This window comes from Tepidiforma sp. (assembly GCF_026419595.1).
GTDB lineage: Bacteria > Chloroflexota > Dehalococcoidia > Tepidiformales > Tepidiformaceae > Tepidiforma.
Genome location: NZ_JANZZD010000004.1, coordinates 53,584 through 108,357 on the forward strand (window position 1 = coordinate 53,584; position 54,774 = coordinate 108,357).

Sequence of the window (54,774 nt, forward strand, 5' to 3'; positions counted from 1 at the left end):
CGACAGCCCCGCCTCCTCGTCCCGCTCGTAGCGGCTCCCCGCCCCCACGTAGATGCTCACCGTCGCCGAGCGCGTGTGCGGCAGCTCCGCCGTCACCACCCGCAGCCCGTTCTCGAGAACCGTGCGCTGATACATCGATACTCCCCTGCCCGCCCGGGCACCACGCCGGATCCTACGCGCGCGCCCGCCTTGCCGCGAATCGCGCCGCGAAACCTGTTCGTAACACCGGTGCAATTCCCCCGAAACTCCCTCCCCCTACCCTGACGGCAGCACGCAGGACTTCCCGGCTGCGCCCCGCGAAACACGAACTTCATCGTTTCGGCCTGCCCCGGCCCGTGGCCGTAGCTGCCCGCCGGGCGACAATCGGGAGACCCGCCCACTACACCGCCAGAGGAGTTCGATGACCCCAGAGGAAATCAAGGCCTACTGCGAGCAGAACGGCGTCCGCTTCGTCGACGTCAAGTTCGTCGACCTGTTCGGCCAGTGGCAGCACATCACCCGCCCCATCCGCGAACTGAACGACTGGACCGACTACGACCGCTCCCCCTGGCGGAACGGCTACGGCTTCGACGGCTCCTCCGTCCGCGGCTTCCAGAAGATCGAGGAGTCCGACATGCTCCTCATCCCCGACCCGGAAACCGCCTTCATCGACCCCTTCATCCAGGTCCCGACCCTCTCCGTCATCGCCAACGTCGAAGACCCCGTCTCCCGCCAGCCCTACTCCCGCGATGCCCGCTACATCGCGAAGAAGGCCGAGCAGTACCTCCGCGAGACCGGCGTCGGCGATACCGTCTACATCGGCCCCGAGCTCGAGTTCTTCATCTTCGATGAAGTCCGCTTCGACAACCGGATGCACACCGCCTCCTACATCGTCGACTCCGACGAAGGCATCTGGAACAGCAGCGCCGAGGCCACCCTCCGCGGCGACCTCAACCAGGGCTACCGCCCCCGCGTGAAGGGCGGCTACTTCCCCGTCGCCCCCCACGACTCCCAGACCGACATCCGCAACGAGATGGTCGAAGTCATGGAGGAGTGCGGCATCCAGGTCGAACTCCACCACCACGAAGTCGCCACCGCCGGCCAGGCCGAAATCGACATGCGGTTCGATACCCTCACCCGCATGGGCGACAAGGCCCTCCTCTACAAGTACATCGTGAAGAACGTCGCCAAGCGGAACGGCAAGGTCGCCACCTTCATGCCCAAGCCGCTCTACGGCGATAACGGCTCCGGTATGCACACCCACCTCTCCATCTGGAAGAACGGGGTGAACCTCTTCGCGGGCGAGGAGTACGCCGGCATCTCCAAGATGTGCAAGCACTACATCGCCGGCCTCATCCGCCACGGCCGCGCCCTCATGGCCATCGCGGCGCCCACCACCAACAGCTACAAGCGCCTCGTCCCCGGCTACGAAGCGCCCGTCAACCTCGTCTACTCCGCCCGCAACCGCTCGGCGGCCTGCCGCATCCCGCTCGTCAGCCCCGACCCGCGCCAGAAGCGCGTCGAGTTCCGCCCGCCGGACCCCGCCGGCAACCCTTACCTCACCTTCGCCGCCATCCTCATGGCCGGCCTCGACGGCATCATCAACGAATGGGATCCCGGCGAGCCCCTCGATAAGGTCAACCTCTTCGACCTCAGCCCCGACCAGCTCGCCAGCATCCCCACCGTCGCCCAGTCGCTCGACGGCTCGCTCCGCGCCCTCGAAGAAGACCACGAGTTCCTCCTCAAGGGCGGCGTCTTCACCGAAGACGTCCTCGAGACCTGGATCGCCTACAAGTACGAAAACGAGGTCGACCCCATCCGCATGCGCCCCCACCCCTACGAGTTCGAACTCTACTTCGACGCGTAGGCCCCGGCGCTCCGTTCGCCACCCGGCGGCGGCTCCCCCGACAGGGGAGCCGCCGTTCCGTTTCCCCGCCGGGCCTGCTACCGTAGCCCGCTACCCGCGCCGGAGGCCCGCCCCATGCCCCGCACCATCGCCTTCCTCCTCTTCGACGGCGCCGAAGAGCTCGATCTCGCCGGCCCCTGGGAGATCTTCACCATGGTCGAAGAGCTCCAGCCCGGCGCCGTCCGCTGCTACACCGCCAGCGAAACCGGCGGCCCCGTCACCTGCGCCAAGGGCCTCCGCGTCCTGCCGGATTGCGCCTTCGCCGATGCCCCGCCGGCCGGCGTCGTCATCATCCCCGGCGGCATCGGCACCCGCCGCGAGCGCCGCAACCCCGCCTTCCTCGCCGCCCTCGAACGGCTCCGTGCCGGCGCCGAGGTCACCGCCTCCGTCTGCACCGGCGCCCTCATCCTCGACGCGGCCGGGCTCCTCGATGGCCGCCGCGCGATCACCCACCGCATCGGCATCCCCATCCTCCGCCAGAACCCGCGCATCACCGTCGTCGAAGGCGCCCGCTACCTCGACGAAGGCGACATCGTCACCGCCGCCGGCGTCGCCGCCGGCATCGATATGGCGCTCCACCTGGTCCGCCGCTTCTGGGGCGCGGAGATGGCCGACCGCGTCCGCGAGGCCGCCGAATACTACCCCGAACCGTACGGCCCGCCCGCTCAGCCCCCGAGCAGCGATTCCGCGGCCCGCCGCTCCTCCGCGTAGGGGTCGCGTTCCAGCCCGCTCTCCCGGTCGAACACCATCGTCGGCCGGCGCTCCGCGTCGTACGCCTCCCACCGCCCGATTCCCTCGTGCGACGGGTCGCCGCTCCGCGCGAACGCAATCCACGCGTCCATCATGTTCGCCGAAAGCCGCTCCACGTCTGGCCCCGTCCCCGCGAAGCGGTCCTGGCCCGGCGCGTCCAGCGTCCCGAAGACGAACGGCATCTCCAGCGCGTGGCAGGCGCCCAGCGCGCCCCGCCGCGCCGGCGACGCGTAGGTGAAGAAGTACACGTACGTCCGCGGCTCGTGCTGCCGCTGCGCCAGCGCCAGCCGCAGCGCGTTCTGCCGGAAGATGCCCTCCGACCAGAGCGTATCGAGCACGTCGAGGTTCTCCGCCGGCAGCCCGCGCGACCGCCGGGCCTCGCGCACCGCCGCAATCGCCGCCCGCAGCCGCTCTCCCGAAGCCCCCGGGAAGAGCGCGCCCGCCGCCCGCTCGAGCGCCGCGTCGTCCATCGGCTCCCGCTGCTGCATCGCGAAGAACAGCTTCGCCTCGTCCCGGTTCGTCCCGATCATCACCGGGATGCCGGCCGCCGCGCCGGCCGCCACCGCCTCCAGCGGCTGCTGCGGCAGCGTCTCCCCGTCCGCCATCGGCGCGAAGAGCATCGTGCCGAAGCCGCGCGTCGCCGCCACCTTCGCCTGCGCCTCCAGCAGCCGGTCCGCGTCCAGCGTGAGCAGCCCCTCCGCCGAGGGCAGCCCGGCCGCTTCCGTCACCCGGTCCACCACCTGCCCCGCCTCCTCCGGGCGCGCTGCCCGGCCCGTCCCGCTCTGCAGGATCGCCTTGTGGAAGAGGCCGCGCGCCGCCGGCATCGCCAGCAGCGTGCCGACCGACGCCGCGCCCGCCGATTCGCCGAAAATCGTCACGTTCCGCGGGTCGCCGCCGAACGCCGCGATGTGGTCGTGCACCCAGCGCAGCGCCGCGATCGCGTCGAGCTGGCCGCAGTTGTTCGCCAGCCCCCGCCCCGGCAGCCGGGTCGCCGGGTGCAGGTAGCCGAACGCTCCCAGCCGGTAGTTGATCGTCACCACCACCACGTCGCCCCGCCGCGCCAGCGGCCCGCCGTCGTACAGCGCCTCCGAGCCGCTCCCGTGCGTGAAGCCGCCCCCGTGGATCCAGAACAGCACCGGCCGCCGCCGGCTGTCGCACGCGGGGGTGAAGATGTTCAGCGAAAGGCAATCCTCGCTCTGCGGCCCGCTCGCCGCGAACCCCGGGATCGGGTGGCCAGTCTGCCGTGCCGCCGGCCCCGGCTTCGAAGCCGGCCGTGTCCCCGGCCACGCCACCGGCGGCAGCGGCGCCTTCCAGCGCAGCGGCCCCACCGGCGCAGCCGCATACGGCACCCCGAGGAAGGCCGCATGGCCCGCCCGCGACACGCCTTCCAGCCGCCCGAAACTCGTCTCGACGATCGGCATCCCCGTTGCTCCCTGCCCGGCGTTGGCCGGCATTCTACCCGCGCTGCGCCCGCGTCAAGTTGCGTCGTCAAGAATTCGACGAACTTGTGTGAAAACTTTACCTTCGTGAAAAACCGCGCAAAGCCCAAAAAACGGGGGCGGCCTGCGCCGCCCCCGCCTCGCTGCCGCCGGCGTTTACGCCCGGGTGCCCTTCCAGGTCCCCGAGCCGAACGCCCCGAACTGCACCGTCCCGCCGATGGTGTCCCCATCGACCGCGCCGGTGAACGTCAGCTCCATCGGGCCCATCGCCCCGCTGAAGCTCGTCTTCCAGCTCACGTTGTTCCCGTCCACCGTGCCGCCGGTGAACTCCTGCGAGCCCCGCTCGCTGCCGAACGTCCCGCTCAGCGCGTTCCCGTCCGTCTTCAGCGTCAGCTGCGCCGGCCGGTCGCCCATCGGCGTCGAAAGGGTGATGTTCCAGGTGCCGTCAACGGCCATCGTCAGGTCTCCTCGTGCTATCTGAAGAATCCGAGCGGCATTCGAAAACGAAAGCCGCTGCGGTCACGCTGCACCGTAGCCGCTCCCGCGCGAACGCGTCAACCGCCTTCACCCCGAAACCAGCACGATCTTGCCGAAATTCGCATTCGTCGCCATGTACGCGTGCGCCTCTGCCGCGTCCCGCAGCGCGTACACCCGGTCGATCACCACCTTCACCCGCCCGCCCGCGATGTGCGGCAGCACGCTCTTCTCGAACGCCCGCGTCGCCAGCGCCTTCTCCTCCAGCGGCCGCGCCCGCAGCGTCGTCCCCCGCACCTGCAGCCGCTTCTGCAGCAGCACGCCGAGGTTCGCCTGCGCCGCCGTCCCGCCCATCAGCCCCACGATCACCATCCGCCCCTTCGGCGCCAGCGCCCGCAGATTCCGCTCCCAGTACTCCGCCCCGATGACGTCGAGGATGACATCGACGCCCTTCCCGTCCGTCGCCTGCAGCACTGCCTCGGCGAAATCCTGCTCCCGGTAGTTGATGCCGAGGTCGAGGCCCAGCTCGGCTGCCCGCACCAGCTTCTCCGCGCTCCCCGCCGTCCCCGCAACGAACGAGGCGCCCATCACCTTCGCGATCTGCACCGCCGCGACGCCGACGCCGCTCCCGGCCGCGTGGATGAGCACCCGCTCGCCCGCCGCGAGCCCGCACTGCAGCAGCGCATCGTGCGCCGTGATGTACACCTCCGGCGTCGCGCCGGCCTCCTCCCACGAGAGCGCCTCCGGCACCTTCACCGCCAGCCGGTGGTGCGTGGCCACCAGCTCGGCGTAGCCGCCGCCCGCCAGCAGCCCCATCACGCGGTCGCCCACGGCGAACCCTTCGACCCGCTCGCCCGCGGCCACCACCTCGCCCGCGTACTCCAGCCCCGGGATTTCGAACGCCGGCTTCGGCCCCGGCTGCGGGTAGCCGCCCATCCGCTGCAGCAGGTCGGCCCGGTTCAGCGCCGTCGCCCGCACCCGGATGAGCAGGTCCTCCGGCCCGGCGACGGGGTCCGGCACCTCGCGGTATTCGAGCACCTCCGGCCCCCCGGGCCGGGTGATGACGACAGCTTTCATGGCGAACGCCCCCGCGCGGAACTTCGCCGCCGATCCTACGCCACCCGCCCCGCTACGGCCCCGGCAGCCACGCCCCCGCCGCCCGCAGCCGGGCTTGCAGGCTCGCCACCTCCACATCCGCCAGCCCGCAGCCGCGCTCCAGCGCGAGCGCCGCGCCCGTCCCCGCCGCCTCGCCCGTCGCGAAGCACGCCGGGATCTCCTTCGTCGCATGGTGCACCCGATGGTCGACCGAGATGCACCGCCCCGCGGCCGCGAGGTTCGCCGTCCCCCGCGCGGCCAGCGACCGCCACGGGATTTCGTACACCGCGCCGTACTTCGTCCAGTGCCCCGTCACCGCCACGGCGTCCTCGAAATGCCGGTCCATCTCCTCGCGCGAAAGCTGGTGCCGGCCGACCAGCCGGCGCGATTCGGTGATGCCCAGCGTCGCCGCGAAGCCGGCCAGCCACGCCCGTTCGAAGCCGGCTGCCTTCCCCCGCAGCCGGTCGAGCTCGGCCCGCGCCAGCCGCCGGCATTCCACCTCGGCGTACGTCAGGTCGTCCGGGTTCACCGGGTCGATCGCCCGCCCGATCCGCTCAGCCGCGCCCCACGGGTGGAGGTAGCCGCCCGGGTGCACCGTCCGGTAGTACCCCGGCCGCTGCGGCGAGGCCTCCGCGGCCGATTCGTCCACGTTCGCCGTCCGGAACCAGAGCCACGGGTGCACGAGCTCCCGCTCCACCGGCTCGCCCGCCAGCACCGCGATGTCGGCGTCGCCCGTCGCATCGATCACCGCGCCGCACGCGACCGCCTCCCGGCCCGCCTTCGATTCGAAGATGACGTGCGTCACCCGGTCGCCGTCCTTCCGCACGCCGACCGCCCACCGGTGGAACCGCAGGTCGACCCCCGCCTCGAGCACCAGCCGGTCGGCCTCCACCTTGAACTCCTCCGGGTCGTACGCCACCGAATACCGCACCACGTGCGGCCCGCTCCCCCACACCAGCCCGAGCCGGCGGTACTTCTCCACCAGCGCCGGGTCCGGCGAGCCCCACTCCTCCCGGGGCGGATAGAGGCAGGCCCCCCGCGCGGCCAGCCGGTCCACCAGCTCCTGGCAGAGCCCGGCCACCACCTGCCGCCCCCGGCCGTCGTCCAGCGTCAGCAGCAGGATGATCAGCCCGTTCGTCGCCAGCCCGCCGAGCGAGCCGTACCGCTCCACCAGCATCGCCCGCGCGCCCTGCCGCGCCGCCGCCACGGCCGCGGCGATGCCCGCCGCGCCCCCGCCCACCACCAGCACGTCCGTCTCTGCGATGACGGGCACCCGGCGCTCCGGCTCCACGATGAACGTCCCGGCCATGGCCCGCATTCTGCCCCGCGCGCGTGCGCCTGTCGCGCCCCCGCCGCGCTACACTCCCCGCCGAAGCCGCGCCGGAGGTGTTCCCATGCCCGACCATCCGCTGCCCGCGCCCGAAGAGGTCGCCGGCTACTTCGACCGCTGCTCGAACTGGGGCCGCTGGGGGCCGGACGACTCCGCCGGCACCATCAACCTCATCACCCCCGAGAAGCGCCGCCGGGCCGCCGGGCTCGTGCGCAGCGGCCGCGCCGTCTCCATCGCCCACCCCCTCAACACCGTCGGCGGCCCCGGCAACTGGAACCCCGCCCAGCACTGGCTCCGCGTCGGCCCCACCGCCTCCGTCGATTACGTCGGGCTCCTCTTCCACGGCTACGCCACCACCCACGTGGATGCGCTCTGCCACATCTTCTGGCAGGGCCAGATGTACAACGGCCGCCCGGCCAGCGAGGTCACCTCCCTCGGCGCCCGCGCCGGCGCCGTCGACGCCTGGAAGGACGGCATCGTCACCCGCGGCGTCCTCATCGACATCCCCCGCTTCCGCGGCACCGGGTTCGTCACGCTCGATGCGCCCGTCCGCGGCTAGGAGCTCGAGGCCGCCGCCGAGGCCCAGGGCAGCCCGCTCGAGCCCGGCGACGCCGTCCTCGTCTACAGCGGCCGCTCCGCCTTCTACGCCGCGAACCCGGGCAGCACCCCCGGCGTCCCGCCGACGCCCGGCCTCCATGCCGATACCGTGCCCGTCCTGAAGCGGCACGATGCCGCCCTCCTCGGCTGGGACATGATGGACGCCCGCCCGAGCGGCTACGAACTGTTCGATAACGCGGCGACGGCCGGCGGGCCGGTGCACGTCCTCGCCATCGTCTTCGCCGGCATGCCGCTGATCGACAACGCCAACCTGGACCCCCTCGCGCAGGCCTGCCGCGAAGAAGGCCGCTGGGAGTTTCTCCTCACCATCGCCCCGCTCCACATCCGCGGCGGCACCGGCTCCCCCGTGAACCCCATCGCGGTGTTCTGACCTCGCCCCGCCGGTCCGCTACCATCGAACCATGCGCAGCCGCACCCTCGCCGCCGGCGCGGCCGCCGCGGCCGGGCTGGCGCTCGCCCCCGGCCTCGGCCTCGCCCGCCTCCTCCACCACCAGGCGTTCGACCCCGCCAGCGACCGCCTCCCCGGCCCGTTCACCGTCACCCTCACGGCCCTCGCCCCCGGCCGCGCGACCCTCCGCCCTGCCCCCGGCGCCCCGCCCGATGCCCACCTCGCGCCCGGCCGCTACCTCCTCGAAGCCGCCCGCGGCCGGGCCGCGCTCGGCCCCGTCGTGGCATCCAACGGCGTCGCCGCCATCCGCGAGCTCAGGCCCCTCGAAGGCAGCCTGCGCCCCGGCGACTTCGCCCGGCTCGATGCCTTCGCCTTCCCCGGAGACCCGCAGGCCGCCCACGGCATCCCCTTCGAAGACGTGACCGTCCACGCCCCGCTCGGCGAATTCCCCGCATGGTACGTCCCCGGCCAGCGCGATACCTGGGCCGTCATGGTCCACGGCAAAGGCGCGAACCGCCGCGAGACCCTCCGCCTCCTCCCGCTCCTCGCCGAAGCCGGCTTCCCCGCCCTCGCCATCACCTACCGCAACGACGAGGGCTGCCCGCCGGCCCCCGCCGGCCGCTACACCTACGGCCGCGACGAATGGGAGGAGCTCGATGCCGCCGCCCGCTTCGCCCTCGGCCTCGGCGCGCGCCGGCTCCTCCTCGTCGGCTACTCCATGGGCGGCGCCATCTGCCTCAGCTTCATGGAGCGCTCCGACCTCGCCCCGCGGGCTGCCGGCTTCATCCTCGAAGCCCCCATGCTCGACCTTCGCACCACCGTCGCCCACGGCGCCCGCCAGCGCCGCATCCCCCTTGCCTACCTCGCCGTTTCGAACCGCATCGCCGCCCGCCGCTACGGCTTCGACTGGGACGATTTCGACTACCGCCGCACGGCCATCGACCTCCAGCGCCCCGTCCTCCTCTTCCACGGCGCCGCCGACCCGACCGTGCCCGTCGAACTGAGCGACAGCCTCGCCGCCGCCCGGCCCGATATCGTCCGCTACGTCCGCGTCCCCGGCGCCGGCCATGTCCGCGCGTGGAACGTCGACCCGGAAGGCTACGCCGACGCCGTCCGCGCCTTCCTCGCCGCGCTCGAATGACCACGCCTCAGTGCGCGATCTCTTCGCCCCGCAGCGTATCCCGCGAGAACGTCCAGTAGAGCAGCCAGAGCGACGGCACGAGGATGAGCGCCCCGATCGGCAGCGCCACGAGGAACGATACGACGGTGATCCGCTCCGCCGCGGCGGCCTCGTAGGTCAGCGCGTTCGCCAGCAGGTACGGCTCCTGCGCGAGCCCCCATGCGCCCACCACTCCCGCCACCGTCGCCGCGGCCAGCGGCGGCGCCAGCCGGTAGCGCCGCGTCCAGAGCGCCCACAGCCCGGCGAGCCCCAGCAGCGCCGTCACCCCCATCGCGCCCACCACCCGCGCATCGTTCAGGTGCGAAGCGAACGCGTCCGCGTCCCACGCCGCCACCGGGATCGCCGCTGTCGTCGCCGCGCCCAGCGCCAGCGACGCCGCGATCGCCCGCTTCCGGAAGTCCTCCCGCAGCTCGCCCTCCGTCCGCGCCACCATGTACGCCGCCGCGAGGAACGCGCAGATCAGCAGCCCGATCAGCCCGCACACCAGCGCGAACGGCCGCAGCCAGCCCGCGAACGCCCCGGAGAGCACCCGCGTCCCCTCCACCTCGATGTGCCCCGTCGTCACGGCCCCGATGACCAGCCCGAACGTGAACGGCGTCAGCACGCTCGCCCACGAAAACCACTGCAGCGACTGCCGCGCCAGCCGGCTCTCACGGTCCCCGTAGTGCCGGAAGGCGAAGGCTGCCCCCCGCGCCACGATGCCCAGCAGCGCGATGAACAGCGGCACGTAGAGCGCCTCGAAAATCACCGCATACGCCGCCGGGAAGACCACGAACAGCGTCACCACCAGCAGGATCAGCCACACGTGGTTCGTTTCCCACACCGGCCCGATCGCCTTCTCCAGCGCCAACCGCTGCTCCTCCTTCCGCGGCCCCGAGGCCAGCAGCGACCAGATGCCGCCGCCGAAATCGGCGCCCCCGAACATCGCGTACATCATCACCGCAACGAGCGCGATGCCCGCCGCTGCCAGCTCAGGCGACACCCTCGGCCTCCTTCCCCGCTGCGCCGGGCAGCCGCGCCGGCTGCCGCGGCCCGTGCGGCCACTTCAGCAGCGCCACGATCAGCGCAATCGAGATCACGATGTACAGCAGCGTGAACAGGATGAAGAACACCAGGATGCCGTCCCGCTCCGTCACCCCCTCCGAGGTGCGCAGGTAGCCGTACACCACCCACGGCTGCCGCCCGAACTCGGTCACGAACCAGCCCGCCTGCAGCGCCGCGAACGAGAGGAACCCGCTCGCCACGAGCGCAAGGCTCAACGCCCGGCCCGGCAGCCAGCTCCCCGCCTCCTGCCGGCGCCGCCACCATGCACCCCAGTACCACGCCGCGATGAACAGCAGCGCGAAGCCCGCGCCCACCATCACCTGGAAGGAGAGGTGCACCAGCAGCTCGTTCGGCCGGTCCTCCGGCGGCACGTCGTTCAGCCCCAGCACCTCCGCGTTCAGGTCGCCGTACCCCAGCCAGCTCAGCATCTTCGGGATCTCGATGGCGTACTTCGTCTCGCCGTCCATCGGGAGGCCGCCGATGCGGAGCGGCGCGCCCCGCTGCGTCTCGTACTGGCCCTCCATCGCCGCGAACTTCACCGGCTGCAGCTCCGCCACCCGCTTCGCCGCGAAATCCCCCGCGATGATCTGCAGCGGAATCGAAACAGCCGCCACCGCCATCGCCAGCTGCAGCCCCAGCTTCGCATTCACCGCCGGCTTCTTCCGCCAGAGCAGCCACGCGTACACCGCCGCCACCGAAAACCCCGTCACCACGTACGACGCCAGCGTCCCGTGGATCGCCTCGTGCAGCCACGCCGCGTTGAACATCGCATCCCACGGGTCGACGTCGACGACCTGCCCGTCCACCACGCGGAACCCCTCCGGCGTGTTCATCCACGCGTTCGCCGAGATGACGAACACCGCCGAAATCGCCGAGCTGATCGCGATCGGAATCGTGACCAGCCAGTGCGCGAAGGCCGACATCCGGTTCCAGCCGTAGATGTAAATCGCGAGGAAGATCGCCTCCGTGAAAAACGCGAACCCCTCCAGCGAGAACGGCATCCCGATGATGCCCCCCGCATACTCCATGAACCGCGGCCACAGCAGCCCCAGCTCGAACGACAGCACCGTCCCAGAGACGGCCCCGACGGCGAACAGCAGCCCCACCACCGGCGTCCACGCCCGGGCCAGCTGACGGTACCGCTCATCCTTCTTCCAGAGCGCCATCCCCTCCGCCACGAACAAGAGGAGCGGCAGGCCGATGCCGAGCGGCGTGAAAAACGTATGGAAGACCAGTGAGAGGCCCATGAGGGCCCGCGCCGAAAGCAGCGTGTCGAACTCCACGCGCGTCCCCTCCGCGCCAAACCGGGCGCCGGCCACAGTATGGCGAATCCGCATGCCCCGTGCGCGAAATCCCCTCGATGCCCGCATTGGTCCCGTCGATGGCCCCTTTCTCCCCGCCTAACCATCCCGTGTGCCACCATGCCCCGGTGCGAGCCCTCTCCATCGGCATCCTCCCCTTCGTGATCTGGGTCGTCGGCGTCGCCTGCGATGGCACCGGCGATTCCCCCGCCCCCTCCCCCACGCCGCCGCCCGCCGCCACGCCCACCTCGCCCCCGGCGCCCGGGAGCGAGCTCCCCGCCCTCCCGTCCATCGCCTTCGAGCGCGTCGCCGGCGGCTTCGAGCGCCCCACCTTCGTCACTGGCGCCGGCGACGGCAGCGGCCGTCTCTTCGTCGTCGAAAAGCGCGGCACCATCCGCATCGTCCGCAACGGGCAGGCCGCCGCCCAGCCGTTCCTCGATATCCGCTCCCGCGTCACCTCGAGCGGCAACGAGCAGGGCCTCCTCGGCCTCGCCTTCCACCCCGACTACGCCGCCAACGGCCGCTTCTTCGTCTACTACACCGCCGCCAACGGCGGCGCGAACACCCTCGCCGAGTTCCGTGTCGCGCCCGGCGACCCCGACCGCGCCGACCCCGCCACCGGCCGCGTCCTCTTCGCCATCGATGACCAGTACAGCAACCACAACGGCGGCATGCTCGCCTTCGGCCCCGATGGCTACCTCTACATCGCCCTCGGCGACGGCGGCGGCGCCGGCGACCCCCTCCGCGCCGGGCAGGACCTCGGCAACCCCCTCGGCTCCATCCTCCGCATCGACGTCGATGCCCCGCCCGCAGCCGGCCGCGCCTACGCCATCCCCGCCGATAACCCCTTCGCCGCCCGCGAAGGCGCCCGCCCCGAAATCTGGGCCTACGGCCTCCGCAACCCGTGGCGCTTCAGCTTCGACCGCGCAACCGGCGACCTCTGGATCGCCGACGTCGGCCAGAACGCCCGCGAAGAGGTGAACTTCCAGCCCGCCGGCGCCCCCGGCGGCCAGAACTACGGCTGGAGCATCATGGAAGGCACCATCTGCTACCGGCCCGCCCAGGGCTGCGACCGCACCGGCCTCACCCTCCCCGTTTTCGACTACACCCACGACGACGGCTGCTCTGTCACCGGCGGCTACGTCTACCGCGGCCAGGCCTTCTCCGCCCTCCGCGGCGCCTACCTCGTGGCCGACTACTGCACCGGCAGCGCCTGGGCCCTCCGCTGGCAGGGCAGCCAGCTCCAGGTCACCCGCCTGGCCGATTTCCCCACCGGCATCTCCTCCTTCGGCGAAGACGACGCCGGCGAGCTCTACATCGTCCGCGACCAGGCCGGCTCCCTCGAGCGCATCACCGCCCGCTGAGCCGCACGCCGCTCCTGCACAGGCGCGCCCCGGGACGCTACGCTATCCCCCGACCCCTGCACCTGGAGCACGACCATGAAGCTCGGCCTCTACCTCGGCTACTCCGGCGCCCGCATGGAGCTGCCCGTCGAATCTGTCCTCGAAGCTGAACGCCTCGGCTGGGATTCCGTCTGGACCGCGGAAGCCTATGGCTCCGACGCCGTCACCCCGCTCGCCTACCTCGCCGCCCTCACGAAGCGCATCAAGCTCGGCACCGCCATCATGCAAATCCCGGCCCGCACCCCGGCCATGACCGCGATGACGAGCATGACGCTCGACGCCCTCTCCGGCGGCCGCATGCTCGTCGGCCTCGGCCTCTCCGGCCCCCAGGTCGTCGAAGGCTGGCACGGCCAGCCCTACGGCAACCCCGCGGCGCGCCTCCGCGAGTACGTCGCCATCCTCCGCAAAATCTGGGCCCGCGATGAGCCCGTCGAATTCCACGGCAAGGAGTACAACCTCCCCTACACCGGCCCCGGCGCCACCGGCCTCGGCAAGCCCCTGAAGAGCATCCTCCACGGGCGCAACATGCCCATCTACCTCGCCACCCTCGGCCCCAACAACATCCGCCTCACCGCCGAGATCGCCGACGGCTGGATCCCCGCCTTCTTCACCCCCTACCGCATGGACGTCTTCAAGCCCGACCTCGAAGCCGGCTTCGCCCGCGCCGGCAACGGCAAGTCGTGGAAGGACTTCGACATCGTCGCCACCTGCAGCGTCATCATCACCGAGGACGTGAAGGCCGGCCTCGCCGCCACCAAGCCCGGCATCGCCCTCTACGTCGGCGGCATGGGCGCCCGCCAGAAGAACTTCTACAACGAACTCATGCACCGCTACGGCTACGGCGAGGCCGCGGCCCGCATCCAGGAGCTCTACCTCGCCGGCCGCAAAGCCGAGGCCGAGGCTGCGGTCCCCGATGAGCTCGCCGACGAGATGGCCCTCGTCGGCCCCGTCGAGCGCATCCGCGAGCGCTACAAAGCCTGGGAAGACGCCGGCGTCGGCACCCTCCTCATCGGCAACCGCGACCCGCGCGTCCTCCAGCTCATGGCCGAGCTCACCGGCGCCCTCTCCAGCGCCCGCTGAGGTTCCCACCGGAGGTTCGTCCCGTGGCCGAGGAGTTCGTCATCATCCTGCCGCCCCACCTCTCCGCCGAGGCCCGCCGCCGGCTCCACGCCGAGCGCGTCTTCGAGCGCGAAGTCCTCGGGCTGCTCGGCGAACTCCTCGGCTGCGAACCGCCGCCCGTCCACGCCTGCGCCGAAGAGCACCGCGCCGCCGACACCTGGGACTGGCACATCGTCCGCGCCTGGGAGGCCGGCAGCGTCACCCTCCGCGCCGTCGCCCGCCCCATCGGCGCCGCCGGGGCCGTCCACGGCGAAGAGATCGAATTCGACGTCCTCGGCCTCGAAGGCCCGCTCCGCATCGCCGCCATCGCCAGCCTCGACGTCCGCGTCGGCGGCTCCGTCCGCGTCACCATCGGCGGCTGCCCGCCGGACCGCCTCGAAGCCGCCCGGCGCGCCTTCGGCCGTCAGCTCGAAGCGCTCCTCGGCGCGCTCGCCTGACTGGCGCCGTCCCGCGCCGCCAGGTACGCCGCCCAGAGCTCGTCCCGCTTCCGCGCCCCCTTCCGGTAGCCGATCTGCGCCCCGATGAGCGTGCCGAACAGCTGCGCCAGCACGTAGCCGCCGAGCAGCAGCACCGCGAACGCCAGCGCCGGGTGCCCCAGCAGCCCCGGCCCCCAGATCACCATCCACAGGAACAGCGCGGAGGCGAGGATGAGCCCGAAGAACGCGCCCCCGTGCACCCACCGCGTCTCCGTCTTCTGCTTGACCAGGTAGAGCCGCAGCACCTCCTGCGGGATCTCCGTCACCGTCGGCCGCTCGGCCGTCGCCGTCCCGCAGAACGGACAGACCGTATCCTCCGCCCGCAGCCGCGCGTAGCAGTAGCCGCAGAACCGGCCCGTCGCCGGCACGCGCCGCGCCAGCCGCTCCTCCATCTTCTCCTGCAGCCGGTCGAGGTACGGGTACGGCGATTCGTACCCGGCGACCCCGCGCACCTCCGGCGCTGCGCCCGCGTTCGCATCTTCGGCAGCCACGCCGTTAGCGAACCACCCCGCGCCCTCGCCCGCAACCCGCCCGCTCACCACCGAAAGCCGCCCCCTCCGTATACTCACTCCTCGTGACCACCCAACCGGCCCTCCACGGCGAAGACGGCTACCTCACCATCCACGGCCTCCGGCACCACTACATCCGCTGGGGCAGCGTCGAAAACGAACCCCTCGTGCTCCTCCACGGCCTCATGAACAACGCCCGCTACTGGGAGCACATCGCCGAACGCTTCGTCGACCGCTGGTGCGTCTACGCGCCGGACCTCCGCGGCCACGGCGAAAGCGAGCACGCCCCCGGCGGCTACCTCGTCTGGGCCTTCGCCATGGACCTCCGCGGCTTCGCCGAAGAGATGGACCTCGAAGCCTTCGACCTCGTCGCCCACTCCATCGGCAGCCGCATCGCGATGTCGTACGCCCGCGACCACTCCCACCGGCTGAAGCACCTCGTCCTCGCCGATATGGGGCCCCAGATGGCCGACCAGGGCGCCCGCGGCATCCGCCGCTCCACCGGCGAAGCCCAGAAAGCTCCCGGCTTCGCCACCGAGGCCGAGGCCATCGAACACTTCGCGCAGCTCTACCCCGGCCGCGACCGCGACTTCCTCCTCCGCCAGGTCTACGCCTCGCTCCAGCTCGACGAGGCCACCGGCAACCTCGTCTTCCGCTTCGACCCCGCCATCCACCAGGCCACCGGCCGCGGCGCCATCGCCGAGATCCCCTACCTCTGGGAGAGCCTCGAGCACATCACCTGCCCGACCCTCGTCATCCGGGCCGAGAAGAGCAAGATCCTCTCCCGCGAAATCGCCGAGGAGATGGTTCGCCGGCTGCCCAACGGCCGCCTCGTCGAAATCCCCGACGCCGGCCACCAGGTGCCGCTCCACCAGCCGGAGGCCTTCGCCCGCGCCGTCCGCGAATTCCTCGAATCCTGAGCCCGGCCCGCCGCCTCAGAACCCGTTCGTCCCGTCCGTGAACCGGAGCGCATCGAGCAGGATGCCGTGCGCCGCCATCTCCCAGTGCAGGTGGGCGCCCGTCGAAAGCCCCGTATTCCCTACCGCCCCGATGAGCTGTCCCGCCTCCACGTGGTCGCCCTCTGCCACCGCGATCGAGCTCAGGTGTGCGTAGCCCGAGTACAGCCCGCCCCCGTGGTCGATGATCACCATGTTCCCGCGCACCTTCAGCTCCCGCGCCAGCACCACCGTGCCGGAGTTCGTCGCCACCACCGGCGTCCCTTCTTCCGCGCCGATGTCCGTGCCGCCGTGGTGGCCGCTCGGCGGCGCCCCGTTGATAGACCGCTGCTCGCCGAACCGGGCCGTCAGCGCCCCCTGCGTCGGGATGAGCCACGGCCCGTTCCAGAGCTTCACCGGCGTCACCTTCACGTAGATGCTCTTCAAGAGCGCCAGTTCGTCCGCCACGACCTGCGGGTCGAGCAGTGTCGCCGTCTGCTCGTCCGTGAACTCCAGGTAGTCGACCGTCCACGGGGTCGCCAGCACCGTCACCGTCGCTTCCAGCGTCCCCCGCGTCCCGTTCGGCATCCGCACGTCGACCGTCAGCCGGTGCGGCCCCGGCGGGTCCTCCGAATCCACGGGCACGAACGTGTACTGGCTCTGGCTCCCCTTCGTCAGCGGATACTTCCGCCCGAGGAACTCCACCTGCCCGCCGATGACGTCCCCCGTCACCGAAACGAGCACCGCGCCCGCCTGGTACACCTCGAGCGTCGAGACGATCAGCTCCGGCGGCACGAGCGGCGTCGGCGATACCCCCGGCGGCAGCGTCGGCGTCGGCGACGGCCCCGCCGGCGTCACCATCCGCGTCGTGATCTCCGCCGTCCCGTCGGCACCCGCCGAACACCCGGCGGCCGTCAGCAGCCCGAGCGCCGCCAGCGCGGCGAGCGCTCCCCGTCGCCAGTGCGCACCTCGGCCGGGCATCTTCCGCAGGTTCGCCCATCCCGGCCCGGCCCGCAACCCGCGGCCGCACCCCATCCTTTGCGGACGGCGCCGTCACGAACTGTCATCGCCCGGCGCCAGTCGCGCGCCCTGCCCTTCTCTCCGCCGCCGGACCTCCGAATTTTCCCTTGGGCGTTACCGGATTGCCCATCAAGCGCGCGCCCGCGCTGACCTCCGGTGCGCCACACCCGCTTCGGAGCCGCCCCTTCCATGTCGCCCCCGTCGCTCCTTCCAGCCCTCCCGCGCCGCCTCGCCGCCGCAGCGGTCCTTGCCCTCTTCGCCGTCCTCTCCGCCTGGCTCCTGTTCAGCCAGCCCGGCCGCGCCGAGGGCACGCCCACCGTGGCCGTCTCCGCCGCGCCGTCGTCCTCCTCCGTCGGCGTCGGCGACACCTTCCAGTGGGTCGTGACCATCGACATCCAGGGGCCGGACCCCATGGAAACGGGCGGCGCACTGCTCGTCCAGGCCGACCTCTACCTCCCGGATGCGCTCACCCACGACCCGCCCGACTTCTCCGGCTGGGACCGCTCCTGCGGCCTCAGCTCGCCGGCCGATTACGACTGCGAGGTCTGGGCCCTCCTCGACCCCGATGTGCCAGGTGCCGTCTACGAAATCCCCATCACGGCGCTGGTCCCGCGAAACCCCGATGTCTGCGGCTCCCACGAACTGTTCGTCAAATACGCCTGGATCTACTGGGAAGGCGAGACCGAGGAGCCTACCGCGGGCGGCGGCGGCACCGCCACCGCGACCGTGACCGTCCAGTGCAAGACCGTCGCGAACGAAGGCCGCGTCCTCGTCGGAAAGGTCATCCCCGGCTTCCCCGGCGATACCGCCACCTTCGCCGCCGTCCTCACACCTTGCTCCGAACAGGAAGGCCCCGCCGGGCCGGCCATCGGCGTGCCCTTCAGCCAGCCCGCGCCCGGGAGCGTCCGCCTCCCCGCCGGCTGCTGGGAGATCTCCGAACACATCACGCTGCCGGGCTACAGCCTCCTCGGCTGGGCCTGGGCGAAGCACGACCCGCAGGGCAACGTCTACTGCCCCACCCGCGAACAATCCGACGAGCAGCCGGTCCGCTTCACCCTCGAAGCCGACCAGGTCGTCGCCATCTGCTTCTTCAACAACCGGAAGGACACCACGCCCATCGACCCGCCAGACCGCGGCGCCATCACCGTCGCCAAGGTCGTCGTCGGCGACCCCTCGGACGACACCGAATTCACCGCCGAGGTCTGGGGTGCCGCCAGCGAGCCCGAGCTCCTCGGCTTCACCCAGCAGCGGCCCGGCCAGTCCTCCAGCCTCTCCGCCGGCAGCTACAAGGTCGTCGAACAGGCCCGGCCCGGCTACCGCATCCTCGGCTGGGCCTACGGCAAGCCGTCGCGTCTCGGCGACACCTGCCCCGGAGAGCCGGCCTTCGAGGGCAACACCGCCCCCGTGACGCTCGCAGCCGTCGACGTCACCGCCGAGGCCCAGCCCGGCACCGGCGAGCACGTCGCCGTCTGCTTCTACAACGAACGCCTCGATGACCGCGACGACCCCGTCGACATCGACCCCGAAGACCCGCTCGACCCGGAAGAACCCGAAATTCCCGACGTCATCGTCGTCGAGAAGACCGAGAGCGTGCTCGGCATCGAACGGCCCGGCGTCGGCTGGCAGTTCACCGTCAGCGGCTGCGGCATCGAGCCCCGCACCGCCGCCACCGGCGCCGGCGGCAGCGTGAAGTTCGCCGTGCCCCACGTGCCCGGCTGCAGCTACACCGTGACCGAAACGCTCCAGTCCGGCTGGGTCGCCGTCACGCCGTCCCAGCCCGCCAGCCCCCGCAAGGCCGGCGACGTCGTGACGCTCACGTTCGTCAACATCCGGGAGTGGAACCCGCCCTGCATGGTCGGCTGCTACGAACTCCCCATCGAACCGCCGCCGGCTCCGCCAGCCAGCCCGCAGCCGCCCGCGCAGCAGGCCAACCCGCCCGCGGCTCCGCCGGCGCCGTCCCCGGCCCCGCAGACGCCCGCCCCGGCACCGGCCGAGCCCGCACCGCCCGGCGCCTCCTCCGCCACCGGCGCGCCGCCGGCTCCCGCCGCCTCGCTCGGCGTGCCGCTGCCGCCGAACACCGGCACCGGCACCGGCCGCGAAAGCGCGTTCGCCGGCCTCCTCGGCGCCGCCGCGATCGTCGTCCTCAGCCTCTCCGCGGGGCTGACCCTCATCGCCGTCGCCCGCCGCCGCTGACGGCAGGCGGCCCGTCCCTGTCCCGCGCCCGGCGGCCCCGCGCCGCCGGGCGTCCGTTCGCCCCGCGGATGGGGAGGACCGTCAGCGGCTCAGCGCCTGCTCCGCGTACGGTCGCAGCATCTGCATCGGCGAGAGCGGCGCGCCGAGGCTCGCGCACACGCCCCGCAGCAGCCCGATCACCCGCCCCAGCAGCACGAGGTCGCCCGGGATCTGCTCCACCGGGTTCGCCCGCATCGCCCGGTTCCGCTCCCGCAGCTCCCGCGGCCCCGCATCGATCGGCCGCGGTTCGAACAGGATCGCCAGTGTCGCGAGGATCGCCTCCGGGTCTTCGTTCCGCACCCGCACGCCCAGCTCCCGGAACGCCGCGATGATCGTCTCCCCGTCCCGGTTCGCCGTCCCCAGCACTAGCCGCGCGAACCCGCGCCGCGCCGCCTCCGGCAGCTCCTTCGTCAGGCCGAAATCGAGCAGCGCCACCCGCCCGCCCGGCAGCACGAGGATATTCCCCGGGTGCGGGTCCGCCTGGAACAGCCCGTCCACCATGATCTGGTGGCCGTATGCGCTCGTGATCGCCTGCGCCAGCGCCGCCCGGTCCGGCGCGTGCGCATCCCGCCGCGCCGCATCGAGCAGCCGCGCCCCGTCCACGTACTCCGTCACCAGGACCTTCGGCCGCACGTAGCCGTCGACCACCGCCGGCACGACCACGCCCGGCAGGTGGGCCAGGTTCTGCCGCACCCGCCGCGTCATCTCCGCCTCCCGCTCGAAGTCCAGCTCGAGCGGCACCTGGCTCGCGATTTCGTTCACCACCGTCCGGAAGTCGAAGTTCCGCTCCAGCCGCGCCACGATGCCGACCAGCGTCCGCATGTTCCGCACGTCCAGCCGCACCAGCCCCGCCACTTCCGGGTACTGCACCTTCACCACCACCTCCCGCCCGTCCGGCAGCTGCGCCCGGTGCACCTGCGCCAGCGATGCCGAGGCGAGCGGCTCCTCATCGAACCTCGCGAACAGGTCCTCGAGCGCCGCCCCGAACTGATCCTCGATCGTCGCCCGCACCACGCCGAACGGGTGCGGCGGCACCGCATCCTGCAGCCGCGAGAGCGACCGCGTGTACGCCTCCGGCAGCAGGTCCGTCCGCGTCCCGATGAACTGCCCCGACTTGATGTAGAGGCCGCGCAGGTCCGTCGCCAGCCGGTAGAGCGTCTCCGCGAACTCCTCGTGCCGCGCCTCCCACGCCGCGGCCGCCGCGTCGGGCGGCAGCTTCCGGGCGCGGCGCTGGGTCCGCTTGTAGCCGAAGTAGATGCGGGCGGCGGTGCGGCCCACGCGGGCCGAGCGGCGAAGTCGTCGGACAGTTTCGAACATGGTTCGGGAAGTATATCGGGTCGCCGATGCCCCCTTCGACACCCGTGGCCGGGCTTGGCATCCCGCCGGTTCGCCGCTACCCTTCAGCAAAACTCGAACCATGTTCGAATTTCAGGCTCCCGCGATGCCGCTGACTCCCGCGCTCCGTCCAGTGGCTGCCGCCGCGCTGCTCGCCGTGGTCGCTGCCGGCTGCTCTGCCTCGCCGTCGGCCACGCCGTCCCCGTCTGCCGCTCCCGGCGACACCGCCGTGCCTGCTCCGGTTCTGCGCCCCCCGTACGCGCCAGGCTGGTCCGCCGTTCACGCCGACGCGCGCAACAGCGATTACGCTGCCGCGCCCGTCGCCGCCGACCTCGCCCTCGCCTGGAGCACCCGCCTCGAGGCCGGCCAGCAGCTCGGCCCGCTCCCGTGGTCCATCAACCTCGGCCCGACCCTCGGCCCGGGCGGCGGCCTCTACGTCACCTCCACCGCGCCGGGCTGCCATCTCCGCGCCCTCGATGCCGCCACCGGCGAACTCCGCTGGTGCGCTCCCTTCATCGATGCCCTCGCCGTCGTTTCATCTCCCACTGTCGACCTCGACGGCGCTCTCTATCTCGCCGATGGTGCAGGCCTCCACGCCATCTCGCCGGACGGCAGCGAGCGCTGGCGGGTGCCCCTCGAGGGTGTTCCCCTCTCCCTCCAGTTCACCCCGGATGGCCGCCTCGTGTTCGTCACCAACATCGGCGTCGTCTACCTCGTGGACCGCCTCAGCGGGTCCGTCCTCGGCGAGCCGCTCCGCCTCGCCCCCGGCCTCAGCTGGCGCCCTGCGGATGGCCTCTGGGCCTGCGCCCGCGGCGTCGAGGGCTGCCCCAGCGCCAACACCCTCGCCGTCGATCCCGCGTCCGGCACCATCTACTTCACCTTCTGGGCCCCCGGCGCGCCCGCTGCCGGCCTCCGCGCCATGCGCTACCGCCCCGGGCAGTCGCCAGCGTTCGAACCGCTCTGGGAGAACGACAGTCTGCCCGGCGGCACCGCCTCCAGCCCGGCGCTTTCCTTCGACGGCCGCCGCCTCTACGTCACCGACAACCAGGGTTCCCTCCACGCCATCGACGCCGCGACCGGCCGGGCAGCCTGGAGCCTGCCCATCGGCTACCCCGCCGACGGCAGCGCGAGCGTCTCACCCGAGGGCCTCATCATCCCCGCCGGCGGCCGGGGCGGCTGGGTCCTCGCCGTTCGCGACGAAGGCGACCGCGGCGTGCTCGCCTGGGAGCGCCGCGACCTCCCGAACCGCGGCGTCGTCATGCAGGCCGCGGGCGGCCGCGCCTATGCCGCGATTGCAGCCGGCGATTACCGTCTCGAGCTCGTCGTGCTCGATGCCCGGGACGGCGCCGAACTCGACCGCGAAGTCTTGCCCGGCCAGGGCGTCTTCAGCGTCGGCACCACCGCCGCCCTCGATGGCACGGTGTTCGTGGCGACCATCACCGGCTGGCTCGCCGCCCTGCGCTGACCGCCTCTCCGCCCTAGATCTGGCTGTAGCCCGACCCCTTCCGGTCGATGCCGATGCCCTTCCCTTCGCGGATCCAGCCGAACTCCAGCAGGATCTCCTGGCTGTAGGTCACCCGGCCCGCCACCTTCTCCTTCGGCTCCGTCGCCAGCAGCAGCGCCGCCTGCGCCATCAGCAGCGGCGGCTCGCCCCGCGGGTCATCCATCCCCGTCACGAGGTGGTGGAACACCGTCCCCGGCGTCGGCACCACCTGCGACGGCGAAACGCACGTCACGCTCACCCCGTCGTGGTACACCTCGCTCGCCAGCCCCTGCGTGAACCGCTCCAGCGCCGCCTTCTCCGCGCCGTAGAGCGTCCCCCCGCCCCGGCCGATGTTCTCCGGGTATGGCCCCCGCCCGGGCCCGATCGCCGCCCCGCTCGAGATGTTCACGATCGCGCCCGACTTCCGCGGCAGCATGTCCTGCAGCACGAGCTGGCTCAGGTAGAACGGCGCGTGGAAGTTCACCGCAATCGAGCGGTGCCACTTGTTGACCGGGTAGTCCTTGATCGGGATGAAGTACGTCAGCGCCGCGTTGTTCACCAGCACGTCGATCGGCCCGTAGGCCGCGCGCGCCGCTTCCACCGCCGCCGCGCACTGCTCGTACTCCGAAATATCCGCCGCGATCGCCGTCGCCTCGCCGCCCGCCTCCCGGATCATCGCGACCGTGTGCTCCAGCGACCCCTCCAGCGGGTGGTCGCCCTCCCGCATCGTCCGCGCGACGCAGGCGACCCTGCCGCCCTCCGCCGCGAACAGCCGCGCAATCTCCGCGCCGATCCCCCGGCTCGCGCCGGTCACGATCACCGTCTTGCCATCCAGCCTGCCCATGGGCTCCTCCCTGACGTGTACGTAAGCGTTCGCGGATTCTAGCCCATCTGCGGCCCGCGCGCCGGGCGCGAAAAAACGCCCGCCGGTGCCGGCGGGCGTCTCCTGGTTCGAACCTCAGCCCCGGGAAAGGGGACGTGTCAGGCCGCGTCCTGCGGCGCCTGCGCCTTCTGCACGAGGTGGGCCATCCGCCGCTTCAGCCGGTCGGCCTTCCCGACATGGATGGCGCCCTTCTTCGCCGCCCGGTCCACCGCCGAATACGCGCGGCTCAGGGCCTCCTTCACCGCCTCGCCGTCACCTGCCGCCACCGCCTCGCGCAGCTTTCGGATCGCGTTCTTCGCGCGCGTCCGGCGCGAGCGGTTCCGCTCCCGCTCGCGGAGCGACTGGTGCCAGCGCTTGATAGCCGATTTGTGATGCGCCATAACAGTTCGAACCCGGGGCAAAATCTCGTTGGTGCCGAACCTCGAGCGTACCAAGCAGCCCCATACCGGGCAATCCGGCCAGTAGCCTTCCACCGAGCCCCGCCCCCGCTTGGAGGTTGAAGGTTGGAGGTTATCCCTGCTCCCTGCTCCGTAGCCGCGGGGCTCCGTCCCCGCGGAGGGCCGGCGAGGCCCACCCGGACGCTCGAATCCGCCCGCCTCCCCGTTCCCGCCTCCCGCTTCCCGCTTCCCGCCTCCCGCTTCCCGCTTCCCGCCTCCCGCCCCCCCCCCCCCCTCCCCCCTCCCTCTACTGGCCGGTCAACCTTTTCAAATCTGCCGATGACAATACGTCGAAAGGTGTTCGGTTTCGAGCGTTTTCACCAGATCATCCATTGACGTTCCCCCGCACCGCCACGTACATATCGCAAGACGCTATGGGTGCGTATAGGCCAGATAGGCCAATCCTATCGGCCGCCGCCGACGTACCGTCGGTGTACCAAGCTTCAGCAGGGGGATTCTCAATGTCTGGTTCATACTGGGACCGCTTCTGGAAGGAGCGCCGCACCCGGCGCCGCTTCCTCGGCGGTGCCACCGCCCTCTCCGCCGGTGCCGCAGGCCTCGCCCTCGTCGGCTGCGGCGGCGGAGACGATGACGACGGCGGCCTCTCCGGCCTCGCCACGCCCACCCCTGGCCCCCAGGCCACCCCGACCCCGTCCGACCCCTTCGCCAACGCCAAGCGCGGCGGCACCTACCGCATCGTCTTCACCGGCGACCCGCCCTCCATCGACCCCTACGGCAACCTCTCCTTCCTCACGAAGGGCTACGCCGCCTACGTCTACGGCCGCCTCTTCAAGTACAACGCCGGCCCCGGCGTCCGCCAGGCCGACCTCCGGCCCGTTCCCGACATCGCCGAGAGCGCCGAGGCCAGCCCCGACGGCCTCACCTGGACCATCAAGCTCAAGCCCAACATCAAGTTCCACAACATCGCGCCCGTCAACGGCCGCACCGTCGATACCGACGACGTCAAGTACTCCTGGGGCCGCGCGACCGCCGAGACCAACACCAACCGCTCCCAGGTCGCCTTCGTCGATTCCGTCCAGTACCCCGACAAGCAGACCGTCGTCTTCAAGCTCAAAGAGCCCAACGCCGCCTTCCTCGACGTCCTCGCCGATGCCAACCTCGTCTGGATCATGCCGAAGGAAGCTGAGGGCGGCTTCGACCCGACCAAGACCTCCATCGGCTCCGGCCCCTGGATGCTCGAGAGCTACACCCCCTCCGTCGGGTTCAAGCTCAAGAAGAACCCCGAGTGGTACATGAGCGGCTTCCCGCTCATGGACGGCGTCGAAATCTCCATCATCCCCGAATACGCCAACCGCCTCGCCCAGTTCCAGGCCGGCAACACCGACGCCGAAGGCCTCAACGCCGAAGACCTCGTCAACGTCAAGAGCGCCCTCCCCAACGTTCAGCTCTACGGCGAAGTCTCCCAGCTCCTCGGCTTCGTCTACATGGACTCCAAGCCCGATTCGCCCTGGAACAAAGACCCGCGCGTCCGCCAGGCCATCTCCATGTCCTTCGACCGCGACGGGCTCCTCGACCTCCAGTACAACATCAAGAAGCTCAAGGAAGCCGGCCTCGCCGTCTCCGAGCGCTGGAACAACCTCATCCCCGCCGGCCTCGTCCGCTTCTGGCTCGACCCGAAGAGCGCCGAGCAGGGCGAATCCGCCAAGTACTTCAAGTACGACCCCGCCGAGGCCAAGAAGCTCCTCGCCGCCGCCGGCTACCCCGACGGCTTCAGCACCGTCTACCAGTACACCGCCAACCGCTACGGCTCCGGCTTCAACGCCGCCGCCGAAGCCAAGATCCAGATGCTGAACGCCATCGGCATCAAGACCAGCACCGACGTCCAGGATTACTCCTCCAAGTACATCACCCAGACCTTCACCGGGAACTTCACCGGCATCGCCTTCGGCTACCAGACGCCCTTCCCCGAAGCCGGCGGCTACCCGATCCGCTTCTTCACCAACAACCAGCTCAACCACTCCCGCATCAACGACCCCGAGCTCGAACAGCTCGCCCGGGCCCAGCAGCGCGAACTCGACCCCGAGAAGCGCAAGCAGCTCTTCTTTGACATCCAGCGCAAGAACGCCGAAAAGATGTACTACATCCCCGTCTCCGCCGGCGCCGGCACCGCCTGGACCGGCTACCGCGAGTGGGTGAAAAACATCGACATCCAGACCGTCCCGGGTGCCTACTCCGCCGGCACCGAGGAAGTCCCCTTCATCTGGCTCGACAGGGCCTGACGCAGGAGACCCCTCCCCACAACGGAACGGAATTCCACTACACTACGCGCCCCGGGGTGGGCCGGCCCCACCGGCCCACCCCTCATAACGCCCGCCGGGTCCGCACCATATGCAGCGCTACATCCTCCGTCGCCTCCTCCTCATGGTCCCCACCCTCCTCGGCGTCACCTTCGTCGTCTTCGTCATCGTCCGGGCCGTCCCCGGCGATGTCGTCGACCTCGTCCTCGGCGAATTCGGCGCCGGCGACCAGGCCACCAAGGAGGCGATCCGGAAGGAATTCGGCCTCGAAGGCAACATCGTCGCCCAGTACGTCCGCTGGCTCGGCGATATCGTCCAGTTCGACCTCGGCCGCTCCCTCATCTCCAACCGCGAAGTCACCTCCGAGCTGCGCAACCGCCTCCCCGTCACCTTCCAGCTCGGCGCGATGGCCATCTTCTTCTCCCTCCTCATCGCCATCCCCGTCGGCGTCATCTCCGCCATCCGCCAGGACACCTGGGCCGACTACGCCGGCCGCAGCTTCGCCATCGGCCTCCTCGCCGCCCCCAACTTCTGGATCGCCATCCTCCTCATCTCCCTCGCCGCCCGCTACTTCCAGTGGGGCGTGCCCCCCGCCAAGTACATCCCCTTCACCGATGACCCGATCGGCAACCTGAAGCTCATGTTCATGCCCGCCCTCATCCTCGGCGGCGGCCTGAGCGGCTCCGTCATGCGCTTCACCCGCTCCTCCATGCTCGAAGTCCTCCGCCAGGATTACATCCGCACCGCCTGGGCCAAGGGCCTCCGCGAACGCGTCATCATCATCCGCCACGCCATGCGGAACGCCCTCATCCCCGTCATCACCGTCGTCGGCCTCCAGCTCCCCGTCCTCGTCGGCGGCACGGTCATCATCGAGACCGTCTACTCCATCCCCGGCATGGGCCGCTACTACGTCTCCTCCATCGACCAGAAGGACTACCCGGTCATCCAGGCCGTCAACATCGTCGTCGCCCTCGTCGTCGTCTTCGCCAACCTGACCGTGGATGTCCTCTACTCCGTCATCGACCCCAGGATCCGGTATTCCTAACATGGCCACCGACGCAAAAGTCCTCGAAGCCTACGCCCTCCGCCGCGAACTCACCCGCGCCGAACGCTGGCGCCGCTCGGTGACCACCTTCATCCGCACCAAGCCCCTCGGCACCTTCGGCGCCGCCGTCGTCATCCTCCTCATCCTCATGGCCGCCTTCCCCCAGGCCTTCACCTTTGGCAAAGACCCGAACGTCGGCGTCCTCTCCGAACGGTTCCAGGGCCCTTCCCTCAGCCACTGGTTCGGCACCGACCAGCAGGGCCGCGACCTCTACACCCGCATCGTCTACGGCGCCCGCAACTCCATCCTCATCGGCTTCGGCGTCGTCGCCATCTCCTCCTCTGCCGCCCTCGTCCTCGGCGTCGTCTCCGGCTACTTCGGTGGCAAGTTCGACATCCTCCTCCAGCGGCTCGTCGATATCGGCATCGCCCTCCCCGGCCTCATCTTCATCATCCTCTTCGTCACCTCCATCCAGCAGATTCCCGTCAACCTCCGCATCGTCCTCGCCGTCGGCACCCTCGTCGCGCTCAGCCAGTCGCGCGTCATCCGCGGCGCCGCCATCGCCGCCAAGCAGAATCAGTACGTCGAAGCCGCCCGCGTCCTCGGCGCCTCCGATTTCCGCATCATCTTCCGCCACGTCACCCCCAACGTCTTCCCCGTCCTCATCGTCGGCGCGTCTATCCAGGTCGGCGGCGCCGTCCTCGTCGAATCCTCCCTCGCCTTCCTCGGCTACGGCGTCCAGCCCCCCACCGCTTCCTGGGGCCGCATGCTCAACGAAGCCCGCGAACGCCTCACCCAGTACCCCCACGTCGCCATCTTCCCCGGCCTCGTCATCTTCCTCACCGTCTACGCCTTCAACATGTTCGGCGATGCCCTCCGCGACGTCCTCGACCCGCGCCTCCGCGGCTCCCGCTGAGGTCCGCTCATCCCCCGCTCGCGGGTAGCCCAATCTCCCCGTACAATACATCGACGGGCCCCCGGAAAACGGGGGCCCGGAGTCTGTTCAGATGCCCATCATCGTCGTCGTCGGCGGCCAGTGGGGCGACGAAGGCAAAGGCCGCATCGTCGACCTCCTTGCCCGCAAAGCCCGCGTCGTCGCCCGCTATTCCGCCGGCAACAACGCCGGCCACACCATCGTCAACGAGCTCGGCGAGTTCAAGCTGCACCTCGTCCCCGCCGGCATCTTCTATCCCGAAAAAACCTGCGTCATCGGCAACGGCGTCGCCATCGACCCCGAGGTCCTCCTCGGCGAAATCGACGGCCTCGAGCAGAAGAACATCGATACCTCCCGCCTCGTCGTCTCCGACCGCGCCCACGTCATCATGCCCTGGCACCGCCGCCTCGATCAGCTCGATGAGCAGGCCCGCGGCGCTCACGCCATCGGCACCACCGGCAAAGGCGTCGGCCCCTGCTTCGCCGACAAGGTCGCCCGCCGCGGCATCCGCATCTGCGACCTCCTCCGCCGCGAAGACCTCGTCCCCCGCATCGAAGCCGCCCTCGCCTATCAGAACCGCGTCATCACCGGCGTCTACGGCGCCGAGCCGATCGACTTCCGCGAGTGCCTCGAGCGCTACATCGAATACGGCCAGCGCCTCCGCCCCTACGTCGGCGACGTCCAGGAGATCGTCCTCGAAGCCCACCGCCGCGGCGATTACGTCCTCCTCGAAGGCGCGCAGGGCTCCCTGCTCGACCTCGACCACGGCACCTACCCCTACGTCACCTCCAGCGTCCCCTCCTCCTCCAGCTCCGGCGCCGCCCTCGGCGTCGGCATCGGCCCGACCGATATCTCCCGCGTCGTCGGCGTCTTCAAGAGCTACTGCACCCGCGTCGGCAACGGCCCCTTCCCCACCGAACTGTTCGACGACACCGCCGACCAGCTCCGCGACCACGGCAAAGAGTTCGGCCGCGGCGAATACGGCACCACCACCGGCCGGCCCCGCCGCATCGGCTGGCTCGATGCCGTCGCCGCCCGCTACAGCGTCCGCTTCAACGGCCTCGCCGCCGTCGCCCTCACCCGCCTCGACGTCCTCGATTCCCTCCCCTCCATCAAAATCTGCACCGCCTACGAACTCGACGGCCGGATCATCGATCACTTCCCCGCCCGCGAATCCGAACTCGAGCGCGTCCGCCCCGTCTACGAAGAGCTCCCCGGCTGGCAGACGCCCACCACCCACGTCCGCTCCTTCGACGACCTGCCCCCCCAGGCCCAGGCCTTCATCAAGCGCGTCGAAGACCTGCTCGAATGCCCCGTCGACCTCATCTCCGTCGGCCCCTCCCGCGAGCAGGCGATCATCGTCAACCCCATCTTCTGACCCCGGAGCGCAGGCGCCATGTACACCCTCGTCCTCCTCCGCCACGGCGAATCCGCCTGGAACCGCGAAAACCGCTTCACCGGCTGGCAGGATGTCCCCCTCACCGATACCGGCCGGGAAGAAGCCCGCCGCGCCGGCCAGCTCATGCGCGACGAAGGCCTCACCTTCGACGTCGCCCACACCTCCCTCCTCCGCCGCGCCATCGAAACCGTCAACATCGCGCTCGACCTCATGGACCAGCACTGGATCCCGGTCAAGCGCCACTGGCGCCTGAACGAACGCCACTACGGCGCCCTCCAGGGCCTCAACAAAAAAGAAACCAGCGAGCGCTACGGCCCCGACCAGGTCTTCACCTGGCGCCGCAGCTACGACGTCCCGCCCCCGCCCCTCGACCCCGGCGACGAGCGGCACCCCCGCTTCGACCCCCGCTACGCCGGCCTCGCGCCGGACCTCCTCCCCGCCGCGGAGTGTCTCAAAGACGTCGTCGCCCGCATGCTCCCCTACTGGCACGACGCCATCGTGCCCGACCTCCGCGCTGGCAAGCGCGTGCTCATCGGCGCCCACGGCAACAGCATCCGCGCCCTCGTGAAGCACCTCGACGGCATCAGCGACGACGCCATCGCCGAGCTGAACATCCCGACCGGCATCCCGCTCCTCTACCAGCTCGACGAGCAGCTCCGGCCCATCAGCTCCCGCTACCTCGGCGACCCCGAGGCCGCCCGCGCTGCCGCCGAGGCCGTCGCCCGGCAGGCCGGCTGACGCCGCCCGCGCCAGCCGCCCCGTCCCGCGCGCCCGGGCCTAGCGCGAAGCCGCCGCTTCCCGCTCCGCCGCCCGCTGCTCCTCCCGGCGCGCATCCGCCAGCTTCCCGAACGTCTTCTGCACCCCGAAGACCGGGTAGATCTTTTCGAACGTCCCCGGCATCAGCTCCGCCAGGGCCGCCGTCGGGCGCGCCGGCACCCAGAACTGCAGCATCTCCGGCCGGTCCTTCCGGATCGCCTTCACCACATCCCGCGCCACCCGCTCCGGCTTCACCGTCCCCGCCAGGAACGTCGCCTTCGCCCCCGTCTGCCGCTCCCAGTCCGCGTACATCCCCGCCTCCGCCACGAAGCCCGGGCAGATCGCGCTCGCCGAGACGCCCCGCTTCCGGAACTCCATCCGGATCCCTTCCGTGAACGCGATCAGCCCCGCCTTCGACGCCGAATACGGCGACGAGTACGGCACCGGCACCTTCCCCGCCAGCGACGCGATGTTCACGATGTGCCCCCGCTTCCGCTCCAGCATCCCCGGCAGCACCAGCCGCGTCAGCTGCATCGCCGCGATCAGGTTCACCCGGATGATCCGGTCCAGCTCCTCATCGTCCTGGTCCTCGAAGTGCGCCGTCACCTCGATGCCCGCGTTGTTCACGAGGATGTCGATCCGCCCGAACTCCGCCTGCGCCGCCGAGACCAGCGACCGCCGGCTGTCCGCATCCGCCACGTCGCACGCCACCGCCAGCGCCCGCCGGCCCATCCCGCGGATCTCCTCCGCCAGCGATTCCAGCGCCGGCGCCGTGCGCGCCGCCAGCACCACGTGACAGCCCGCGCCCGCCAGCTCCTTCGCGATGTACGTCCCCAGCCCCCGCGACGCCCCCGTCACGACCGCGACCCGGTCCTGCAGATTCTTCATCGTCATTCCCTCCGGTTCGTTCCCTGATGACAGGGTGCCGGGGAGTGTACGACAAAACCCGCACCCGCGGGAATGCGCTGCCGCCGCTGGCACTCCGGCCGAACCTTTGCGATCCTGACCTCGTGCAGAACCCGCCTCGCAGCGGCGCCGGCAGTCCGCGGACCGCGGTCCTCCTCCTCGCGGCCCTCCTGCCGATGCTCACCTACTTCGGCCACTGGCCCGCGGTGAGCCTTCCCATCCCCGGCACCGGGGTCGCCATCGCGATCCCCTTCGCCGCCGAAGAACCCCCGGGCGACCACCACCAGCACTGCCACGGCGAATCGGCCGGCTGCGCGAGCAGCCCCGGCTCCGCCGGTCTCGCCGTCACGCTCCTGGCCGCCGCGGTCGCCATCGCCATCCCCGGCGGCCGGCTCATCCCCGTGCCCGTCACGCCGGCCGGCCTCCGCCTCCAGCACCTCCCCATCCCCGAGCCCGCGCCGCCGCGCCCCGCTCCCATCGCCGTCCGTTCCTGACCGGGCGCCCGCCCAGCGGGCATCCCCGGGCCACACCACACGATGGGAGAACGAACCATGCACCGGACCCGTTTCACCTGGCCCGCCCTCCTCGGCGCGGCCATCCTCCTCCTCGCCATCCCCCTCGCCGCAGCCTGCGGCGACGACGACGGCGAAGCCCACGCCGACGACACCAGCGTCACCAGCGTCGTCTCGGCCGTCACCTACCTCGACGGCCTCGGCCTCCACGGCATCGACGACAGCATCAACAAGGACCAGAAGATCCCGGCCGACGCCCGCGCCAAGGCCCTCAAGGCCCAGGCCGTGGCGAAGACCGCGCCCTGGCCCGCCGAGCTGAAGCCCAAAGCCGATGCCCTCGCCGCCATCTTCGGCGAGATGGCCGCTGCCCTCGAAGGCGACAGCCCGGACCTCGCGAAGGCCGGCGCCGCGGCGAAGAAAGCCCACGACGCCGAGCACGAATTCTCCGATGCCGCCTGGGCCTGGATCTTCGAACAGGCCGGCATCGAAGGCCCGGGCCACGGCCACTAGCCCGGTCCGGCCGGCCCCGCGCCGGCGGCCTCGCGGGCCATCCTGCACCGCCGGCCGTGGGCTACACTCGGATCGAGCCCATCTTCGAAGGAACTCTCCATGCCACCTCTCCGCTGGCGCACGACCGCCCTCCTCCTCGCGGCCCTCGCCGTCCTCCCGCTCGCCATCGCCTGCGGCGGCGACAAGAAGGACGACGACAACGCCGGAGCCCAGTACATGGGCGCCATCGTGACGCCGCCCATCGAAAAACCCGACGCCGTCCTCATGGACGAAAACGGCCAGCCGTTCGACCTCCGCAAGGAGACCGAAGGCTACGTCACGCTGCTCTACGTCGGCTACACCCACTGCCCCGACATCTGCCCCACGCACCTCTACGAAATCAGCGAGGCGCTCAAGAAGGTCGACCCCGACGTGCGCAAGCAGGTCAAAGTCGTCTTCGCCACGGCAGACCCGGAGCGCGACACGCCGCAGCAGCTCAAGCAGTACCTCGATACCTTCGACCCCGATTTCATCGGGCTGACCGGCACGCGCGACCTCATGGACCAGTTCCAAATCGCCCTCGGCCTCCAGCCCGCCACCCGCACCGACCTCGGCGGCGGCAACTACGCCGTCAACCACGCGGCCTACGTCATGGCCTTCACCAAAGACAACTACGCCTACACCGTCTACCCCTCCGGCATGGGGCAGAAGGAATGGCTCAACGACCTCCCGCTCCTCGTGAAGAAAGGATTCCGCACCGAATGACCACGCTCCTGCGCAGCCGCGCATTCCTTCCCATCCTCCTCCTCGGCGCCTTCGCCGCCGCCCTCCTCGCCGCAGCCTGCGGCGGCGACGACGATGACGCCAGCGCCACCCCCACCGCCACCCGGGGTGCCGGCTCCGGCACCGCCTTCCAGCCCGTGAAGGCCGGCGACCTCACCATCTCGGGCGCCTGGGTCCGCGCCTCGACCGGCACGAACGTCACCGCCGCCTACATGACCATCAAGAGCAGCGGCGCCGCCGATACGCTCGTCAGCGCCTCCTCGCCGATCGCCGGCATGGTCCAGCTCCACGAAGTCGTCACCGAAGGCTCGACCTCGAAGATGCAGGAAAAGCCCGGCGGCTTCCCCGTCCCGGCGAACGGCACCGCCGAGCTCAAGCCCGGCGGCTGGCACATCATGCTCATGGACCTCAAGCAGCAGCCGAAGGCCGGCGAAACCGTCGAGCTCACCCTCAAGTTCGAAAAGGCCGGCGAGGTCAAAATCGTGGCGCCCGTCCAGGCTGCTGCCGGCTCGACGCCCGACATGAGCCACGACAGCCACGGCGGCAGCAGCATGACCCCCTCCGGCGGCATGAGCAGCGGCATGGGCGGCACCGCCACCCCCGCTATGGGCCGCTGACCTCCTCCCCGGTTCGCCGGGACCGTCAGCGCCGCAGCGCACGACGCGGGCCGGGAGCGCCAGCTCTCCCGGCCCGTTCCATTTTGTCCGCGAAAACCCGGCCCTCAGTCGGACGCCAGGTTCGGACCCACCGCGCAGCCGACCCACTTGCAGGCCGGCGGCCGCGCCGGCGTCGGCGGCGCGATCGGCGTCGCCGTCGGGGTCGGCGTGGGTGTCGGCGTCGGCGCTTCCTTCGCGCACGACACCTGCCACGTGTTCGAGCGCGGCGGCGTCAGCACCTCCACGAAGTGCCCCGCATCGCTGAAGTACCGGTCGGTCGTCCCCGCCGTATAGCTGATGACTGTCGAAAGCTGGTTCGGCTCGAGCGTCCAGTCCGGGTCCGGCGGCAGCCCGCCGATCTGCGGCTTGTAGACCCGGATCGGCGTCTTCCCCACGTTCTTGAACTGGATCTCGTCGCCGCGGTTGATCCGGCAGGTGCGCGGGTTGAACCCCTGCTCGTTCACTTCGATCAGGTAGCGGTCGTAGGCTGAGGCCGATTCCGTCCGCGCTCCGAAAAAGGCCATGCTCAGGCCGCCGGCGAGCGCCGCCGCCAGCGCCAGGGCCGCCATCAGCGGCCGGTAGCGGTGTTCGCGCATCGAACCTCCACGGTCCCCCACCCCGCCACGGGGCATCCCCGAGGGTACCCCAGCCTTCGCGATCCTGTCACCGCGCGGTCAAGAACCGTCGCTCCTCAATCCGCCGCCAGCCCCGGCACCCGCAGGCAGTAGGCTGCCCCGGTGCACGGCGGCGCCGGCGGCCGCTTCGCCGGGTCCGGGCTGCACTCCACCGGCCACGTCGCCGAGAACACCGGCGTTTTCACGATGACGTAGTTCGCCGGGTTCTCGAAATCCTCGAACCGGAACGTCCCCGGGAAGCCCATGTACTCCTCGCGCGAGGTCTCGCCCGGCTGCAGCCAGCCCGAATCGAACGACAGCCCGCCGCCCGGCGTCGGCGAATACCGCACCACCCGCCGCGGCGTGCTCCCCACGTTCTTGAAGCGCAGGTACTCCCGGTTCATCTGGCAGACCGCCGGGTTGAAGCCGCCCTCCGAGACCTCGATGGTCTGCACCGTGTAGGCCCCGGCGCCGGGCGCCGCGAGGAGCCCCGCCAGCACGGCCAGCGCCGCGATCGCACCGCCGAATCGTCGCACGCGCCAAGCCTACCCGTTCCCGGCCGAACGCGCCCGGCCCGGACACGCAAACAGGCCCCGCACGAAGCGGGGCCTGCTGGTCGTTCACTCGCCTCCTCAGCCGGCCGCCGGGCGCTGCACCGGCTGGAGGTCGCCGCCGTCTTTCCGGGACTTCCGTATCCGTTGCCGCTCCTTCACGGAGCGATCCGGGGCGCCTGCATCGCACAGGACTTCGATTCAGCTCCCGGGCACCTGGGGCAACACCGTGGATACGGGCCCGCGGCGGCTGGCGAACGGCCTGCTCACTGCAGGCCAGCTCTCTGCACGATGAAGACTCCATAGAGGGCGTGCAGCTTGTTCCGCATGTCCGCACCTCCTTTCGAGCCTCTGCGAGTCGGCGGGGGCCGGGCCTCTTCAGCGCCGGGCGCCTATCGCAAACTCACCATTAACACTACTCCCGCCGCGAGGCCTGTCAAGAGGTTTTCTGCCCCGCCGAACGTGAAAAAGCGGGAACTGCGATCAATACCCCCGGTGCTCCTTGCCCAGCTCTTTCGCATCCGGCATCGGGTGCGCCTCCCGCGGTTTCGGCGGCTTCCCGCCCGGTCCGCCCTCGGCCATCTCCGAGACCGTGTCCGGCTCCGGCACCACCACGCGCGGATCCGATTCCGCCGGGTCGAGCAGCTCCGCGGCCTTCTCCATCGCCTCCTTCACCGCCTTGAGCGGGTGGAGATGCTCGATGAACTCCTTCGCCCCTTTCAGGTCTTCCCGCGGGTCGAGCTCGTTCTCAGCCATGATCGGTGCCTCCTCGGCGGCCCGGTCCGCGGGCCCGCCATCCCCAGTATGCGCCCCGCGGGGCGCCCGGCGCACCACCCGTCCGGTCGCCGTTTCCACGTACCAGCCCGTCCCGGGCTCCTGCCCCGCGAGCGCGGCCATCTCCCTGCCCTCCCTGGTCCCGGCGCCCCTCAGCCGGCCTTGATCTCGATCTTCCGCGCCGGCGCTTTCGGCTCCGGCTCCCGCTTCGGCAGCACCACTTCGAGTACGCCGTCCTTCATCGAGGCCGAAATCCGCTCCGCGTCCACCGTCTCCGGGATCGCGATCCGCCGCTCGAACGAGCCGAAGAACCGCTCGCTGTAGGTGCGGCCCTTCTCCTCCTCCTTCCGCTCCGAGCGCTTCTCGCCCCGCAGCGTCAGCATCCCGTCCTCGACGGTCACCTCCATGTCCGCCGGCGCGACGCCCGGGAGCTCCGCCTGCACGACGATCGCGTCATCCCGCTCCGTCACATCGCAGCGGGGGCTCCATTCCGTCTCCCCGGGCAGCCCCAGCCGCGCCAGCCAGTCGCGCGGCACGAGGCTCCACATCTCCTCGAACGGGTTCCAGCGCACGACGTTTGCCATGAGTCCAGCCTCCGGTCGAATGGAATCGCCCGGAGTCTGCCCGCCCGTCCGTTATCGCGACAATAACCGATCGGTGCAAAACGGGAGGTGCGAACGGCCCTCCCGGCCGCGCTACCGCCCCGCGCCCAGCGTCGTCTCCACCAGCGCGAGGAACTGCTCCGCCGCGAACGGCTTCTGCACGAACACCGTGTGCGGCGTCCGCGCGGCGAACTCTGCCGGCCCTTCCGCGCTGTACCCGCTGATCAGGATGAACGGCAGCTCGGGGAACTGCTCCAGCATCGCGCGCCGCAGCTCGATGCCCGATTCGCCCGGCATCACGATGTCCGAGACGACGAGGTCCACCGGCTGCTCCGCGAGGATCGCCCGCGCCTCGTTTGCGTGCGCAGCCTGCAACACGGTGTAGCCGTGCGTGCGCAGGAGCCGCGCGAGCATCACCCGCACCGGGTCGTCGTCATCAACTACGAGGATCGTCGCCGCCAATGGCCCCTGCTCCTCCGGCCGCTCGCCGACCCTCCCGGGCCAGGCCACTGCGGTTGCTTCGAAATTCCGGTGCACGCGTCCCCATGTCGCGCCGTACCGCGCGTCCTTTCCACCGGATTCTCCGCCAGCGGACACCGGTTCGGCATTCGGGATTCCCCTGATAGGGAGCGCCGTTCATACATAACCCGTCGTGAATTCACCAGATTCTCACCTACGGTTCACCGGGAGGGAAGCGCTTTGCTCAGGCCGCAGTTCGCACCTATCATCGGCCCTACGCTCGGAGGTGCCCGGCATGCGTTTCATCGTGACCGTCGTATTCGCCGCGATCCTCCTGTTCCTCGTTTACCTCGTCGTCGGCGCCATCGCCGATGGCTACTTCGGTGCGAACATCATCCCCGACCGCGCCGTCCCCGATGCCTGGGCCGCCCCCGACTCCTGGAGTGAATGGCGCGATATCGTCATCGTCCTCCTCGGCCTCTTCTGGGTCCTCGCCGGCATCCTCGCCGTCGTCTTCATGGCGGCCCTCATCGCGCTCGTCTTCGCCGTTCGTAAAGTCGTCCGCGAAAACGCCGCCCCCGCGCTCGATTCGCTCCGCCAGTCGCTCGACAACATCCGGGGGACGGCCGAGTTCGCCGGCGAAACCGTGGCCAGCCCCATCATCCGCGTCTACGCCGTCGCCCGCGGCGTCCGCAGCGGCCTCGCCGCCGTCACCAGCCTCCCCGACCGCATCCGCGGCCGGCGCCACGGGAAGAAGAAGAAATGAGCCCCGACGACGCGCCCCCCGGCACCGGCCCCGCGCCCGAACCGCTCGCCCCCGAACCCCCGGAGCGCGAGGAGCACCCGCTCATTGCCTGGGCCCGGGCCATCGTCCTCGGCATCGGCGATACCGCCCGCGACATGCTCGAAGCCGGCCGCCAGGCCGCCCGCGAGGCCATGGACGAAGGCTGGCAGCGCTTCGACGAAAAGACGAAACACCGCCGCCGCTAAAGCCCCGGCCCCTCCCCCCCGCCCCGCCCCCGGTTGAAGGTTGGAGGTTGAAGGTAGACGGGTTCAGGATCCGCCGTACGCACCCTCCCACCTGCCAACGCCCACCTCGCACCCCCGTAGTCGCGGGGCTCCGTCCCCGCGGAGGGCCGGTGAGGCCCACCCTGCCCTCCGAATCCACCCGTCTCCCGCCTCCCGGTTCCCGCCTCCCGCTTCCCGCTTCCCGTCTCCCGGTTCCCGCCACACCCGTTGGGCGCATGGCGCCCCGCGGGGACGGAGCCCCGCGACGACGTCGGCCCTCCCCTTCCGCTTCCCCGTTCACACTCTCCCCCTCTCTCCCCTTCTCCCTTCTCCCTCCTCCCTCCTCCCTCCTCCCCCGTGGTACACTTTCTCCACGGCTGTTAGCACTCCATCCGAAAGAGTGCTAACATGGCAGCGAGAGGTTGATAATGCCATTGTCAGAGCGCCGGGCCCGCATCCTCGCCCTCATCGTCGACGACTTCGTCGGCTCGGCGCAGCCTGTCGGCTCCCAGGCGCTCGTCGAACGCCACCGCCTCCCCCTCTCCCCCGCCACCGTCCGCAACGAAATGGCCGCCCTCGAAGACGAGGGCATGATCACCCACCCCCACACCTCCGCCGGCCGCATCCCCTCCCACCGCGGCTACCGCTACTACGTCTCCGCCCTCATGCCCGAACGCTCCCTCACCCCGCAGGAGCAGTTCACCATCCTCCACCAGTTCCACCAGGCCTCGCGCGACCTCGAGGAGTGGGTCGGCCTCGCCGCCTCCGTCCTCGCCAACAGCCTCCACAACATGGCCCTCGTCACCCAGCCCCGCGTCGCCGAGGTCCGCCTCAAGCAGCTCCAGCTCGTCGAGCTCACGGAAACCCGCGCCCTCCTCGTCGTCGTCACCTCCGATGGCGGCGTCCACCAGCGCATCCTCGATTTCCCCGTCGCCGCCTCGCAGGAGTACCTCTCCCGCCTGGCCCTTCGCCTCAACGCCGAACTCGGCGGTAAGAGCGTCGCCGAATTCCCCAAAGCCGAGTCCATCGAGCCCCTCGGCGCCGTCGAAGCCGCCGTCCTCGCCGCCCTCGGCGACCTCCTCCTCCGCGAACAGGCCGCCCGCGTCGAGGAACCCGTCGTCGAAGGCGTCCGCGACCTCCTTCGCCAGCCTGAATTCGAAAAAGCCGACCGGCTCCTCGATGCCCTCGAAGCCGTCGACGAGCGCCGCCTCCGCGACGCCATCCCCGCCGAGGCCGTTGCCGATGCCTCCGTCGCCATCGTCATCGGCGACGAAAACCGCGAAGGCCCCTACCAGGAGATGTCCTTCGTCCTCGCACGCTACGGGCCGCCCGGCGGCGCCGCCGGCATCGTCGGCCTGCTCGGCCCCACCCGCATGCACTACAGCGACGCCGTCGCCCACGTCCGCTACGTGAGCGACGTCCTCACCGAACTCATCCGCGAATTCTATGGCGGGGGCGATTGACGTCCCCCGTCCCACCCGACCCCAGGAGGCACCATGAGCGAACCCGGTGACGACCGCACCGTCGAACCCAACCCAACCGCCGACCCCGATGAGCGGACCGCCAACCCCGGCGCCCTCGGCAGCGACCGCACGGACCCGCCCGCCGACCCGGCCAGCGAACTCCAGGCCGAGCGCGAAAAAGCCGAATCCTACTACCGCAGCTGGCAGCGCACCGCCGCCGACTTCGCCAACTACAAGCGCCGCGTCGAACAGGAGCGCAGCGAGGCCCAGCGGCTCGCCAACGCCGCCCTCGTCATCAACCTCCTCCCCGTCTTCGACGACCTCGAGCGGGCGGTCGCATCCGTCGATTCCCACCTCGCCGGGCTCAACTGGGTCCAGGGCATCATCAACATCCACCAGAAATTCTGGCGGCTCCTCGAATCCATGGGCCTCAGCGAAATCCCCGCTGAAGGCGCCGAATTCGACCCCGCCTGCCACGAAGCCGTCGCCCGCCAGGCCGGCCCCGAAGGCCGCGTCCTCCACGTCGTCCAGAAGGGCTACAACCTCGGCGGCAAAGTCCTCCGCCCTGCCATGGTCATCGTCGGCGATGGCAGCGGCGCCACCGGCCAGGCCGGCAACCCCGGCAGCTAACCCCCTCACACCCAACCAGGAGCACACATCACATGGGTAAAGTCCTCGGCATCGATCTCGGCACCACCAACAGCTGCATGGCCATCATGGAAGGCGGCGAACCCGTCGTCATCCCCAACGCCGAAGGCGCGCGCACCACGCCCTCCGTCGTCGCCATCACCAAGAGCGGCGAGCGCCTCGTCGGCCAGGTCGCCAAGCGGCAGGCCATCACCAACCCCGAAAACACCATCTTCAGCATCAAGCGCTTCATGGGCCGCAAATTCACCGACCCTGAAGTCCAGCGCGACCTCAAGCTCGTCCCCTACAAGGTCTCCGCAGCCCCCAACGGCGACTGCCAGGTCACCCTCGGCGGCCGCACCTACAGCCCGCCCGAGATCAGCGCCATGATCCTCCAAAAGCTCAAGGCCGATGCGGAGGCCTACCTCGGCGAGCCCGTCACCGAAGCCGTCATCACCGTCCCCGCCTACTTCAACGACGCCCAGCGCCAGGCCACCAAGGACGCCGGCAAGATCGCCGGCCTCGAAGTCCTGCGCATCATCAACGAGCCCACCGCCGCCTCCCTCGCCTACGGCCTCGATAAGAAGAAGGACGAACTCATCGCCGTCTACGACCTCGGCGGCGGCACCTTCGATATCTCCATCCTCGAAATCGGCGACGGCACCTTCCAGGTCCTCTCCACCAACGGCGATACCCACCTCGGCGGCGACGACTTCGACCAGCGCATCATCGACTGGCTCATCGACGAGTTCAAAAAGCAGGAGGGCATCGACCTTCGCCAGGACCGCCAGGCCCTCCAGCGCCTGAAGGCCGAAGCCGAAAAAGCCAAGATCGAGCTCTCCTCCGCCCAGCAGACGGAAATCAACCTCCCCTTCATCACCGCCGACGCCAGCGGGCCGAAGCACCTCAACATCACCCTCACCCGGGCCAAGCTCGAGCAGCTCGTCCACGACCTGCTCCAGAGCACCCTCGAGCCCGTCAAGAAGGCCCTCGCCGACGCCGGCAAGAAGGCCTCCGATATCGACGAAGTCGTCCTCGTCGGCGGCCAGACCCGCATGCCCGCCGTCCAGAAGCTCGTCGCCGACTTCTTCGGCAAAGAGCCCCACAAGGGCGTCAACCCCGATGAGGTCGTCGCCATCGGTGCCGCCGTCCAGGCCGGCGTCCTCAAGGGCGAAGTCAAGGACGTCCTCCTCCTCGATGTCACCCCGCTCACCCTCGGCATCGAGACCCTCGGCGGCGTCATGACCCCGATCATCCCGCGCAACACCACCATCCCGACCTCCAAGAGCCAGGTCTTCTCGACCGCGGCCGATAACCAGCCGAGCGTCGAAATCCACGTCCTCCAGGGCGAACGGCCGATGGCTGCCGACAACAAGTCCCTCGGCCGCTTCATCCTCGACGGCATCCTCCCCGCGCCCCGCGGCGTCCCTCAAATCGAAGTCACCTTCGATATCGACGCCAACGGCATCGTCAGCGTCTCCGCCCGCGACAAGGGCACCGGCCGCGAGCAGAAGATCACCATCCAGCCCTCCTCCGGCCTCACCAAGGAGGAGATCGAGCGGATGCAGCGCGAGGCTGAGCTCTACGCCGAAGAGGACCGCCGCAAGCGCGAAGCCATCGAGGTGAAGAACACCGCCGACACCATGGCCTACCAGGCCGAAAAGACCCTCCGCGACAACGCCGACAAGATCCCGGCCCACCTCAAGACCGAGGTCGAAGAGAAGGTGAAGGCCGTCCGCGAAGCCATCGAAGCCGACGACGTCGCCCGCATGCGCTCCGCGATGGACGCCCTCTCCGCCTCCATGCAGAAGATCGGCGAGGCCGTCTACGGCGCCGCTGGCGCCGGTGCCGCCGGGGCCTCCGCCGATGGCGCGGCCTCCGGCCCGGCCGAGGAGGGCACCGTCGAAGGCGAGTTCCGCGAGGTCTAACCGCCCCGCGCCCGTCGAAGCTCCGCGAGGGGGCCGGCATCGCCCGGCCCCTTCGTCACGTCCCGGCAGTCTCCCGGTACGCCCGGTCCACGAGCTCCGCCAGCGCGCCGAAGAGCCCCGGCCCCGCCGCCACCACGTAGCCGTCTTCGAACCCGTAGCCGCCGAAGCCGCCCGTCAGCGCCCCCGCTTCGCGCGCGATGAGCCCGCCTGCCGCGATGTCCCACGGGTTCAGGCGGTATTCGTAGTAGCCGTCCAGCATCCCGCAGGCGACGTGCGCGAGGTCGAGCGCCGCCGAGCCCATCCGCCGGATGTCGCGCACCCGCGGCAGGATGCGCGCCGTCATCGCTGCCTGCGCCGCCCGCCGCGCCGGGTCGTAGGCGAACCCCGTCGCCAGCAGCGCGGTCGCGAGCGCCGCCCCGTCCCGCGCCCGGATTGGCCGCCCGTTGCAGGCCGCCCCGCCGCCCAGCGCCGCGCCGTACGTCAGCCCGTGCGCGACGTCGTGCACCACCCCCGCCACCACCACGCCCTCCCGCTCCGCCGCGATCGAGACCGCGTACGCGGGGATGCCGTAGATGAAGTTCGTCGTCCCGTCCAGCGGGTCCACCACCCACCGCACGCCCGACCTTCCGGCCTCCCGCGCGCCCTCCTCGCCGACGAAGCCGTCGCCCGGCCGCGCTCCCAGCAGCCACTCGATGAGCAGCGCCTCCGCCGCCCGGTCGGCCTCCGTCACCATGTCCGTGACCGTCGACTTCGTCCCGATGGCGAACCCTTCCGCCGCGTACCGCGCGATGAGCGCGCCGGCCTCACGGGCCGCCGTCTCGGCCAGCGCCAGCAGCTCGAGCGCCAGCGGGTCCGCGCTCACCGCAGCTGCCGCCCGCCGTCGATGACCACGATGCTGCCCGTCACGTAGCTCGCCGCTTCGCTCGCCAGCCAGACCGCAGCGCCCGCCACGTCGTCCGGCGTCGCCAGCCGCCCCATCGGGATGTCCGCCCGCAGCCGCTCGCCGTGGCGGCTCGCGAACAGCTCGTCCACGAGGTCCGTCTCCACCCAGCCCGGCGCGATCGCGTTCACCCGCACGCCGCGGTCCGCCCACTCGAGCGCCATCACTTTCGTCAGCTGGTGGAGCCCCGCTTTCGCCGCCGCGTACACCCCCTGCCGCTCCAGCGGCACGATGCCCGCTACCGAACTCACGTTGATGATGCTCCCGCCCCGCCCGGCAGCGAACATCCGCTTCGCAGCCTCCACGCTGGCGAAGTACGCGCCCCGCAGGTTCACCTGCAGCACCTGGTCGAACTCCGCCACGCTCACCGCTTCGACCCGCTTGTAGTACGGGCTGATGCCCGCGTTGTTCACCAGCACGTCCAGCGGCCCGAGCGCCCACGCCCGCTCGATGAGCGCCGCCACGTCCTCCGGGTCGCCGACGTCGCAGCGGAGGCCGATGCAGTTCACGCCCAGCGACGCCGCGGCCTCCTGCAGCGGTCCCTCGCTCCGCGCCGCGATGATGACCCGCGCCCCCGCCTCGATGAACGCGCGCGCGATGCCGTAGCCGATGCCCCGCGAGCCGCCCGTGATGAGCGCCGTCTTCCCTTCCAGCGAAAACCGTTCCATGCGCCCCATTCTCCGCGCCTGCCGCGAACCGATCACCCGCGGCGCGCCCGCGCGGCCTCGCGTACCATCGGCAGCATGGCGCTCGACCTCGCCCGCGCGGCCGCCCACCTCGCCGCCGCCGACCCCGTCATGGCCGCCCTCGTCGAAGCCGTCGGCCCGCTCGACGTCCGCCCGCCCCGGCCGGGCCACTTCGAGGCCCTCTGCCGGTCGATCGTCTACCAGCAGCTCTCCGGCCGCGCCGCCGGCACCATTTTCGAACGGTTCCGCGCCCTCTACGGCCGCGATGGCTTCCCCGCGCCGGCGGAGGTGCTCGCGACGCCGCCCGAAACCCTCCGCGCCGCCGGCCTCTCCCGCCAGAAAATCGCCTCCATCCTCAGCCTCGCCAGCCACTTCGCCAGCGGCGAGCTCGACGACGCCAACCTCCACCGCTGGCCCGATGAGGAGGTCATCGCCCACCTCCAGCGCGTCCGCGGCATCGGCCGCTGGACCGCCGAGATGTTCCTCATCTTCCAGCTCCAGCGCCCCGACGTCCTCCCCGTCAACGACCTCGGCATCAACCGCGCCATCATGCGCCGCTACGGCCTCCCGGCGATGCCGAAGCCCGCTGAGGTGCACGCCATCGGCGCACCGTGGCGGCCCTTCGCCAGCGCCGCCTGCCTCTACCTCTGGCGCGGCGAAGACACCGCCCTCCCCGCGGGCTGACCGGCGGTCGAGCCGCCGCTACATCCCGCCCCGGTCCGGCCGGTCGACGTCCGCCTGCGTCGTCGCCGCGTTCGCCGCGATGAGCGCGTCGCGAATCTGCGAGTAGAAATCCGACATCCCCGCCGGCGAATACGGCACGAAGATCGTGTTCGCCCGCGAGGCCGCACCGATCTCCTTCACCGTGTCATAGTGCTGCGTCATCAGCACCAGCTGCATGATCGCCTCCGGCGTCACCCCCGCGATGCTCTGCTGGAACTGGTCCACCGAATCCCGCAGCCCGTCGATGATCGCGCGCCGCTGGTTCGCGATGCCCTGCCCCTGCAGCGCCTTGCTCTCCGCCTCGGCCTCCGCCGCCTTCACCTTCAGGATCTTGTCAGCCTCGCCCCGCTCCTGCGCCGCCTCCCGCAGCCGCTTGGCCGCGTTGATTTCGTTCATCGACTCCTTCACCTTCTTGTCCGGGTCGATGTCCGTCACCAGCGCCTGCACGATCTGGAAGCCGAACTCGTTCATCTCACCCGAGAGCTCGTTCTTCACCGCGATCGCGATCTCGTCCTTCCGCTCGAAGACGTCATCCAGCTCCATCTTCGGCACCCGCGCCCGCACCGTATCGAACACGTACGCGGTGATCTGCACCGTCGGCTGGTCCAGCTTGTAGAACGCGTCGTACACCCGGTCCGGGATGACCATGTACTGCACCGCGACGATCGTGTGGACGAACACGTTGTCGAGCGTCTTCGTCTCCACGCTCACGTCCAGCTGCTGGACGCGCAGGTTCACCCGGCCCGCCACCCGCTCGATGAGCGGGATCTTCACGTTCAGGCCGGGCCGCGCCACCCGCCGGAACTTCCCGAACCGCTCCACGATCGCCGCCGTCTGCTGCTCCACCGTGAACAGCGACCCCAACAGCAGCACCAGCACGATGGCGCCCGCGACACCCAGCACGATCAGTCCAGCCATGGCCTGCCTCCTCGCTCGAACGGGTCACGCAAGACCCTTGATTGCGGCCCAGTATACGCGCCGGGCATGCCCCCGGCGGCGGCCGCCCTTCCCGGCCCGCCCCGCACGTTTTGCGAAGCGTTTACGAAGAATCGGGAAATTCCCGGTCGTTTCTCCGGCGCCGCCGGGCTAGGGTGAATCCGGTGGCGCCCTGAGGAGGAGACGAACCCTCGCCCCCGGCCCCGGCCGAAAGGCGGCGAGCCCCGGAACGACGCACCGGCACCCTGACCACCCTTATCGCCTTCACTGCGCCCGCCACGCGCCCCCGACCGACGCGCTTTTGCGAACCACTGGCCGGAGGAACCCCCATGCCGCTCCGCGCACTCACCCTCGCCGCCGTCATCACGGCCGCCGCGGCCTTCCCGTTCGCCGCTTCGAACCGCACCACTGCCGCGCTCGCGAACTGCGACGTCCCCGAAGCCGCCGCCGCGCTCGATGCCGACGAACAGGCGTTCATCCAGCTCCTCAATGACTACCGCGCCGCGAACGGCCTCCCGCCCGTTGCCGTCGATGCCGCGCTCACCCGCGCAGCCGCGTGGATGAGCATCGACCTCGCCGGCCGCGCCGGCCTCGACCACACCGATTCGCTCGGCCGCTCGCCGTGGAAACGCATGCCCGATTGCGGCGCCGCGAACCCCGGCGGCGAAAACCTCGCGGCGGGCACCCCGCTCGCCAGCCCGTCCGCCGTCCTGCAGGCCTGGAAAGGCTCGCCCGGGCACAACGCCATCATGCTCGGGAAGGACTTCACCCTCGTCGGCGTCGCCCGGCATACCGCCCCCGGCAGCCAGTATGGCGTCTACTGGACCCTCACGTTCGGCTACGGCCGCCCTGCCGTCGCCGCGAGCCCCGCGCCCTCCCCAACCCTCACACCGGCCCCGCAGCCGCTCCCGCCGATGCCGACCCCGGCGCCCGCCGCGCCGCCGCCTCCGCCCGCTCCTCCCCGGCCGGCGGAGAGTGCTGCCACCTTTGCCGCCGGCATCTCGACGTTCACCTGGAGCGGCGAGCCGGTGCCCGTCGACCAGGTCTTCGGCCCCGCCGGCAGCGCCCTCCGCGGCGTCTACGCCTACGATGCCGCCGCCGGCCGCTGGCTCCGCTGGAGCCCTCGCCTCCACCCGGCGCTCAACACCCTCGGCGTCCTCCAGCCCGGCGTACGCTACTGGCTCGTCACCTCCGGGCCCGTCACCGTTTCGCTCCCCTGACCGTCACGAATTTCGCGAACCTGTCGCGACATCCCGACACGACCTGACGCGGACCCCGCCGAGAATCGCCCCTGATTCCACCGGCGGGGTTCATCTATGGCCAAATCGCAAACCGAACAGCTCCTCAAAGAACTCGACCAGCTCCGCGCCCGCGGCCTCGTCACCGACGAGGAGTACGCCGCCCGGCGCCAGGCCATCATCTCCGGCCAGGTCCAGCTCCCGGCCCAGAAGTCTGGCGGCGGCTTCTTCAAGAAGGTCGGCATCGGCTGCGGCGCCCTCGTTGGCATCTTCATCGTCATCATGATCATCGCCGTGGCCGCTGGCGGCGGGAGCGATGACGGCTCGAACGGCTCCGGCGGTTCGTCCTCTTCTTCGAAGAGCGCCGACGTCCGCGTCACGCTCGCCGAACGCGCCGTCGGTGAAATCGCCCCCGAAGGCAACGACGCCCGCAAGTCCCGCGTCACCATCGTCCGCATCATGGACCCGGTCGTCTCCAGCAACCAGTTCAGCCAGCCGAAGGCCGGCATGCGCTGGATCGGCTTCGAAGTCATCCACGAGAACGTCGGCACCCGCGAAATCAGCTCCCTCACCTGGAAGCTCCGGGATACCAACGACAACGAGCACGACCAGGACGTCGTCGGGCCCGTCGTCGATATGCCCGACCTCGACCCCTTCTACGCCGACCTCACCCCGGGCGGCAAGAAGCAGGGCTGGATCTACTTCCAGGTCCCGGAGGGCGCCGGCGTCAAATGGCTCCGCGCCGACCCCAACACCTTCATGAAGGGCGACCTCTACTTCGAAGCGCCCTGAGCCGCGCCGCCGCCCGGCGCCCGCTCCATCCCGACGTCCTCCGCGGGGAACACCCTGCGGAGGAAGTCGTGGATCTCACGCCCTCGCTCCCGGGGGAACCGCTCGGCCTCCACCTCGGCCCCCGCGATGCGGTCCAGCCGGAACTCGCGGAAATCGTTCCGCAGTTCGCACCACGCCAGCAGCGTCCACGACCAGCCCCAGAAGAACAGCCCGAGCGGCCGCACCCGGCGCGCCGTCGCCGCTCCCGCGCTGTCGGTGTACCGCAACGTGAGGTAGCGGCGCCCGTCGATCGCCTCGCGCAGTTCGCTCAGCCGCGCCGCGAACCGCTCGCCGGGCCCGCGGACCGGCGTGTAGACCGGCGTCTCCACCAGCCGCTCCCGCAGCTCCGGCGGCAGCGCTGCTTCGATCCGCTGGAGCGCCGCTGCTGCGGCCTTCGCGGCCGGCGCGTCGGCCCACGCCTGCACCAGCCGGCTCCCAAGCACGAGCGCCGCCACCTCCTCACCCGTGAACGTCAGGGGCGGCAGTTCGAGCCCCCGCCGCAGCGTGTACCCCACCCCCGCTTCTCCCGCGACCGGCACGCCGCTCCGCGCCAGCTGCTGGATGTCCCGGTACACCGTCCGTTCCGAAACGCCGAGCGCCTTGCCGATCTCGGCCGCCGTCAGCACCGGGTGTTGCCGCAGCAGCTGGATCACCTGGAAGAGCCGCTCCGTCCGCTGCATCCCCGTATCCTGCCCCGTTCCTCCCGGCGCGAACAGATCCAGTTCGCCCGGGTTCAGTGGCCGGAGCGGCGCGCCAGCCGCCCGTCCCACCGGAGCCAGGCCGGCCGCCCGGCCTCGTCGCGCAGGAACTCCACCCGCTCGCCGCGCCGCGGCCCATCCGCCACCACCCACCGGTCGAGCGCCATCCGCGCGAGCGCGGCTGGCGGCGCGGGCACCGGCCGGTGCTCCCGCTCCGCCAGCATTCGCTCCGGCGCGCGGTCGCGGATGGTCAGCCTGCCGCCCGGTGCCGCCTCCACCTCGAGCACCGCCAGCGTCGCCTCGTACCTTCCCGCCAGCTCCGCCGCCTCCGCCGGGTCGCCCGCGTCGCCGGCCGGCACCCCAGGCTTCCCGAAGCCGAGGAAGTACTCCTGGCACCGGTCCGCGATCGTTTGCCGCGCCTCCCTGCCGGTGTCCGCGTTCGTCAGCACCGTCACCGCGAACCGGCGCCCCGGCACCAGCTCGAACGCCGAGAGCTGCCCGTTCGTCGCGCCGCCGTGCTTCACGAGCCGCTCGCCGCCGCCCGCGTCGTCGAGCATCCAGCTGATGCCGATCTCCGCGCACATGCTGCCCGCCGGCCGCTGCGGCTGCCGCATGAACGCCACCGTCCCCGGCGAAAGCACCTCCCGCGCTTCGAGCTCCCCGAGGTGGAACGCCGCCCAGCGCAGCTGGTCGACCACCGTCGAAATCAGTCCGCCCCCGGGCGCGATGCTCCGCGCCGTCGCCCACGGCCGCGCCGGCCGCGGCCCTTCTGCCGTCACCACGTGCCCCGCTGCGAACCGGTGCACCATGCATTCCTCCGGGAAGAAGAAGCTCATCCCCATGCCGAGCGGCTCCAGCAGCCGCTCCCGCACCGCCTGCTCGTACGGCCGGCCGCTCAGTTCCGCAACGATGAGCCCCAGCACGTAGAACCCCGAGTTGCAGTACGAAAAGTGGCTGCCCGCCGGCACCAGCTGCGGGCTCCGCGCCATCTTCCGCACGATCCGCTCCAGCGCGTCATCCCCCCGGCCGGTGTCCTTGAAGTAGTCCCCCGCGAAGCCTCCGTGGTGCGTCAGCAGGTCGCGCACGGTGACCCGCTCCGCGTCCGCCCCCGAGGCGAGCGCGAACCACGGCAGGTAGCGGCGCACCGGCGCATCGAGCTCCACCAGCCCCATCTCGACCAGCTGCATCACCGCAGTCGCCGTGAACGGCTTCGTCGTCGAGCCCACCTGGAAGAGCGTCTCCGCCGTCACCGGCAGCGGGTGGTCGACGTTCGTCACGCCGACGCCGCCCGCGTAGGCCGTCCCTTCGAACAGCACGCCGATGGCCGCACCCGGCACCTCCAGCCGCCCGCACTCCGCCTCCGCGGCGGCGAGCAGCTCGGCCGGCAGCGGCCGGGTCTCCACCGTCAGGGCTCCGCCGGCGTGAGTGCGAACACCGGGTGGCGCTCCGCCTCCTCGATGAACCGCTCCACCGGGTCGGTGTGCTTCGCATCGAAATACGGCCGCGTGATCGCCACCCGCTCGGCATACCGCTTCAGCACCGGGCCGGCTTCCGCAGCGCTCACTTCCCGCGCCCGCACCCGCTCCGAGCGCCGGCCCCGCCGCAGCTCGCACACCCCGGCGGCGCGCAGGTTCTTCACCCAGGCGCGCTCCCCATAGGGCGAAACGAGCCAGCGCTGCTCACCTTCGATGATCAGCGTCACCGGCGTCGACATCGGCGTGCCGCTCTTGCGCCCGGCCACCACCAGCAGCCGCGTGTTCCTTTCGCCGAGCCCGAGCGCGAGCCCTGCCCGCACGAGCGCATTCGCTGCGCGGCGTCCCGCGCCCATCCAAAACATCCGCGCCATGGCTCACCATGGTACCGGATGGTGCGAGGCCCCCGCTCCGCTCCCTCGATAGCGGAACGGGGGCCCCAGCAGGGGGGTTCTCAATAAGGTCTGAAGCGTCAGGCCTTATCGAGCCAAAAGTAGGGGAGCTCCTCGGTCGGCGCGCCGTAGGAGCCCGGCACCGTCTGAACGCCGATGTTCTTCACCCACTCCTGGTAGCCGGTCCAGCCGGTCCCGGCGCCCATGTTCTGCGGGATGTACCACATCTTCGCGGCGTTCTTCCGCTGGATCTCGAAGAAGATCTCCTTCCGCTTCGCCGGGTCGAGCTCGCGCTGCTGCTGCTTCGCCAGCTGCTCCAGCTCCGGGTCCTTCACCTTGCTGTGGTTCAGCGGGTTGTCCGTGAAGAAGCGGATCGGGTAGCTGCCCGCCTCCGGGAACGGCGTCTCGTAGCCGAACGCAATCCCCGTGAAGTTCCCCGTGAACGTCTGCGTGATGTACTTCGACGAGTAGTCCTGCACGTCCGTCGTCGTCTTGATGCCGATGGCGTTCAGGTACTGGATGTTCGCCTCCGCCACGGCGTTGAAGGCCGAGCCGTACCGGTTCGCCGTGTACTGGTACACCGTGCTGAAGCCGTCCGGGTAGCCTGCAGCTGCGAGCAGCTTCTTCGCCTCCGCCGGGTCGTACTTGAAATACTTCGAGGTCTCCCCCTGCGCGCTCGAGAGCGGGTCCAGCCAGAACCGCTCCAGCCCCGCCGGGATCAGGTTGTTCCACCGCTCCGAGACCGCCAGCCCCGCGTCCTTCAGCTTCTTCACGTTGTACGCCAGGTCCAGCAGCGCCGCGCGGTCCGTGCTCATCGAGATCGCCTGCCGCACCCGCGGGTCCTTGTTCCACGGCGAATCCGGGTTCGAATCCATGTAGAAGAACGAGAGCAGCTGCGAGACCTCGCCGTACAGCTGCACCTTCGGCAGCGCATTCTTCACGTTCACCAGGTCTTCAGCATTCAGCCCGGAGATATCCGTGTTCCCCGCCTGGAACTGCGCCAGCCGGTTCGCGTACTCCGGGATGATCGCGATCTCCACGCCGTCCATCAGCGGGAAGCCGCTGAAGTGCCAGTTCGGGTTCTTCGCGAACTTGAAGCCGACCGACGGCGTGTAGCTCTGCAGCACCCACGGGCCGGAGCCGATCGCCACCTTCGTCGGGTCGAACCCGCCGCTCCCGCCGGCCGCCTCCTTCGGCATCACCCAGAACAGGTTCGCATCGGCGAACACGTCGAGGAACGCCGCGTTCGGCTCCTTCAGCTTGAAGACCACCGTCGAAGCGTCCGGCGTCTCCATCCTGTCGACGAACGCCACCTGCGAGCGGTTCGCCGACGTCTCGGCCGTCATCTTCCCCCACGAGAAGGTGATGTCCTCCGTGGTAATCGCCCGGCCGTTCACCGGCGCCACGTTGTGGAACTTCAGATTCGGCTTCAGCTTCACCGTCCACGTCAGCCCGTCCGGGCTCGCCTCCGCCGATTGCGCGAGGTCGCCCACCGGCCGCAGGTCGGCCTGCTTCACCCCGATGCCCGTGTTGTACCGGAAGAGCCGGCTGTAGACGTAGGCCGCGAACCCCTTCGTCAGGAACGAAAGGTTGCCGTACGGGTCGATCGAGGGCGGGTCGCCCGTCGAGTCCACCTTCAGAATGCCGCCCCGCTTCGCGTTCGCGTACGGGTCGCTCGGCGTCGGTGTCGCCGCCGGCGCGCTCGTCGCGGTCGCCCCGCCCGCCGTCGGCGTTGCGCCGCCATCGTCGTCGTCATCGTCGCCGCAGCCCACGAGCGCAAGCCCCGCGGCACCGGCAGCAGCGCCCGTTGCGGCCCCGAGGAAGCGCCGCCGGCTGCGCCGCTCCCTCCAGAACCTGTCCCAGTACTCCGACAATGCAACTACCCCCTTGCTACGCGCCTGTTTAGCCATCGACGTCGTTGATGCGTCGTATAGGCCATGCGCAACGATGCCGGAATCCTGAGGCCGCGCTCAGCCCCTGTCAATGCTTCGTTCGACAGCGTCGAATACTTCGCCCGCGCACCTCGCCCGGCCGCTGCCCCCGGGCCTGCTACCATCCCCCCGTGCCCGGCTTCGTCGATGCCCACACCCACCTCTTCCCGCCCGCGCAGGTCGCCCGGCGGGCCGAACTCGCCGGCTCCGAGCCCGCCTTCGCGGAGATGTACGCCGACCCCGCGGCGAAGCTCGCCGATGCCCCAGCCCTCCGCGCCGCCCTCGGCCGCGCCGGCATCGACCGCGCCGTCGCCGCCGGCTTCGCCTTCCAGGCGCCGGCCCGCCTGGCCGAGCAGGCCGAATACCTGCTCGCCGCCGCCGCCGAGGCCCCCGGCGTCATCGCCCCCCTCCCCTGCCTCAACCCCGCCGCGCCCGGCTGGGAGCGCGACGCCGCCCGCTGGCTCGCCGCCGGCGCCCGCGGCTTCGGCGAACTCCGCCCCGGCAACCAGGGCTGGGACCCGCTCGGCCCCGAGAGCCTCCGCCTCGCGCACCTCGCCGCCGAGGCCGGCGCCGTCCTCCTCTGGCACGTCTCCGAACCCGTCGGCCACGCCTACCCCGGCAAGCGCGGCGGCATCGCCCCCGCCGACCTCATCGAGCTCGCCGCCCGCGTCCCCGCCGCCCGGATGGTCGCCGCCCACCTCGGCGGCGGCATCTCCTTCTACCTCCAAATGCCCGAAGTTCGGCAGGCTATCGGAAATATCTATTTCGATACCGCGGCCGTGTCATTGCTGTATGATGAAGGGAGCGTCGCGCGCCTCGTCGCCCTCGCCGGCCCGGAGCGCGTGCTCTTCGGCTCCGATTTCCCGTTGCTCGCCCCGGGGCGCCAGCTCCAGCGCATCGCCGCGGAACTCCCGCCCGATGCCGTCGCCCGGGTGTGCGGCGGGAATGCGCTATCTCTCTTCTTTGGAACCGCCACACCATGAGCGAAGCCTCCCAACAGGAACACGTCCGGCTCTTCGTCGCCTGCGAAGTCCCGGACGACGTCAAGGACGCCATCCGCACCGTCATCGATGACCTCCGCGCCCGCTCCGGCAACGCCGTCCGCTGGGTCCGCCCCGAAGGCGTCCACATCACCCTCAAATTCCTCGGCGAAGTCCCGACCCGCAAACTCCCCCACGTCAAGCTCGCCATCCAGGAAGCCGTCGTCGGCCACTCCCCCTTCGAGCTCGAGTTCTCCACCATCGGCACCTTCGGCGGCCGCGAGGGCCTGCGCCTCATGTGGATCGGCGTCGCCGGCGATGTCCTCCGCCTCGAAGCCCTCGTCCGCTCCGTCAACGCCGCCCTCGGCGTCGTCGGCTTCGAACCGGAGCGCCGCCCCTTCCGGCCCCACCTCACCCTCGGCCGCGTCCGCGATGACGTCTCCACCCGCCAGCGCGCCGAGATCGAAGTCGCCGTCGGCAAGACCGAGATCCCGCAAGTCAGCTGGCGCACCGCCCAGGTCTCGCTGATGCGCAGCCGCCTCTCCCCCGCCGGCGCCAGCTACGAAACCGTCGCCAGCTTCCCCCTCCGCGTCGTCCAGCAGCCCGTCTGAGCCGGCGCTACCCCACGAGCCGCGGCTCGAGCACCACCACCGTCAGGTCCGCCGGCAGCCCGCTCCGCGTCAGCTGCAGCTTCGGCTGCGGCTCCGGCTTCGTCCCGGTCTCCTTCAGGAACTTCTCCAGCGGGTCCAGCTCCAGCGTCTCTGGCCCCACCCGGTAGTGCATCGGGATCGCCACCCGCGGCTCGATCCGCGTCATCACGTCCGCCGCCGCCACCGCCGAGAGCGAACCATCGCCCCCCACCGGCAGCAGCAGCACGTCGACGTCCTTCAGCTCTGCCAGGTTCGCCGTCGCCGGCAGCCCGAGGTGCCCCACCCGGATGCCGTCCAGCTCCACCACGAAGCTCACCGTCCGGCTGCCGTCCGCCCGCGTCATCGCCGTCGCCGTCACCAGCACGCCGCCGATTTCGTACTCCCCCGGCGCATCGAGCACCATCGGCTCGCCGGCCACCAGCTCCCGCGCGCCGTAGCGCCGGTCGCCCGGGCAGCTCAGCGTCACGATCTCCGCCTGCTGCTTCCCGAGCGCGAACCCCGAATCCGGCGGCACCGGGTCCATCAGCACCGTGCCGTCGCGCCCCTTCAGGCGAAAGCAGGTCCGGCCGAGGAACGTAATCTCGAGCGCCACGACCCCATCCTACCCCGGCAGCCCGCCACGAGGAAGATTCGGCGAACCCGGCTGATCAGTTCCCGTCGCGCACCAGCAGGATGCCCGCCGCCGCCCCGCCCGTCCCCAGCGCCGTCACGAGCGCGCAATCCACCTTCGCCTGCTTCGCCGCCTTCACGAACGCCAGCTCCAGCCCCTCGATCGGCGTGCTCAGCCCCGCCACCGGCCACACCTCGCCCCGCGCCATCGCCTCAAGCGCCAGCGCCGCCGCGGCCGGGCCGCCCGCCGCCAGCAGCTGCCCCAGCGTCCCCGCCGGCGCCGTCACATCCGCGAAGTACGCATGCCGCCCGAACGTCCGCAGCGCCCCGAAGCCGTCCGCCGCGTCCGCCTCCGGCCGCCCGTCGGCGCACGAAACGAACAGGTCGACCTGGTTCTGCAGATACCCCGCGTCCGCGAGCACCGCCTGCATCAGCCGCCCCGCTTCGTTCGCGCCGGGAAGCGCCGTCGGCTCGGCTGCCGGGTCGAACACCTCCGCCGCGCCCGCGATGCGCGCCGCGATCGCCGCCCCGCGCCCCCGCGCATGCGCCTCCGATTCGATGACGAGGAAGGCCGCGCCCTCGGCGGGCACCATCCCGGCGTGCTCCCGGTCGAACGGCAGCGCCCGGGCCGCGCTCATGCCCCGCAGGTGCTCCAGCAGCGGCCGCTGCAGCGCCTGCGCCGCTCCCGCGATGACGATGTCCGCTTCGCCGCGCGCCACGAGCCGCGCCGCCTGCACCACGGCCGCCAGCCCGCTCGCCTCACCCCCGGCGACCGCTGCCACCGGCCCGCGCACGCCGAGCACCCGCGCGATGAGCTGGCCGTACGGCGCGAAGATCCCCGGCTGCCCCGGCGCCCGCATCGGCAGCCCCTCGGCGACGCCGAACCGCCGCGCATCGCCCGCTCCCGCGCCCAGCCCCGCCGCGTCGAGCGCGCGCAGCGCCGCGTCGAGCGCCAGCAGCGAGCCGCGGTCGAGGAAATGCACGACGTTCCGCGGGATGCCGGGGTGCGGCCGGAACTCGTCGCCGAACCCGATGCCGGGCAGCGCCTCGCCCTCGTCGCCGGGCGCGAACGCTCCCGCCGCCGGCTCGGCCGCCAGCAGCCGCTCCCACACGCCGCCGCCGCCCGCTGCCGCGGCCGTCAGCCCGAACCCGGTGACGACCGGGCGGATCACCGCTGGGTCGGCCCCGTCAGCCAGCTAGTCCAGCTCCTCATCGAGGAATTCGTCGTCTTCCTGCCGGCGGCGCCAGAACATGATCGCCCCGGCCAGGGCGCCCAGCAGCGCAAGAATCCCGAGCACCTTCTTCATGGCGGAGTACCTCCTTGGCCTGCTCACGCCGCTCCCCGGGGGAGACGCGCCCACCGGCCCGCGTCAAGTATAGGCGGCCCCCGCCGGTTGGGACTATCCGGCCCCCGCCCGGAGCGATTCCAGCTCGAGAACCAGTTCGAACCCGGACCCCGCATCGCCCTGTCCCGCCCGTCAGCTTGAATCGCGTCTCACCCGGCGCGAAACTGAGAAGCGGATGAAGTCCTCCCGCCCCACGAGCGAACTCCTCGAGCTCCTCGCGAGCCGCGGCCTCGCCGCCACCA

At 71.0% G+C, this 54,774-nt stretch carries 57 protein-coding genes and 1 pseudogene (2 of these 58 cut by a window edge); 31 read left to right on the forward strand and 27 right to left on the reverse strand.

The genetic code is table 11. The features are described from left to right. On the reverse strand, positions 1-135 hold the 5' portion of the coding sequence (locus tag N2041_RS03410) for a pitrilysin family protein (protein ID WP_297675824.1). 1,122 nt of this gene lie to the left of the window's left edge; the window shows 135 of its 1,257 coding nt (coding positions 1-135); its start codon is at positions 133-135; its stop codon lies beyond the left edge, outside the window. A gap of 265 nt (positions 136-400) precedes the next feature. Here N2041_RS03410 and glnA point away from each other — a divergent pair, with 265 nt between their 5' ends. After that, the gene (glnA, locus tag N2041_RS03415; protein WP_297675827.1) at positions 401-1,846 is read left to right on the forward strand and encodes a type I glutamate--ammonia ligase; all 1,446 of its coding nucleotides are present in this window, start codon (positions 401-403) and stop codon (positions 1,844-1,846) included. A gap of 114 nt (positions 1,847-1,960) precedes the next feature. Beyond that, complete coding sequence (locus N2041_RS03420) at positions 1,961-2,596, forward strand: DJ-1/PfpI family protein (protein ID WP_297675828.1); 636 nt, start codon at positions 1,961-1,963, stop codon at positions 2,594-2,596. On the opposite strand, the gene N2041_RS03425 is transcribed toward N2041_RS03420, so the two are convergent. The 4 genes from N2041_RS03425 to N2041_RS03440 form a co-directional block, all read right to left on the reverse strand. Next, the gene (locus N2041_RS03425; protein WP_297675830.1) at positions 2,551-4,056 is read right to left on the reverse strand and encodes a carboxylesterase/lipase family protein; all 1,506 of its coding nucleotides are present in this window, start codon (positions 4,054-4,056) and stop codon (positions 2,551-2,553) included. The genes N2041_RS03420 and N2041_RS03425 overlap by 46 nt on opposite strands. A 174-nt stretch (positions 4,057-4,230) precedes the next feature. Beyond that, positions 4,231-4,530: a hypothetical protein gene (locus N2041_RS03430; RefSeq protein WP_297675832.1), complete on the reverse strand. Its 300-nt coding sequence runs from the start codon at positions 4,528-4,530 to the stop codon at positions 4,231-4,233. Between the two features lie 108 nt (positions 4,531-4,638). Further along, a complete protein-coding gene (locus N2041_RS03435) occupies positions 4,639-5,625 on the reverse strand; it encodes an NAD(P)H-quinone oxidoreductase (RefSeq protein WP_297675834.1) in 987 nt (328 codons plus the stop codon). A gap of 52 nt (positions 5,626-5,677) precedes the next feature. Continuing rightward, positions 5,678-6,952, reverse strand: coding sequence for an FAD-dependent oxidoreductase (locus tag N2041_RS03440; RefSeq protein WP_297675836.1), 1,275 nt, complete (start codon positions 6,950-6,952; stop codon positions 5,678-5,680). An 85-nt stretch (positions 6,953-7,037) separates the two neighbouring features. On the opposite strand from N2041_RS03440, the gene N2041_RS03445 reads away from it, so the two are divergent. From N2041_RS03445 to N2041_RS03455, 3 genes and pseudogenes are all read left to right on the forward strand, one after another. Next, entirely contained in the window at positions 7,038-7,532 is a 495-nt protein-coding gene (locus N2041_RS03445) for a hypothetical protein (RefSeq protein WP_297675838.1), read from the forward strand. Positions 7,533-7,544: 12 nt separating this feature from the next. Further along, a pseudogene (locus N2041_RS03450) lies at positions 7,545-7,961 on the forward strand (cyclase family protein); the annotation flags it as partial. 31 nt (positions 7,962-7,992) lie between these two features. Continuing rightward, on the forward strand, positions 7,993-9,120 hold the full coding sequence (locus tag N2041_RS03455) for a hypothetical protein (RefSeq protein ID WP_297675840.1): 1,128 nt from the start codon (positions 7,993-7,995) through the stop codon (positions 9,118-9,120). A 7-nt stretch (positions 9,121-9,127) separates the two neighbouring features. On the opposite strand, the gene N2041_RS03460 is transcribed toward N2041_RS03455, so the two are convergent. Both N2041_RS03460 and N2041_RS03465 read right to left on the reverse strand, forming a co-directional pair. Beyond that, complete coding sequence (locus N2041_RS03460) at positions 9,128-10,141, reverse strand: cytochrome d ubiquinol oxidase subunit II (RefSeq protein WP_297675842.1); 1,014 nt, start codon at positions 10,139-10,141, stop codon at positions 9,128-9,130. Beyond that, entirely contained in the window at positions 10,131-11,486 is a 1,356-nt protein-coding gene (locus N2041_RS03465; protein ID WP_297675844.1) for a cytochrome ubiquinol oxidase subunit I, read from the reverse strand. Before N2041_RS03465 ends, N2041_RS03460 begins: the two co-directional genes overlap by 11 nt. 146 nt (positions 11,487-11,632) lie before the next feature. Here N2041_RS03465 and N2041_RS03470 point away from each other — a divergent pair, with 146 nt between their 5' ends. The 3 genes from N2041_RS03470 to N2041_RS03480 all read left to right on the forward strand — a co-directional run bounded on the left by N2041_RS03470 (position 11,633) and on the right by N2041_RS03480 (position 14,463). Continuing rightward, a complete protein-coding gene (locus N2041_RS03470) occupies positions 11,633-12,868 on the forward strand; it encodes a PQQ-dependent sugar dehydrogenase (RefSeq protein ID WP_297675846.1) in 1,236 nt (411 codons plus the stop codon). A gap of 75 nt (positions 12,869-12,943) precedes the next feature. Next, positions 12,944-13,987: an LLM class F420-dependent oxidoreductase gene (locus N2041_RS03475; RefSeq protein WP_297675848.1), complete on the forward strand. Its 1,044-nt coding sequence runs from the start codon at positions 12,944-12,946 to the stop codon at positions 13,985-13,987. A 23-nt stretch (positions 13,988-14,010) separates the two neighbouring features. After that, positions 14,011-14,463 (forward strand): hypothetical protein, encoded by a 453-nt coding sequence (locus N2041_RS03480; protein ID WP_297675850.1) that lies wholly within the window; start codon positions 14,011-14,013, stop codon positions 14,461-14,463. On the opposite strand, the gene N2041_RS03485 is transcribed toward N2041_RS03480, so the two are convergent. After that, positions 14,430-14,993, reverse strand: a complete 564-nt coding sequence (locus N2041_RS03485) for a zinc ribbon domain-containing protein (protein WP_297675851.1) — start codon at positions 14,991-14,993, stop codon at positions 14,430-14,432. The two genes, N2041_RS03480 and N2041_RS03485, sit on opposite strands and share 34 nt — an antisense overlap. An 83-nt stretch (positions 14,994-15,076) precedes the next feature. Here N2041_RS03485 and N2041_RS03490 point away from each other — a divergent pair, with 83 nt between their 5' ends. Next, the gene (locus N2041_RS03490) at positions 15,077-15,931 is read left to right on the forward strand and encodes an alpha/beta hydrolase (RefSeq protein ID WP_297675853.1); all 855 of its coding nucleotides are present in this window, start codon (positions 15,077-15,079) and stop codon (positions 15,929-15,931) included. A gap of 15 nt (positions 15,932-15,946) precedes the next feature. Here the strand turns inward: N2041_RS03490 and N2041_RS03495 are convergent, their stop codons facing one another. Then, on the reverse strand, positions 15,947-16,927 hold the full coding sequence (locus tag N2041_RS03495; protein ID WP_297675855.1) for a M23 family metallopeptidase: 981 nt from the start codon (positions 16,925-16,927) through the stop codon (positions 15,947-15,949). 228 nt (positions 16,928-17,155) lie between these two features. Between N2041_RS03495 and N2041_RS03500 the strand changes: the two genes are divergently transcribed. Beyond that, entirely contained in the window at positions 17,156-19,159 is a 2,004-nt protein-coding gene (locus N2041_RS03500; protein ID WP_297675857.1) for a hypothetical protein, read from the forward strand. Between the two features lie 81 nt (positions 19,160-19,240). On the opposite strand, the gene N2041_RS03505 is transcribed toward N2041_RS03500, so the two are convergent. Beyond that, positions 19,241-20,515, reverse strand: a complete 1,275-nt coding sequence (locus N2041_RS03505) for an AarF/ABC1/UbiB kinase family protein (RefSeq protein WP_297675858.1) — start codon at positions 20,513-20,515, stop codon at positions 19,241-19,243. A 100-nt stretch (positions 20,516-20,615) separates the two neighbouring features. Here N2041_RS03505 and N2041_RS03510 point away from each other — a divergent pair, with 100 nt between their 5' ends. After that, positions 20,616-21,998: a PQQ-binding-like beta-propeller repeat protein gene (locus tag N2041_RS03510; protein WP_297675860.1), complete on the forward strand. Its 1,383-nt coding sequence runs from the start codon at positions 20,616-20,618 to the stop codon at positions 21,996-21,998. 13 nt (positions 21,999-22,011) lie between these two features. On the opposite strand, the gene N2041_RS03515 is transcribed toward N2041_RS03510, so the two are convergent. Together N2041_RS03515 and rpsT are read right to left on the reverse strand one after the other, a co-directional pair. Further along, positions 22,012-22,860 (reverse strand): SDR family NAD(P)-dependent oxidoreductase, encoded by an 849-nt coding sequence (locus N2041_RS03515; protein ID WP_297675862.1) that lies wholly within the window; start codon positions 22,858-22,860, stop codon positions 22,012-22,014. A gap of 137 nt (positions 22,861-22,997) precedes the next feature. Next, positions 22,998-23,279 (reverse strand): 30S ribosomal protein S20, encoded by a 282-nt coding sequence (gene rpsT / locus N2041_RS03520; protein ID WP_297675864.1) that lies wholly within the window; start codon positions 23,277-23,279, stop codon positions 22,998-23,000. Between the two features lie 518 nt (positions 23,280-23,797). On the opposite strand from rpsT, the gene N2041_RS03525 reads away from it, so the two are divergent. From N2041_RS03525 to gpmA, 5 genes are all read left to right on the forward strand, one after another. Then, positions 23,798-25,576 (forward strand): ABC transporter substrate-binding protein, encoded by a 1,779-nt coding sequence (locus tag N2041_RS03525; protein WP_297675865.1) that lies wholly within the window; start codon positions 23,798-23,800, stop codon positions 25,574-25,576. Between the two features lie 109 nt (positions 25,577-25,685). Continuing rightward, positions 25,686-26,639: an ABC transporter permease gene (locus N2041_RS03530; protein WP_297675867.1), complete on the forward strand. Its 954-nt coding sequence runs from the start codon at positions 25,686-25,688 to the stop codon at positions 26,637-26,639. A gap of 1 nt (position 26,640) precedes the next feature. Then, positions 26,641-27,555, forward strand: a complete 915-nt coding sequence (locus N2041_RS03535) for an ABC transporter permease (RefSeq protein ID WP_297675869.1) — start codon at positions 26,641-26,643, stop codon at positions 27,553-27,555. Between the two features lie 91 nt (positions 27,556-27,646). Beyond that, positions 27,647-28,951 carry an adenylosuccinate synthase gene (locus N2041_RS03540; RefSeq protein WP_297675871.1) on the forward strand — a complete coding sequence of 435 codons (1,305 nt, stop codon included), beginning with the start codon at positions 27,647-27,649 and terminating at the stop codon, positions 28,949-28,951. 18 nt (positions 28,952-28,969) lie between these two features. Next, positions 28,970-29,710 carry a 2,3-diphosphoglycerate-dependent phosphoglycerate mutase gene (gpmA, locus tag N2041_RS03545; protein WP_297675873.1) on the forward strand — a complete coding sequence of 247 codons (741 nt, stop codon included), beginning with the start codon at positions 28,970-28,972 and terminating at the stop codon, positions 29,708-29,710. A gap of 39 nt (positions 29,711-29,749) precedes the next feature. On the opposite strand, the gene N2041_RS03550 is transcribed toward gpmA, so the two are convergent. Next, positions 29,750-30,616, reverse strand: a complete 867-nt coding sequence (locus tag N2041_RS03550; protein WP_297675875.1) for an SDR family oxidoreductase — start codon at positions 30,614-30,616, stop codon at positions 29,750-29,752. Between the two features lie 122 nt (positions 30,617-30,738). On the opposite strand from N2041_RS03550, the gene N2041_RS03555 reads away from it, so the two are divergent. The 4 genes from N2041_RS03555 to N2041_RS03570 all read left to right on the forward strand — a co-directional run bounded on the left by N2041_RS03555 (position 30,739) and on the right by N2041_RS03570 (position 33,035). Next, positions 30,739-31,128: a hypothetical protein gene (locus N2041_RS03555; RefSeq protein WP_297675876.1), complete on the forward strand. Its 390-nt coding sequence runs from the start codon at positions 30,739-30,741 to the stop codon at positions 31,126-31,128. A gap of 57 nt (positions 31,129-31,185) precedes the next feature. Beyond that, complete coding sequence (locus N2041_RS03560) at positions 31,186-31,656, forward strand: hypothetical protein (RefSeq protein WP_297675878.1); 471 nt, start codon at positions 31,186-31,188, stop codon at positions 31,654-31,656. Positions 31,657-31,755: 99 nt separating this feature from the next. Beyond that, positions 31,756-32,400 (forward strand): SCO family protein, encoded by a 645-nt coding sequence (locus tag N2041_RS03565; RefSeq protein WP_297675880.1) that lies wholly within the window; start codon positions 31,756-31,758, stop codon positions 32,398-32,400. Next, positions 32,397-33,035, forward strand: a complete 639-nt coding sequence (locus N2041_RS03570) for a copper chaperone PCu(A)C (RefSeq protein WP_297675882.1) — start codon at positions 32,397-32,399, stop codon at positions 33,033-33,035. Before N2041_RS03565 ends, N2041_RS03570 begins: the two co-directional genes overlap by 4 nt. 104 nt (positions 33,036-33,139) lie before the next feature. Here the strand turns inward: N2041_RS03570 and N2041_RS03575 are convergent, their stop codons facing one another. The 5 genes from N2041_RS03575 to N2041_RS03595 form a co-directional block, all read right to left on the reverse strand. Then, positions 33,140-33,670, reverse strand: a complete 531-nt coding sequence (locus tag N2041_RS03575) for a hypothetical protein (protein WP_297675884.1) — start codon at positions 33,668-33,670, stop codon at positions 33,140-33,142. A gap of 95 nt (positions 33,671-33,765) precedes the next feature. Then, positions 33,766-34,224: a hypothetical protein gene (locus tag N2041_RS03580; protein WP_297675887.1), complete on the reverse strand. Its 459-nt coding sequence runs from the start codon at positions 34,222-34,224 to the stop codon at positions 33,766-33,768. A 498-nt stretch (positions 34,225-34,722) separates the two neighbouring features. Further along, on the reverse strand, positions 34,723-34,995 hold the full coding sequence (locus N2041_RS03585) for a hypothetical protein (RefSeq protein WP_297675889.1): 273 nt from the start codon (positions 34,993-34,995) through the stop codon (positions 34,723-34,725). A 170-nt stretch (positions 34,996-35,165) separates the two neighbouring features. Beyond that, positions 35,166-35,597, reverse strand: coding sequence for an Hsp20/alpha crystallin family protein (locus N2041_RS03590; protein ID WP_297675891.1), 432 nt, complete (start codon positions 35,595-35,597; stop codon positions 35,166-35,168). Between the two features lie 111 nt (positions 35,598-35,708). After that, on the reverse strand, positions 35,709-36,077 hold the full coding sequence (locus tag N2041_RS03595; RefSeq protein ID WP_297675892.1) for a response regulator: 369 nt from the start codon (positions 36,075-36,077) through the stop codon (positions 35,709-35,711). A gap of 292 nt (positions 36,078-36,369) precedes the next feature. On the opposite strand from N2041_RS03595, the gene N2041_RS03600 reads away from it, so the two are divergent. From N2041_RS03600 to dnaK, 5 genes are all read left to right on the forward strand, one after another. Continuing rightward, entirely contained in the window at positions 36,370-36,840 is a 471-nt protein-coding gene (locus tag N2041_RS03600) for a hypothetical protein (protein WP_297675894.1), read from the forward strand. Then, a complete protein-coding gene (locus N2041_RS03605) occupies positions 36,837-37,064 on the forward strand; it encodes a hypothetical protein (RefSeq protein ID WP_297675896.1) in 228 nt (75 codons plus the stop codon). The genes N2041_RS03600 and N2041_RS03605 overlap by 4 nt, the downstream gene beginning before the upstream one ends. Positions 37,065-37,510: 446 nt before the next feature. After that, complete coding sequence (hrcA, locus tag N2041_RS03610) at positions 37,511-38,545, forward strand: heat-inducible transcriptional repressor HrcA (RefSeq protein ID WP_297675898.1); 1,035 nt, start codon at positions 37,511-37,513, stop codon at positions 38,543-38,545. Positions 38,546-38,578: 33 nt separating this feature from the next. Further along, positions 38,579-39,175 carry a nucleotide exchange factor GrpE gene (locus N2041_RS03615; RefSeq protein WP_297675900.1) on the forward strand — a complete coding sequence of 199 codons (597 nt, stop codon included), beginning with the start codon at positions 38,579-38,581 and terminating at the stop codon, positions 39,173-39,175. A gap of 32 nt (positions 39,176-39,207) precedes the next feature. Further along, positions 39,208-41,100: a molecular chaperone DnaK gene (gene dnaK, locus N2041_RS03620; protein WP_297675902.1), complete on the forward strand. Its 1,893-nt coding sequence runs from the start codon at positions 39,208-39,210 to the stop codon at positions 41,098-41,100. A gap of 55 nt (positions 41,101-41,155) precedes the next feature. On the opposite strand, the gene N2041_RS03625 is transcribed toward dnaK, so the two are convergent. Both N2041_RS03625 and N2041_RS03630 read right to left on the reverse strand, forming a co-directional pair. After that, the gene (locus N2041_RS03625) at positions 41,156-41,962 is read right to left on the reverse strand and encodes an inositol monophosphatase family protein (protein ID WP_297675903.1); all 807 of its coding nucleotides are present in this window, start codon (positions 41,960-41,962) and stop codon (positions 41,156-41,158) included. Then, positions 41,959-42,708, reverse strand: coding sequence for an SDR family NAD(P)-dependent oxidoreductase (locus tag N2041_RS03630; protein WP_297675905.1), 750 nt, complete (start codon positions 42,706-42,708; stop codon positions 41,959-41,961). Before N2041_RS03630 ends, N2041_RS03625 begins: the two co-directional genes overlap by 4 nt. Before the next feature lie 75 nt (positions 42,709-42,783). On the opposite strand from N2041_RS03630, the gene N2041_RS03635 reads away from it, so the two are divergent. After that, positions 42,784-43,410: a DNA-3-methyladenine glycosylase 2 family protein gene (locus N2041_RS03635; RefSeq protein ID WP_297675907.1), complete on the forward strand. Its 627-nt coding sequence runs from the start codon at positions 42,784-42,786 to the stop codon at positions 43,408-43,410. Positions 43,411-43,428: 18 nt separating this feature from the next. Here the strand turns inward: N2041_RS03635 and N2041_RS03640 are convergent, their stop codons facing one another. After that, the gene (locus tag N2041_RS03640) at positions 43,429-44,367 is read right to left on the reverse strand and encodes an SPFH domain-containing protein (RefSeq protein ID WP_297675909.1); all 939 of its coding nucleotides are present in this window, start codon (positions 44,365-44,367) and stop codon (positions 43,429-43,431) included. A 347-nt stretch (positions 44,368-44,714) separates the two neighbouring features. Here N2041_RS03640 and N2041_RS03645 point away from each other — a divergent pair, with 347 nt between their 5' ends. Both N2041_RS03645 and N2041_RS03650 read left to right on the forward strand, forming a co-directional pair. Beyond that, positions 44,715-45,605 carry a CAP domain-containing protein gene (locus N2041_RS03645; RefSeq protein ID WP_297675911.1) on the forward strand — a complete coding sequence of 297 codons (891 nt, stop codon included), beginning with the start codon at positions 44,715-44,717 and terminating at the stop codon, positions 45,603-45,605. Between the two features lie 96 nt (positions 45,606-45,701). Next, positions 45,702-46,415, forward strand: coding sequence for a DUF4352 domain-containing protein (locus N2041_RS03650; RefSeq protein WP_297675913.1), 714 nt, complete (start codon positions 45,702-45,704; stop codon positions 46,413-46,415). Here the strand turns inward: N2041_RS03650 and N2041_RS03655 are convergent. The 4 genes from N2041_RS03655 to N2041_RS03670 form a co-directional block, all read right to left on the reverse strand. Continuing rightward, the gene (locus N2041_RS03655; RefSeq protein WP_297675915.1) at positions 46,397-47,134 is read right to left on the reverse strand and encodes a YafY family protein; all 738 of its coding nucleotides are present in this window, start codon (positions 47,132-47,134) and stop codon (positions 46,397-46,399) included. The genes N2041_RS03650 and N2041_RS03655 overlap by 19 nt on opposite strands. Before the next feature lie 53 nt (positions 47,135-47,187). Further along, positions 47,188-48,555 (reverse strand): serine hydrolase, encoded by a 1,368-nt coding sequence (locus N2041_RS03660; RefSeq protein ID WP_297675917.1) that lies wholly within the window; start codon positions 48,553-48,555, stop codon positions 47,188-47,190. A 2-nt stretch (positions 48,556-48,557) separates the two neighbouring features. Beyond that, positions 48,558-48,998: a nitroreductase family deazaflavin-dependent oxidoreductase gene (locus tag N2041_RS03665; RefSeq protein ID WP_297675919.1), complete on the reverse strand. Its 441-nt coding sequence runs from the start codon at positions 48,996-48,998 to the stop codon at positions 48,558-48,560. 98 nt (positions 48,999-49,096) lie between these two features. Next, positions 49,097-50,890, reverse strand: coding sequence for an ABC transporter substrate-binding protein (locus N2041_RS03670; protein WP_297675921.1), 1,794 nt, complete (start codon positions 50,888-50,890; stop codon positions 49,097-49,099). Positions 50,891-51,078: 188 nt separating this feature from the next. Between N2041_RS03670 and N2041_RS03675 the strand changes: the two genes are divergently transcribed. Beyond that, complete coding sequence (locus N2041_RS03675) at positions 51,079-51,930, forward strand: amidohydrolase family protein (protein ID WP_297675923.1); 852 nt, start codon at positions 51,079-51,081, stop codon at positions 51,928-51,930. Continuing rightward, entirely contained in the window at positions 51,927-52,538 is a 612-nt protein-coding gene (gene thpR / locus N2041_RS03680) for an RNA 2',3'-cyclic phosphodiesterase (RefSeq protein ID WP_297675925.1), read from the forward strand. Before N2041_RS03675 ends, thpR begins: the two co-directional genes overlap by 4 nt. A gap of 7 nt (positions 52,539-52,545) precedes the next feature. Here the strand turns inward: thpR and N2041_RS03685 are convergent, their stop codons facing one another. Both N2041_RS03685 and N2041_RS03690 read right to left on the reverse strand, forming a co-directional pair. Next, a complete protein-coding gene (locus N2041_RS03685; RefSeq protein ID WP_297675927.1) occupies positions 52,546-53,169 on the reverse strand; it encodes an MBL fold metallo-hydrolase in 624 nt (207 codons plus the stop codon). A gap of 55 nt (positions 53,170-53,224) precedes the next feature. Further along, positions 53,225-54,358, reverse strand: a complete 1,134-nt coding sequence (locus N2041_RS03690) for a beta-ketoacyl synthase N-terminal-like domain-containing protein (RefSeq protein ID WP_297675930.1) — start codon at positions 54,356-54,358, stop codon at positions 53,225-53,227. 349 nt (positions 54,359-54,707) lie between these two features. On the opposite strand from N2041_RS03690, the gene N2041_RS03695 reads away from it, so the two are divergent. After that, on the forward strand, positions 54,708-54,774 hold the start of the coding sequence (locus N2041_RS03695; RefSeq protein WP_297675932.1) for a Fur family transcriptional regulator. The gene runs 380 nt beyond the window's last position; the window shows 67 of its 447 coding nt (coding positions 1-67); its start codon is at positions 54,708-54,710; its stop codon lies beyond the right edge, outside the window.

What these genes read in the sequence shown, in the direction of transcription:
- N2041_RS03540 (WP_297675871.1), top strand. Translation starts at nt 27,647, where the DNA reads ATGCCCATCATCGTCGTCGTCGGCGGCCAGTGGGGCGACGAAGGCAAA.
- N2041_RS03475 (WP_297675848.1), top strand. Translation starts at nt 12,944, where the DNA reads ATGAAGCTCGGCCTCTACCTCGGCTACTCCGGCGCCCGCATGGAGCTG.
- N2041_RS03495 (WP_297675855.1), bottom strand. Translation starts at nt 16,927, where the DNA reads ATGCCCGGCCGAGGTGCGCACTGGCGACGGGGAGCGCTCGCCGCGCTG.
- N2041_RS03630 (WP_297675905.1), bottom strand. Translation starts at nt 42,708, where the DNA reads ATGGAACGGTTTTCGCTGGAAGGGAAGACGGCGCTCATCACGGGCGGC.
- N2041_RS03505 (WP_297675858.1), bottom strand. Translation starts at nt 20,515, where the DNA reads ATGTTCGAAACTGTCCGACGACTTCGCCGCTCGGCCCGCGTGGGCCGC.
- N2041_RS03635 (WP_297675907.1), top strand. Translation starts at nt 42,784, where the DNA reads ATGGCGCTCGACCTCGCCCGCGCGGCCGCCCACCTCGCCGCCGCCGAC.
- N2041_RS03655 (WP_297675915.1), bottom strand. Translation starts at nt 47,134, where the DNA reads ATGCAGCGGACGGAGCGGCTCTTCCAGGTGATCCAGCTGCTGCGGCAA.
- N2041_RS03585 (WP_297675889.1), bottom strand. Translation starts at nt 34,995, where the DNA reads ATGGCTGAGAACGAGCTCGACCCGCGGGAAGACCTGAAAGGGGCGAAG.
- N2041_RS03565 (WP_297675880.1), top strand. Translation starts at nt 31,756, where the DNA reads ATGCCACCTCTCCGCTGGCGCACGACCGCCCTCCTCCTCGCGGCCCTC.
- N2041_RS03420 (WP_297675828.1), top strand. Translation starts at nt 1,961, where the DNA reads ATGCCCCGCACCATCGCCTTCCTCCTCTTCGACGGCGCCGAAGAGCTC.
- glnA (WP_297675827.1), top strand. Translation starts at nt 401, where the DNA reads ATGACCCCAGAGGAAATCAAGGCCTACTGCGAGCAGAACGGCGTCCGC.
- N2041_RS03510 (WP_297675860.1), top strand. Translation starts at nt 20,616, where the DNA reads ATGTTCGAATTTCAGGCTCCCGCGATGCCGCTGACTCCCGCGCTCCGT.
- N2041_RS03525 (WP_297675865.1), top strand. Translation starts at nt 23,798, where the DNA reads ATGTCTGGTTCATACTGGGACCGCTTCTGGAAGGAGCGCCGCACCCGG.
- N2041_RS03500 (WP_297675857.1), top strand. Translation starts at nt 17,156, where the DNA reads ATGTCGCCCCCGTCGCTCCTTCCAGCCCTCCCGCGCCGCCTCGCCGCC.
- N2041_RS03645 (WP_297675911.1), top strand. Translation starts at nt 44,715, where the DNA reads ATGCCGCTCCGCGCACTCACCCTCGCCGCCGTCATCACGGCCGCCGCG.
- N2041_RS03665 (WP_297675919.1), bottom strand. Translation starts at nt 48,998, where the DNA reads ATGGCGCGGATGTTTTGGATGGGCGCGGGACGCCGCGCAGCGAATGCG.
- N2041_RS03650 (WP_297675913.1), top strand. Translation starts at nt 45,702, where the DNA reads ATGGCCAAATCGCAAACCGAACAGCTCCTCAAAGAACTCGACCAGCTC.
- dnaK (WP_297675902.1), top strand. Translation starts at nt 39,208, where the DNA reads ATGGGTAAAGTCCTCGGCATCGATCTCGGCACCACCAACAGCTGCATG.
- N2041_RS03590 (WP_297675891.1), bottom strand. Translation starts at nt 35,597, where the DNA reads ATGGCAAACGTCGTGCGCTGGAACCCGTTCGAGGAGATGTGGAGCCTC.
- N2041_RS03455 (WP_297675840.1), top strand. Translation starts at nt 7,993, where the DNA reads ATGCGCAGCCGCACCCTCGCCGCCGGCGCGGCCGCCGCGGCCGGGCTG.
- N2041_RS03560 (WP_297675878.1), top strand. Translation starts at nt 31,186, where the DNA reads ATGCACCGGACCCGTTTCACCTGGCCCGCCCTCCTCGGCGCGGCCATC.
- N2041_RS03550 (WP_297675875.1), bottom strand. Translation starts at nt 30,616, where the DNA reads ATGAAGAATCTGCAGGACCGGGTCGCGGTCGTGACGGGGGCGTCGCGG.
- N2041_RS03570 (WP_297675882.1), top strand. Translation starts at nt 32,397, where the DNA reads ATGACCACGCTCCTGCGCAGCCGCGCATTCCTTCCCATCCTCCTCCTC.
- N2041_RS03535 (WP_297675869.1), top strand. Translation starts at nt 26,641, where the DNA reads ATGGCCACCGACGCAAAAGTCCTCGAAGCCTACGCCCTCCGCCGCGAA.
- N2041_RS03430 (WP_297675832.1), bottom strand. Translation starts at nt 4,530, where the DNA reads ATGGCCGTTGACGGCACCTGGAACATCACCCTTTCGACGCCGATGGGC.
- N2041_RS03640 (WP_297675909.1), bottom strand. Translation starts at nt 44,367, where the DNA reads ATGGCTGGACTGATCGTGCTGGGTGTCGCGGGCGCCATCGTGCTGGTG.
- N2041_RS03425 (WP_297675830.1), bottom strand. Translation starts at nt 4,056, where the DNA reads ATGCCGATCGTCGAGACGAGTTTCGGGCGGCTGGAAGGCGTGTCGCGG.
- hrcA (WP_297675898.1), top strand. Translation starts at nt 37,511, where the DNA reads ATGCCATTGTCAGAGCGCCGGGCCCGCATCCTCGCCCTCATCGTCGAC.
- rpsT (WP_297675864.1), bottom strand. Translation starts at nt 23,279, where the DNA reads ATGGCGCATCACAAATCGGCTATCAAGCGCTGGCACCAGTCGCTCCGC.
- N2041_RS03435 (WP_297675834.1), bottom strand. Translation starts at nt 5,625, where the DNA reads ATGAAAGCTGTCGTCATCACCCGGCCCGGGGGGCCGGAGGTGCTCGAA.
- N2041_RS03440 (WP_297675836.1), bottom strand. Translation starts at nt 6,952, where the DNA reads ATGGCCGGGACGTTCATCGTGGAGCCGGAGCGCCGGGTGCCCGTCATC.
- N2041_RS03615 (WP_297675900.1), top strand. Translation starts at nt 38,579, where the DNA reads ATGAGCGAACCCGGTGACGACCGCACCGTCGAACCCAACCCAACCGCC.
- N2041_RS03515 (WP_297675862.1), bottom strand. Translation starts at nt 22,860, where the DNA reads ATGGGCAGGCTGGATGGCAAGACGGTGATCGTGACCGGCGCGAGCCGG.
- thpR (WP_297675925.1), top strand. Translation starts at nt 51,927, where the DNA reads ATGAGCGAAGCCTCCCAACAGGAACACGTCCGGCTCTTCGTCGCCTGC.
- N2041_RS03600 (WP_297675894.1), top strand. Translation starts at nt 36,370, where the DNA reads ATGCGTTTCATCGTGACCGTCGTATTCGCCGCGATCCTCCTGTTCCTC.
- gpmA (WP_297675873.1), top strand. Translation starts at nt 28,970, where the DNA reads ATGTACACCCTCGTCCTCCTCCGCCACGGCGAATCCGCCTGGAACCGC.
- N2041_RS03445 (WP_297675838.1), top strand. Translation starts at nt 7,038, where the DNA reads ATGCCCGACCATCCGCTGCCCGCGCCCGAAGAGGTCGCCGGCTACTTC.
- N2041_RS03530 (WP_297675867.1), top strand. Translation starts at nt 25,686, where the DNA reads ATGCAGCGCTACATCCTCCGTCGCCTCCTCCTCATGGTCCCCACCCTC.
- N2041_RS03605 (WP_297675896.1), top strand. Translation starts at nt 36,837, where the DNA reads ATGAGCCCCGACGACGCGCCCCCCGGCACCGGCCCCGCGCCCGAACCG.
- N2041_RS03575 (WP_297675884.1), bottom strand. Translation starts at nt 33,670, where the DNA reads ATGCGCGAACACCGCTACCGGCCGCTGATGGCGGCCCTGGCGCTGGCG.